Origin of the sequence: Streptomyces sp. NPDC079167, from assembly GCF_040686735.1 — a bacterium.
GTDB lineage: Bacteria > Actinomycetota > Actinomycetes > Streptomycetales > Streptomycetaceae > Streptomyces.
This window is the reverse complement of the sequence record NZ_JBFBLO010000009.1, coordinates 167,063-224,733: the sequence shown is the minus strand read 5'-3', so window position 1 is coordinate 224,733 and position 57,671 is coordinate 167,063. Positions and strand designations below refer to the sequence as shown.

Annotated in this window: 39 protein-coding genes and 4 pseudogenes (1 of these 43 cut by a window edge); 23 read left to right on the top strand and 20 right to left on the bottom strand. The window is 71.3% G+C overall.

Annotated features, from left to right (window positions below; all coding sequences use genetic code 11):
• Positions 1-435: the final stretch of a PP2C family protein-serine/threonine phosphatase gene (locus tag AB0P41_RS20760; RefSeq protein WP_356714095.1), read on the top strand. The gene continues 765 nt to the left of window position 1, outside the view; 435 of the gene's 1,200 nt are visible here — the last part of the coding sequence; the start codon falls outside the window, past its left edge; the stop codon is at positions 433-435.
• 22 nt (positions 436-457) lie between these two features.
• On the opposite strand, the gene AB0P41_RS20755 is transcribed toward AB0P41_RS20760, so the two are convergent.
• The 4 genes from AB0P41_RS20755 to AB0P41_RS20740 all read right to left on the bottom strand — a co-directional run bounded on the left by AB0P41_RS20755 (position 458) and on the right by AB0P41_RS20740 (position 4,961).
• Positions 458-2,701 carry a serine/threonine-protein kinase gene (locus AB0P41_RS20755; protein WP_365933384.1) on the bottom strand — a complete coding sequence of 748 codons (2,244 nt, stop codon included), beginning with the start codon at positions 2,699-2,701 and terminating at the stop codon, positions 458-460.
• Between the two features lie 195 nt (positions 2,702-2,896).
• Complete coding sequence (locus tag AB0P41_RS20750; protein ID WP_365933382.1) at positions 2,897-3,418, bottom strand: hypothetical protein; 522 nt, start codon at positions 3,416-3,418, stop codon at positions 2,897-2,899.
• Positions 3,419-3,489: 71 nt separating this feature from the next.
• The gene (locus AB0P41_RS20745; protein WP_365933380.1) at positions 3,490-4,350 is read right to left on the bottom strand and encodes an ABC transporter permease; all 861 of its coding nucleotides are present in this window, start codon (positions 4,348-4,350) and stop codon (positions 3,490-3,492) included.
• The gene (locus AB0P41_RS20740) at positions 4,347-4,961 is read right to left on the bottom strand and encodes an ABC transporter ATP-binding protein (protein WP_356714091.1); all 615 of its coding nucleotides are present in this window, start codon (positions 4,959-4,961) and stop codon (positions 4,347-4,349) included. The genes AB0P41_RS20745 and AB0P41_RS20740 overlap by 4 nt, the downstream gene beginning before the upstream one ends.
• A gap of 358 nt (positions 4,962-5,319) precedes the next feature.
• Between AB0P41_RS20740 and AB0P41_RS20735 the strand changes: the two genes are divergently transcribed.
• Entirely contained in the window at positions 5,320-6,702 is a 1,383-nt protein-coding gene (locus AB0P41_RS20735; protein ID WP_365933378.1) for an NAD(P)-binding domain-containing protein, read from the top strand.
• A 22-nt stretch (positions 6,703-6,724) separates the two neighbouring features.
• Here the strand turns inward: AB0P41_RS20735 and AB0P41_RS20730 are convergent, their stop codons facing one another.
• The gene (locus AB0P41_RS20730) at positions 6,725-8,074 is read right to left on the bottom strand and encodes a hypothetical protein (protein WP_365933376.1); all 1,350 of its coding nucleotides are present in this window, start codon (positions 8,072-8,074) and stop codon (positions 6,725-6,727) included.
• A 772-nt stretch (positions 8,075-8,846) separates the two neighbouring features.
• On the opposite strand from AB0P41_RS20730, the gene AB0P41_RS20725 reads away from it, so the two are divergent.
• Genes AB0P41_RS20725 through AB0P41_RS20710 form a run of 4 tightly spaced genes read left to right on the top strand, consistent with a single transcriptional unit; the run spans position 8,847 to position 24,418 of the window.
• Positions 8,847-9,992, top strand: a complete 1,146-nt coding sequence (locus tag AB0P41_RS20725) for an NAD-dependent epimerase/dehydratase family protein (RefSeq protein WP_356714088.1) — start codon at positions 8,847-8,849, stop codon at positions 9,990-9,992.
• A 33-nt stretch (positions 9,993-10,025) separates the two neighbouring features.
• Positions 10,026-11,609: a PfaD family polyunsaturated fatty acid/polyketide biosynthesis protein gene (locus AB0P41_RS20720; RefSeq protein WP_365933375.1), complete on the top strand. Its 1,584-nt coding sequence runs from the start codon at positions 10,026-10,028 to the stop codon at positions 11,607-11,609.
• Between the two features lie 56 nt (positions 11,610-11,665).
• Complete coding sequence (locus tag AB0P41_RS20715; protein WP_365933373.1) at positions 11,666-17,725, top strand: SDR family NAD(P)-dependent oxidoreductase; 6,060 nt, start codon at positions 11,666-11,668, stop codon at positions 17,723-17,725.
• A gap of 42 nt (positions 17,726-17,767) precedes the next feature.
• Positions 17,768-24,418 (top strand): beta-ketoacyl synthase N-terminal-like domain-containing protein, encoded by a 6,651-nt coding sequence (locus AB0P41_RS20710; protein WP_365933372.1) that lies wholly within the window; start codon positions 17,768-17,770, stop codon positions 24,416-24,418.
• On the opposite strand, the gene AB0P41_RS20705 is transcribed toward AB0P41_RS20710, so the two are convergent.
• Positions 24,377-25,993, bottom strand: a complete 1,617-nt coding sequence (locus AB0P41_RS20705; RefSeq protein ID WP_365933370.1) for an NAD(P)/FAD-dependent oxidoreductase — start codon at positions 25,991-25,993, stop codon at positions 24,377-24,379. The genes AB0P41_RS20710 and AB0P41_RS20705 overlap by 42 nt on opposite strands.
• A 171-nt stretch (positions 25,994-26,164) precedes the next feature.
• On the opposite strand from AB0P41_RS20705, the gene AB0P41_RS20700 reads away from it, so the two are divergent.
• A complete protein-coding gene (locus AB0P41_RS20700; protein ID WP_365933502.1) occupies positions 26,165-27,418 on the top strand; it encodes an APC family permease in 1,254 nt (417 codons plus the stop codon).
• On the opposite strand, the gene AB0P41_RS20695 is transcribed toward AB0P41_RS20700, so the two are convergent.
• From AB0P41_RS20695 to AB0P41_RS20670, 6 genes are all read right to left on the bottom strand, one after another.
• Positions 27,407-28,144 (bottom strand): FCD domain-containing protein, encoded by a 738-nt coding sequence (locus tag AB0P41_RS20695; RefSeq protein WP_356714083.1) that lies wholly within the window; start codon positions 28,142-28,144, stop codon positions 27,407-27,409. The genes AB0P41_RS20700 and AB0P41_RS20695 overlap by 12 nt on opposite strands.
• Positions 28,145-28,235: 91 nt before the next feature.
• Positions 28,236-29,210 (bottom strand): sugar kinase, encoded by a 975-nt coding sequence (locus AB0P41_RS20690; RefSeq protein ID WP_365933368.1) that lies wholly within the window; start codon positions 29,208-29,210, stop codon positions 28,236-28,238.
• Positions 29,207-29,848 carry a bifunctional 4-hydroxy-2-oxoglutarate aldolase/2-dehydro-3-deoxy-phosphogluconate aldolase gene (locus AB0P41_RS20685; RefSeq protein ID WP_356714081.1) on the bottom strand — a complete coding sequence of 214 codons (642 nt, stop codon included), beginning with the start codon at positions 29,846-29,848 and terminating at the stop codon, positions 29,207-29,209. Before AB0P41_RS20685 ends, AB0P41_RS20690 begins: the two co-directional genes overlap by 4 nt.
• 77 nt (positions 29,849-29,925) lie before the next feature.
• Positions 29,926-31,071: a galactonate dehydratase gene (gene dgoD, locus AB0P41_RS20680; RefSeq protein WP_356714080.1), complete on the bottom strand. Its 1,146-nt coding sequence runs from the start codon at positions 31,069-31,071 to the stop codon at positions 29,926-29,928.
• Positions 31,072-31,221: 150 nt separating this feature from the next.
• Positions 31,222-31,662 carry an ATP-binding protein gene (locus AB0P41_RS20675; RefSeq protein ID WP_356714079.1) on the bottom strand — a complete coding sequence of 147 codons (441 nt, stop codon included), beginning with the start codon at positions 31,660-31,662 and terminating at the stop codon, positions 31,222-31,224.
• A 464-nt stretch (positions 31,663-32,126) separates the two neighbouring features.
• On the bottom strand, positions 32,127-33,056 hold the full coding sequence (locus AB0P41_RS20670; RefSeq protein ID WP_365933366.1) for a LysR family transcriptional regulator: 930 nt from the start codon (positions 33,054-33,056) through the stop codon (positions 32,127-32,129).
• A gap of 127 nt (positions 33,057-33,183) precedes the next feature.
• On the opposite strand from AB0P41_RS20670, the gene AB0P41_RS20665 reads away from it, so the two are divergent.
• From AB0P41_RS20665 to AB0P41_RS20635, 7 genes are all read left to right on the top strand, one after another.
• Entirely contained in the window at positions 33,184-34,182 is a 999-nt protein-coding gene (locus AB0P41_RS20665) for a fumarylacetoacetate hydrolase family protein (protein WP_356714077.1), read from the top strand.
• The gene (locus AB0P41_RS20660; protein ID WP_356714076.1) at positions 34,179-35,141 is read left to right on the top strand and encodes a cyclase family protein; all 963 of its coding nucleotides are present in this window, start codon (positions 34,179-34,181) and stop codon (positions 35,139-35,141) included. Before AB0P41_RS20665 ends, AB0P41_RS20660 begins: the two co-directional genes overlap by 4 nt.
• A gap of 24 nt (positions 35,142-35,165) precedes the next feature.
• Positions 35,166-36,296: an FAD-dependent oxidoreductase gene (locus tag AB0P41_RS20655; RefSeq protein WP_365933365.1), complete on the top strand. Its 1,131-nt coding sequence runs from the start codon at positions 35,166-35,168 to the stop codon at positions 36,294-36,296.
• Positions 36,293-37,330, top strand: coding sequence for an amidohydrolase family protein (locus tag AB0P41_RS20650; protein ID WP_365933364.1), 1,038 nt, complete (start codon positions 36,293-36,295; stop codon positions 37,328-37,330). Before AB0P41_RS20655 ends, AB0P41_RS20650 begins: the two co-directional genes overlap by 4 nt.
• Positions 37,331-37,343: 13 nt before the next feature.
• Positions 37,344-38,282: a VOC family protein gene (locus tag AB0P41_RS20645; protein ID WP_365933363.1), complete on the top strand. Its 939-nt coding sequence runs from the start codon at positions 37,344-37,346 to the stop codon at positions 38,280-38,282.
• A gap of 99 nt (positions 38,283-38,381) precedes the next feature.
• On the top strand, positions 38,382-39,353 hold the full coding sequence (locus tag AB0P41_RS20640; protein ID WP_356714072.1) for a fumarylacetoacetate hydrolase family protein: 972 nt from the start codon (positions 38,382-38,384) through the stop codon (positions 39,351-39,353).
• Positions 39,350-40,087, top strand: a complete 738-nt coding sequence (locus AB0P41_RS20635) for an SDR family oxidoreductase (protein WP_365933362.1) — start codon at positions 39,350-39,352, stop codon at positions 40,085-40,087. Before AB0P41_RS20640 ends, AB0P41_RS20635 begins: the two co-directional genes overlap by 4 nt.
• A 39-nt stretch (positions 40,088-40,126) precedes the next feature.
• Here the strand turns inward: AB0P41_RS20635 and AB0P41_RS20630 are convergent, their stop codons facing one another.
• Positions 40,127-40,780: a ThuA domain-containing protein gene (locus AB0P41_RS20630; RefSeq protein ID WP_365933361.1), complete on the bottom strand. Its 654-nt coding sequence runs from the start codon at positions 40,778-40,780 to the stop codon at positions 40,127-40,129.
• A 55-nt stretch (positions 40,781-40,835) separates the two neighbouring features.
• Positions 40,836-41,738 (bottom strand): LysR family transcriptional regulator, encoded by a 903-nt coding sequence (locus tag AB0P41_RS20625; RefSeq protein WP_365933359.1) that lies wholly within the window; start codon positions 41,736-41,738, stop codon positions 40,836-40,838.
• Positions 41,739-41,806: 68 nt separating this feature from the next.
• Here AB0P41_RS20625 and AB0P41_RS20620 point away from each other — a divergent pair, with 68 nt between their 5' ends.
• Positions 41,807-42,727 carry an EamA family transporter gene (locus tag AB0P41_RS20620; RefSeq protein ID WP_365933357.1) on the top strand — a complete coding sequence of 307 codons (921 nt, stop codon included), beginning with the start codon at positions 41,807-41,809 and terminating at the stop codon, positions 42,725-42,727.
• Positions 42,728-43,127: 400 nt separating this feature from the next.
• Here AB0P41_RS20620 and AB0P41_RS20615 read toward each other — a convergent pair whose 3' ends face one another.
• Together AB0P41_RS20615 and AB0P41_RS20610 are read right to left on the bottom strand one after the other, a co-directional pair.
• Complete coding sequence (locus AB0P41_RS20615) at positions 43,128-43,715, bottom strand: restriction endonuclease (protein WP_365933355.1); 588 nt, start codon at positions 43,713-43,715, stop codon at positions 43,128-43,130.
• Between the two features lie 418 nt (positions 43,716-44,133).
• Positions 44,134-44,895 carry an SDR family oxidoreductase gene (locus AB0P41_RS20610; RefSeq protein WP_356714066.1) on the bottom strand — a complete coding sequence of 254 codons (762 nt, stop codon included), beginning with the start codon at positions 44,893-44,895 and terminating at the stop codon, positions 44,134-44,136.
• A gap of 51 nt (positions 44,896-44,946) precedes the next feature.
• On the opposite strand from AB0P41_RS20610, the gene AB0P41_RS20605 reads away from it, so the two are divergent.
• The gene (locus tag AB0P41_RS20605) at positions 44,947-45,579 is read left to right on the top strand and encodes a TetR family transcriptional regulator (protein WP_365933353.1); all 633 of its coding nucleotides are present in this window, start codon (positions 44,947-44,949) and stop codon (positions 45,577-45,579) included.
• 91 nt (positions 45,580-45,670) lie between these two features.
• A pseudogene (locus AB0P41_RS20600) lies at positions 45,671-45,769 on the top strand (IS5/IS1182 family transposase); the annotation flags it as partial.
• Between the two features lie 335 nt (positions 45,770-46,104).
• Here AB0P41_RS20600 and AB0P41_RS20595 read toward each other — a convergent pair.
• From AB0P41_RS20595 to AB0P41_RS20585, 3 genes and pseudogenes are all read right to left on the bottom strand, one after another.
• Positions 46,105-46,284 (bottom strand): annotated as a pseudogene (locus AB0P41_RS20595) (hypothetical protein); the annotation flags it as partial.
• A 143-nt stretch (positions 46,285-46,427) separates the two neighbouring features.
• Entirely contained in the window at positions 46,428-47,318 is an 891-nt protein-coding gene (locus tag AB0P41_RS20590; RefSeq protein WP_365933351.1) for an NmrA/HSCARG family protein, read from the bottom strand.
• A 119-nt stretch (positions 47,319-47,437) separates the two neighbouring features.
• Positions 47,438-47,863 carry a MarR family transcriptional regulator gene (locus tag AB0P41_RS20585; protein WP_365933349.1) on the bottom strand — a complete coding sequence of 142 codons (426 nt, stop codon included), beginning with the start codon at positions 47,861-47,863 and terminating at the stop codon, positions 47,438-47,440.
• Between the two features lie 450 nt (positions 47,864-48,313).
• Here AB0P41_RS20585 and AB0P41_RS20580 point away from each other — a divergent pair.
• The 6 genes and pseudogenes from AB0P41_RS20580 to AB0P41_RS20555 all read left to right on the top strand — a co-directional run.
• A pseudogene (locus tag AB0P41_RS20580) lies at positions 48,314-48,673 on the top strand (IS5/IS1182 family transposase); the annotation flags it as partial.
• 248 nt (positions 48,674-48,921) lie between these two features.
• Entirely contained in the window at positions 48,922-49,467 is a 546-nt protein-coding gene (locus tag AB0P41_RS20575; RefSeq protein ID WP_356714062.1) for a hypothetical protein, read from the top strand.
• Positions 49,468-50,459: 992 nt separating this feature from the next.
• The gene (locus AB0P41_RS20570; protein WP_365933347.1) at positions 50,460-52,805 is read left to right on the top strand and encodes a DUF6531 domain-containing protein; all 2,346 of its coding nucleotides are present in this window, start codon (positions 50,460-50,462) and stop codon (positions 52,803-52,805) included.
• Entirely contained in the window at positions 52,688-54,856 is a 2,169-nt protein-coding gene (locus tag AB0P41_RS20565; RefSeq protein WP_365933500.1) for an RHS repeat-associated core domain-containing protein, read from the top strand. Before AB0P41_RS20570 ends, AB0P41_RS20565 begins: the two co-directional genes overlap by 118 nt.
• 18 nt (positions 54,857-54,874) lie before the next feature.
• Positions 54,875-55,558 (top strand): histone-like nucleoid-structuring protein Lsr2, encoded by a 684-nt coding sequence (locus AB0P41_RS20560; protein WP_356714059.1) that lies wholly within the window; start codon positions 54,875-54,877, stop codon positions 55,556-55,558.
• A gap of 360 nt (positions 55,559-55,918) precedes the next feature.
• Entirely contained in the window at positions 55,919-56,734 is an 816-nt protein-coding gene (locus tag AB0P41_RS20555) for a hypothetical protein (RefSeq protein WP_365933344.1), read from the top strand.
• A 73-nt stretch (positions 56,735-56,807) separates the two neighbouring features.
• Here AB0P41_RS20555 and AB0P41_RS20550 read toward each other — a convergent pair.
• Positions 56,808-57,588: pseudogene (locus tag AB0P41_RS20550) on the bottom strand (IS5 family transposase); the annotation flags it as partial.
• Positions 57,589-57,671: the final 83 nt, after the last annotated feature.

The following is a 57,671-nucleotide window of genomic DNA, read 5'->3' as shown; positions in this document are numbered from 1 at the left end:
CGTGGGCTGGTGACCGGACAGCTGCTGTGCGTGCAGCTCGATTCGGGCACCTGCGAACTGGTCAACGCGGGGCATCCCTGGCCCTTTCGCCTGCGTGACGGTGCCACCGAGGCCGAGGAGATCCAGCTCGCCGTCAATCTGCCGTTCGGCGTCGCGGCGCCGACGTCCTACCAGCTCCAGACGCTGCAACTGCGTCCCGGCGACCGCCTGGTCCTGCTCACCGACGGCATGCAGGAACGCGGTGCGGCGGATGTCGACCTGGCCTCTCTCGTGGCCGACACCCGCACGTCGCACCCCAGGGAGGCCGTCCGCGCCCTGACCACAGCGGTGCTCGACGCCTGCCGGGGCAAACTCAAGGACGACGCGACGGTCCTCATACTGGACTGGCACGGAGCCGGGGAGTCCGCCCGGCGAGGCGCGCTAGCAGCGCGGTGATCCCGGGCGACGCGCCGTGGGCTCAGGCCGACTCCGGCGGCTTCCGCGCGTCGAAGGCGAAGAGGGTGTTGTCCGCCGCGGCCACGATCACCGCGCCCCCGGCGACGGTCACGCGCGGGCTCGCGCCCTCCTCGCCCGAAGCGCCTTCGGCCTGCGGATCCGTCGACCACAGAGGGGTGCCGTCGCGCGGCGACAGCGCGACCACCCGGCCCGTGGCCGAGCTGAAATACAACGCGCCGGCGCCCGCGACGGGACCCGACGCGCCCTCGACGGGCGTCTGCCGCGACCACTTCTTCCGTCCGGTCGCGGGGTCGAGCGCCGTGACGAGGCCCGTCTGTCCGCTCACGTAGACGGTGCCGTCCGCCATGCCGGGCGTTCCCGCGTACGTCTTGGCCAGCCGGGAGTACGTGACCTTCCGCGTGGCCGGGTCGACCCGTGCCACCCCGTCGTACCCGGTGAGCGCGGTGCCCTCGACGTGCTCCTGGAGGAGTACGAGACCTCCCCTGTCGGCGCCCACCGGCCTGGCGGGCCCGTCGACCGGGATGGCCCCGCCCAGTGTTCCCGAGGCGCGGTCGAGCGTGTACAGGGTGGGGTGGCGCACCTCCAGGGCGTCCACCTCCGCGTCCGTCGCGCACATCGCGAAGAGCCGCGGTCCCGCCGGGACGGGAGCGCACTGCGTGCCGGCGGGGAACGGTGTCTTCCAGGTCACCTCCCCGCTGTGCGCGTCGCGGGCCTCGAAGCGGGAGTTGGAGGCGTCGACCGTCACGACGGCGGAGCCGGCCACGACGGCGTCCTGGGTCCGGCCCGTGACGGCCGTCGACTGGGCGCCGGACGGCACGGACCACAGCTCCCGGCCGCTGTCCGCGTCGATGGCCACCACCTCGCGGGGAGGGTCCTGCGGGGCGTCCTGGGAGGCGAAGCGGTAGCCGAGCACCGTGTCGTCGGTGGCGCCCACCAGATACATGCCCTGGACGGGGACGCCCGGGCTCTTCGCCGTCCACGCCTTCGAGCCGTCCACGGCGCTGATACGGGTTGCGAGGACGCCGCCGCCCCCGCAGAACAGCGCGTCGCCGCGCGCGACGCAGCGCAGCTCGTCCGGTATGCCCTCGTCACCGCCCCGCACGGTCGTGCGCCACGGCGCGAAGCCGTCCGGAAGCGCGGCGGCCGGCGCCGCGACGCTGTCGCCCTTGTCGCCGCCGCTCCCCCCGAAGCTGCCCGTCTTCAGCGCGGTGACTCCGCCGCCGATCGCCGCGACCGCGACCGCCGCCGCGAGCACGGGCCGCCATCCGCGACGCAGGCGGCGGCCGGCGAGGGTGCCGCTGCTCCCCGCACCGGGACCGGCCGGGGCATCGGCTGCCGGGGCGGCCGGCGGCGGGGTGTCACCCGCCCCGGAGTGATGCTGGGTGATCATGTCGCGGGTCCGCCCCGCGCCGGTCGGCCGCACCTCGGTCCCACCGAGGTCGGCCGGCAGATCGCGCAGCAGCACGAGGAGTTCGTCCGCCGAGGGGCGCCCCTCGGGCTCCTTGTCCAGGCAGGACTCGACGACCGCACGCAGAGCGGCCGGTACGGCGCCCAGGGACGGCTCCTCGTGCACCACCTGATACGCCGTCATGTAGGGGCTGTCCGCGTCGAACGGCCCGTGGCCCGTCGCCGAGTACACCAGCAGGGTCCCCAGCGAGAAGACGTCGGACCGCGGACCCACACCGCGCGGCGCCTGCAACTGCTCCGGCGACATGAAGGGCGGCGTACCGATGACACGCCCTGTCATCGTCAGCGTCTGCTGGTCCGCGGCGCGCGAGATACCGAAGTCGATGACGCGCGGGCCCTCGGGCGAGAGCACGACGTTCGAAGGCTTCAGGTCCCGGTGGACGACCCCCACCCGGTGGATGTCGCGCAACGCCTCCGCCAGCCCGATGGCGAGCCTCCTCAGCTCCGCCCCGTTCAGCGGGCCCTCCGCGGCGATGTGCTGGGCGAGCGTGTTCCCCTCGATGTAGGTCGTCGCCATCCACGGCTGCTCGGCCTCGGGGGCCGCGTCGACCACGGCGGCGGTGAACGCGCCGCTCACCCGCCTCGCGGCCGCCACCTCCTGCCGGAAACGGATGCGGAACTCGTCGTCCCCCGCGAACTGCTGGTGGATCAGTTTGATCGCGACCGGCCGGCCCGAACTCGTACGGGCCAGGAAGACCGTGCCCATACCGCCGGAGCCGAGCCGTGCCTCGAGCGGATAGCCGCCGATCTCCGCCGGGTCACCTCCGCGCAGCGACACTCTTCCCGTCCTCCTGTCCCCCGTGCACCTCGCCGCCACGGGCCCCGCCTGTCTGTCCTGCACCCAAACTAGCCGCAGGGCGGTACGGCAGGCCAAGGCGGGTGACGAACAGGGCTCTCCGGGGCACCCCCGCCCCGCACACGGCGCGGCCCGCCCAGGAGTCCGGCCGGCCGCGCCGTGTGCCGCCCGGTTCCGCTACCAGCCGGCCTGCACCGCGGTGTACGCCGCACGGCAGTCGGCGTTCGTGGCCTCCGCGGCCAGCTTCTCCATCGAGTTCTTCCAGACCTGCTTGGCCAGCTTCTCCAGCTCCCGCGTCGCGGCGGGCACGTTCGGGGCGTACTTCTTGATCGTCGCGATGGAGGACTTGGCGAACTTGTTGCACACGGGCCCGGCCGCGTTCCGGTAACGGGTGTCCAGGTCCGCGGCGACCGCCTGGCCGTTCTGGGTCGCCCAGGTGTTCCAGGCCGCGCATGCCGTCTCGGTGAGAGCCGCCTGGTCGGCCTCGCTCAGGCCCAGCACCTCGGCCAGCATCGCGTTCTGGGCCTTGTCGGGGACGGTGAAGTCGACCACGGGGAACTTGTCGAGGGTCTCGAGCAGCGCCTCCTGACACGCGGGCGGCAGCGGGGCGGCCTGTGCGGGAGCGGGGACGGCCAGGGCGGAGCCCGACAGGAGAGCGGCGGTGAGGACAGTGCGCTGGACGGTACGCGAAAGAGTCATGACGGTGGTGCTCCTTGCACGAAGTACGTGTCGGTCCGGGCACCGCGTCAGCGCCCGCGGCTACAGAACGATCAACGGCTTCCCTTGGTCACGGCCGCTGCGGGCGTGGCTCCCCGGGTCCCCTCGGCCGAAGCGGGCCCCGAGGGGGTCGGGACGCGGGGCTTCCGGTCCGGAGGGAGCGCGTTGCGGGTGCGCCGGCGGAAGACCAGGAAACCGGCGAAAGCGGCGCAGGTGAGCCAGAGGACCTGGATCGCGAGGCCCTCGCGGACCGACGCGTCGGAGAAGGCCGCGGACATGCTGGCCTGCACGGCCCCGTACGTCGGCAGGAAGCGCACGACGGCGCTGTCCGATCCGGAGCTGGAGAGGGGGTTCTGCAGGGCGACGTCGAGGATGCTGATCATCAGGATGGCGAACATGCCCTCCACCTCGCGCCGGAGCACCGACCCGAAGACCACGCCGAACGCGCCGTAGGTCAGGGCGGCGCAGAACAGTGCGGCGGCGAGCATGAGGGGCTGCCGAGGGGCCCAGGCGAAACCGGCGGCGGCCGTGGCGTACGCGGCGACGGCGGCACAGACCAGCGTGAGCGCGGAGAGCTTGGCGAGGACGAGGTGATACCTCGGGTATCCCGCCATCGCCAGGCGGCGGTCGAAGGCACCGCCCGTGAAGGTGGCGGCGAACATCATGAACCCGGCGATCAGCGTCACCGCGTTCAGCGCCCCGGTGATCTGGGTGAGGTGGTTCCCCGGCGGGGAGAGCACCTCACCCGTGGCCCGCAGCCGGAACGGCGCGGGCGCGTCGGGGATGGTCACATAGGCGAGCCCGATCCACACGGGGATGTACGCGACCACCAGCAGCATCGCGAACCGGTTGCGGGCATGACCGATCAGCGCGTAACGGGACGCCGTGGTGAAGAGTGACCAGTGCCGCCTCATGCCGTCGCCTCCGCACGCGGTTCCTGACGGCTGAGGCGTCCGCCGTCCAGGCGCCACAGCACGTCGAGCCGGTCGATGTCGTACGCCAGGTGCGAGACGACGAGCACCGAGCGTCCGGCGTCTCGCAGACTCGTCGCCAGCTCCCAGAAACGCAGATACGTCTCCCAGTCGAAGCCCTGGTAGGGCTCGTCCAGCAGCAGCACGTCCGGATCGTGCATGAGGGCCAGGGTCAGGTTGAGCTTCTGCCGTGAGCCGCCGCTGAGCTGGCCGGCGCGCCGGTCGAGGTATTCGGTGAAGGCCAGGGTCTCCATGACTTCTCCGGCCCGCCGCAGGTCCGGGAGCCCGAACGCGCTCCGGAAGAAGTCGAGGTGCTGGCGGACCGTGAAGGAGTCGTCCAGGACCACGGACTGCGGGCAGTAGCCGAATCTGCCGGTGTGGTGCACCGATCCCCGGTCCGGCCTGAGTTCACCGGCGAGGGCCTTCAGCAGAGTCGTCTTGCCGGCGCCGTTCTCCCCGACGATCCCGGCGAGGGTGCCGGGCCGCAGCGAGAGGTCGACGCCCCGGAGGACGGCGTGCTGCCGGTAGGAGTGGTGCACATCTCTGACGTCCATCGCACTGCTCCGTCGTGTCCAGGTCTTCCCGATGGCCGCGGAACCGGTCCGCGTCTTCCAGTCGGCGAGTTCGTCCGGCCGGCCACTCGGCGGCAGAACCGGTCCGCTCCTGGTCAACGAGCGGGCCACGGAGCGGAAACGGCGCCGGAAGCAGGTGGGCGTCAACGCGGCGCACGACAGGTCACGCGTGCGGCGGGTTCACCGCCGCGAACCGGGTCCGAGAGAGCTGGGGTGACTAACGTGGCCGGGACCGGAGTACCTGCGGCCGGGCCCCGGCGTCCGGTCCGGTTCCCTCGTGCGGGCCCGTACACGCGCGTGCCGGCGCAGTCACGTCCACACGAGGGAAGGTCGGTCAGTCATGCGGAGAACGTGCGTGATCGGTGCGGGGCCGTCCGGCCTGGCAGCGAGCAAGGTCCTCGCTTCCCGGAACGTTCCGTTCGACTGCTTCGAGGCCGGTTCGAAGATCGGCGGGCTCTGGCGGTACGGCAACGACAACGGCATGTCGGGGGTGTACGCGTCGCTGCACGCGAACATCTCGAAGGAGAGCATGTCGCTCTCCTCGCTGGCCATGCCGGAGACGTATCCGGTCTTTCCCCACCACAGCAAGGTCCTCGCCTACCTGGAGGAGTACGCCGCCTCCTTCGGCCTGCACCGCCACATCACGCCGGGCACCGAGGTCACCTCGGTGCGGCCCCTCGACGACGGCGGCTGGGAGGTCGCCCACCGGCGCCGCGGAGAGACGGACGCGGAGGTGGAGACGCGGCGCTACACCGAGGTGGTGGTGGCCAACGGTCACCACTGGGACCCCCGCCTCCCCGACCCGGCCGTTCCCGGGGCCGAGGAGTTCGAGGGGCCCGCCGTCCACTCGCACGACTACCGCTCCCCCGAGCCGTACGCCGGACTGCGCGTGCTGGTGGTCGGCATGGGCAACTCCGCGTGCGAGATCGCGGCGGAGATCTCCCGTACGGCCGCGCGGACCTACCTCTCGGCGCGCGACGCGGCGCATGTGTTCCCCAAGATGCTGCTCGGCCGGCCGGCGGACCACCTGGTGTGGAGCCCGCTGTCCCGTCTTCCGCTGTCGCTCAAGGGGCCGGCGATGACGCTCCTCCTGCGGCTCACCCGTGGCGCACCGGCCCACTACGGGCTCCCCGAGCCGGTCCGGGGCCCGTTGGCCGCCCATCCCTCCTCGTCGGACGAACTCCTCGTCCAGCTGGCCCGCGGAGCGGTCACTCCCAAGCCCGGCGTCAGCTCCTTGGGCCGGGACACGGCGGCCTTCACGGACGGCAGCCGCGAACCCGTGGACGCCGTGGTGTACGCCACCGGTTACTCCCTCTCCTTCCCCTTCCTGGACCCCTCCGTCTTCGCCGCCCCGGGCGGCCGCACGGAGCTCTATCTGCGCACGGCCCCGCCGCGGCTCCCCGGGCTCTACTTCATGGGGCTCGCCCAACCGGCCGGTGCGGCCTTCCCGTTGCTCGAACCGCAGGCGGAATGGATCACCGACCTGATGGAGGGCACGGTCGTCCTGCCGTCGCCGGCGGACATGGAGCGGGCGATCGTCCGTGAACGCCGCCGTCATGAGAAGACGTACGTGTCCACCTACCGTCACGGCATCGAGATCGACGTCCGCTCCTACCGCAGGGCCCTCCGCCGGGAACTCCGGGCGGGCAGGCGACGGGCACGCGGTGCTCTCCTGCCGCTGCCGGGCGTGGCCGGCCCCGCCCCGGCGGCCGACGCCGTCTGAGCCCGTGGGCGGGGCGCCCGGCTCACACGGACGCCGAGCTCTCCTCCAGTTGTCCCACGGCCTGCTCCCACAGCTCCGGCAGCAGTTCCCCCATCGGGAGGGCACGGTCGGCGACGAAGGACACCTCGGCCCAGTCGCCGAAGAAGGACAGCCCCACTCCGAAGAGGTGCCCGGGCACGAGCAGGGGCAGCAGGGCGGTGCCCGTCACCTGGGTCTCCCCGAGGCTTCCCTTGTCCGCGAGCGGCATGGACGTGGCCATGACGTTGGTGACGCGCGGGGAGAGCACCCGGCGCATGTACCAGTCGGTGGGGCGTCCCGGCATGAAGCGGACCAGGTCCTGAATGGCCTGCCGCCACGCCTCGCCCCGCAACTTCCGGGTCGTGGTCATGACGTGGTCCAGTCGCCGCAGGGACGCCTCGCCGTCCTCGGAGCCGTCCGGGCGCCGTGAGCCGGTCCGCACGGGCAGTTCGAGCGGCAGGGCGAAGCAGCGGTTCCCCCACGTCTGGTCCTCCTCGGTGCGGCGCGCGTCGACGGGCAGCACGGCCGTCACCCGTGGAAGAGGTACGCCGGAGCGGTCCGACCAGGCCGAGAACGCCCCGGCGAGCGCGGCGAGATGGACGTCATGGGCCGAGCCGCCGCGCGGCGTGCCGATCCGGCGGAGGGTGTCCACCGGTACGCGGCCCCGCCACAGCCGCTGCTCCCCCGAGGGGACGAACGCGGTGCCGGAACGGTGGCGGCGGCCGACCAGGGTGCCGGCCAGGAATTTCGTGGCCAGCCCGACGGCCGCGCCCACGCGCCGCGGCACCCCGGCAACACGGCTCCCGCCCGGCACCGGCCGGGCGGAGGGCTCCCCCGCGCCCAGCATCGTCCGGAAGGTCATGGCGGCGGCCGAACCGTCCTGGCAGGCGTGACGGAAGCGGTAGCACACGGCGTACGCGTCGGGTGTGTGGCCGTGGACCAGCCAGACCCCCCAGTACGCACCGGGCGCGAAGGGGGCGTTGAGCGCAGTCTGCAGGGCTGCGTCCCACCCGTCGGGTCCGTCGGCGACGACCTCCTGCACGTGCCGGTCGACGGCGAAGTCCGCGTCCGGCTGCCACCGGAGCCGCCGGCCGCCCTCGACCCGGCTGGTGAGAAGAGGCAGTTGGCCCAGGCGGAAGCCCACATAGGCGCGCAGGTCCGCCAGGGCCGGGGCCGGACCACTGAGGTACGCGACGCCGCCGGCGTCCCAACGCACGTCCGGCCGGCGGCGTTCCAGGTTGAGGAACGCGCGGTCGACGGAGTGGGTGGGGTGGCGAGGGGAAGGGACGGACCGACCGGGCAGGTCCGCCCGGGCTGACGGGACGGACCCGGTGGACTGATCGGGAACGGGCATGGGGCAGGGCTCCTGTTCGTGCCGGCGGCGAGCGGCCGACGGGAAGAGGGACGGGCGGCGCGCGGCGGGCGACCGGCTGGCCGAGCACCCGGCCGGGCCCGCCGTCCGCCCATCAGGATGACCACCGACCGTGGCGCAGCCGTCCCAGGCCGGGATGCCGCTCCCGTGCCGGGCAACCCCGTTCCCGTCCGCCGCGGTAAGCGGCCGCATCCGCCTCCCGGCCCACGAAGCACCCGTTCGCCGTGCGGTGACTGGCCTGCCACCGCACGGAGCCCGCCGCCCGCGACACCGGCGTGCTCGGTAAGGCCGCTCCGGAACAGCGGCCGCGAGTTCCCTCGAACGGGGGACAAGGCTCCGCGCGTCTCCGGCCCGTGGCGTCACCCCCCGCACCTCCCGGCGCCCTGGCCTGCGGCGGATTCCCTCCGGTCGGTGCAGGTCGCACCTGTCACGGCGCGGAGTACTTCGTTCGGGTGAGCAGATCGAATCGGGGGCACCCGCTCCGCGCACCGTCTGACATCGTGTGCCGTGCGCCGGAGGTCATCGGGCCCTCGGGGCCCGAGAAGCCCCCGGCGAAGCTGGGGCGCCGGGGAGCGGCCGAGCACTCGCCGCACCGGCACGCCGGAAGGGGCAGAGCCGCTCGCACCCCCACCACCGGGTGACACTTCGCGCCGCGGACCGGTGGCCTCCCGCCCCGCCGTTCCCGGTCGCCGCAGCAGCGGCGCCCCGTCCCCGCACCCGTGTCGCGGGCCGCCCCCTTCGAAGCCTTGGAGCCATGGCCGTGCATGTCGCCCTCACCGGCGCCACCGGATTTCTCGGACTGCGCCTGTTGCGTCGCCTGCTCGACACGAACCGGTCGCTCACGGTCCTGGCCCACGCGGGGTCGGGAAACGCTCTGCACCGCATCTCCCGGTTCTTCGAACTCACGGGTGCCACCGAGGCGTTCGTCGCCGGGCTCCCCGACCGGCTGCGGGTGGTGGAGACCGACCTGGCACAGCCCCGGCTGGGACTGTCCGCACGGGCGTTCCAGGAGCTGGCCGACAGCATCGGCCAGCTCTGGCACAGTGCGGGCAGCATCAATCTGGAGGGGGACCTCCCCGAGCTGCGCCGGACCAATGTCGAAGGGACCCGGCACCTGCTGGAGCTGGCCGCCGCGGGCGGCCGACGGCCCCTGGTCCACCACGTGAGCACCGCCTTCGTGGCCGGGGCTCGGCGTGAGGGGGTGGCGTACGAGGACGAGCTGGACGATGCCGGTGGTTTCGAGAACGCCTACGAACGCTCCAAGTACGAGGCGGAGCTGCTCGTCCACGCGTGGTCCAGGGAGCACGGCCGGCCGGCCCTCGTCCTGCGGCCCAGCATCCTGGTCTCCGACGTGCCGCCGCACCCCGAACTGCCCGCACACCCGCTGCTGGTCATCGAGCGGATCCTGCGTGACGCGCGAGGTGCCGCCGGCCACGAGGACCCCGGCCGGCCCCGCGTCCGCACGGTGGGGCACCCGCGCGGCCACCTGAATCTGTTGCAGGTGGAGCACGCGGCTGAGGTCATGGTGCGGCTGGCTGACCGGCCGCCCTCGCAGGGGGTCGGCACGTACCACGTCGTCCATGACCGCGACGTGCCCGTGCCCACGGTCGTGGCCCTGCTGGAACAGCTGGTCCCGCTCACGATCGAACTGGTAGGCACCAAGCCGGACGCCCCGTCGGCGCTGGAGGCGCTGCTGGACTTCTATCCGGGCATGACGGCCTACCTCGCCCACCGGCGGCGGTTCGACGACACCCGGGTCAGGTCGGCGCTGGGTCCCTCGGCCGTGTCCGCCCCGGTGGGCCTCGACTACCTCTGGTCCGGTCTGGCCCCACCCGGCCGGGCACGCACCGGCTCGCCGGACGCGCCCACCGCCGCCTTCTCGCCCTCCCGTCACGCCTGACCGGCAGACGTCCTCTCCCGTTGGAGCCTCTCCGTGTCCGTCCTCGCAGCTCCCGGCTCCCCCGCCGCGGCCCCGCCGGTCTTCTCCGCCGAGGGGATCGCGGCCTGTGCCCGTCGGATCCGGGAACCCGTCCACGTGGTCAGCGGGCCGGACGGCCGTGAGCTGGGGCTCGCGACCGGTCCCGTACCGGACGGCCCGGTGCTCGGTACGCTGCCGCCGCTGTATCCGGAGTGGCTCGGCGGCCGCACCTTCTGCGAGGCGCACGGCGTCCGGTTCCCCTACGTCGCGGGGGAGATGGCGAACGGCATCGCGACCACGGGGATGGTCTCGGCGATGGCCCGGGCGGACATGCTCGGATTCTTCGGCGCGGGGGGCCTGGCGTATCCCGATGTGGAGCGGGCCGTGCACACGCTGGTCCAGGAGCTGGGATCCCGCCCGAACTGGGGCGTGAACCTCATCCACTCACCGGCCGAACCCGGCCTGGAGCGGCGGGTCGCCGAGCTGCTGCTGCACCGCGGCGTCCCCCGGATCTCCGCGTCGGCGTTCATGGAGCTGACCCCGGCTGTCGTGCTGTGCGCTGCCAGAGGGCTGCGCCGGGGCGCGGACGGCGGCGTCGTCCGGCGTACGAGGGTGCTCGCGAAGGTGTCCCGGCCCGAGGTGGCCGAGAGGTTCCTCTCTCCCGCCCCGGCCGCGCTGCTGAGCTCGCTCGTTGCTCAGGGCGCACTGACCCAGGAGGAGTCGGAGCTGGCGGCCCGGGTGCCGGTGGCCGAGGACATCACCGTGGAGGCTGACAGCGGCGGACACACCGACAACCGGCCGCTGTCGGCCCTGCTGCCGAGGATCGCCCTCCTGCGCGACGTCCTGTGCCGCCGGTTCGGCTACCGCCGGCTGGTCCGCATCGGGGCTGCCGGCGGCCTCGGCACACCGGACGCGGTGGCCGCCGCCTTCGCGCTCGGCGCGTCCTACGTGGTCGTCGGGTCGGTGAACCAGACCGCCGTGGAGGCAGGCCTGTCCGACGAGGCCAAGGCGATGCTCTGCGACGCGGACATCGCTGATGTGGCGATGGCGCCGGCAGCCGACATGTTCGAGCTCGGTGTGAAGCTGCAGGTCCTCTCCCGGGGGACGATGTTCGCCCAGCGGGCCGGGCGGCTCCATGCGGCGTACCGGGCGCACGGTTCGCTGGACGAGATCCCGGCCGGGCTGCGCGTACCGATCGAACGTGACGTGCTGCGGGCCTCGTTCGACGAGATCTGGCAGCGCACCCGCACGTTCTGGGAGCAGCGCGACCCGGCGGAGATCACCCGTGCGGAGGCCGATCCGAAACACCGCATGGCGCTGGTCTTCCGTTGGTACCTGGGCAGTTCGAGCCGGTGGGCGATCACCGGGGACAGGTCACGGCGGGCCGACTACCAGATCTGGTGCGGGCCGGCGACGGGCGCGTTCAACCGGTGGGCCGAGGGCACCGTGCTGGCCGAACCGGCGAACAGGTCGGTGGTGCAGATCGCGCTCAACCTGCTCGAAGGGGCCGCGGTGCTCACCCGCGCCCACCAACTGCGCACCTACGGGGTTCCGTTGCCGCCCGACGCGTTCACCTACACGCCGTGCGAGCTGGCGTGAACGGGCCCGGCGCCCCGGAGGCGCCCACCCCGACAGTCCCACTCCGAGGAGAGACCGTGCACGATTCCCCGTCCCACCGGATTCCCGTCGCCGTGGTCGGCGTGGGCGCTGTGGTGCCCGGCGCGACGGACGCGGCCGGCTACTGGCGGATCGTGACCGGCGGCCGGGACCTGATGACCGAGGTGCCCCCGTCACGCTGGCGGGTGGAGGACCACTACGACCCGGACCCGGCCGCCCCCGACAAGACGTATGCCCGCCGGGGCGCCTTCCTGCCGGAGGTGGACTTCGACCCGATGGCTTACGGGGTGCCGCCCGCCAACCTGGCGGCGACGGACACCTCCCAGCTGCTCGCCCTGATGGTCGCCGACCAGGTGCTGGCGGACGCCGGCGGTCCGGACGGGGTGGACCGGGAGCGGACGGGCGTCGTCCTCGGCGCGGCCGCCCTGGAACTCCTGCCGCACATGTACGGGCGCACCCAGCGCCCGCTGTGGCTCGCGGGGCTGCGGGAGAGCGGACTCGGGGAGGCCGAGGCGCAGGCCGTGTGCGACCGCATCTCGGCCCGTTTCGAGCCGTGGCGGGAGTCGACCTTCCCCGGCCTGCTCGGAAACGTCGTCGCGGGCCGCATCGCCAACCGGTTCGATCTGCACGGCGTCAACCACACCACCGACGCCGCCTGTGCCAGCTCCCTGGCCGCCCTCTCCACGGCCGTCGGTGAACTGGCGCTCGGCCGGGCCGACCTGGTGATCAGCGGAGGCGTGGACACCGGCAACGACATCGGCATGTTCCTGTGTTTCTCCAAGACCCCCGCGCTGTCCCCCAGCGGTGACTGCCGGCCGTTCTCGGCATCGGCCGACGGCACCATGCTCGGCGAAGCGGTCGTCATGTACGCGCTGAAACGGTTGTCCGACGCGGAGCGTGACGGCGACCGGATCCACGCCGTGATCCGGGGCATCGGCACCTCGTCCGACGGCAGGAGCACGGCGATCTACGCCCCGTTGCCCGACGGCCAGGCGCGGGCCCTGCGACGCGCCTACGAGGAGGCGGGTTACGGACCAAAGACCGTGGAGCTGGTCGAGGCACACGGTACCGGCACGAAGGCCGGGGACACCGCCGAACTGGCGGCCCTGGGCGAGGTGTTCGGCGCGTCCGGGCGCCCGGACGGCCAGTGGTGCGCCATCGGTTCGGTCAAGTCGCAGATCGGCCACACCAAGTGCGCGGCAGGTGCGGCGGGGCTGCTCAAGGCGGTCATGGCCCTGCACCACAAGGTGCTGCCGCCGACCGTCAAGGTCGACCGGCCTAATCCGGCGGCCGCCACCCCCGACGGCCCGTTCTACGTCAACACGGAGACACGCCCCTGGGTACGGCCCGCCGGGCATCCGCGCCGGGCTTCGGTGTCGAGCTTCGGCTTCGGCGGCAGCAACTTCCACGTCACTCTGGAAGAGTACGTACCCTCGGCGCGGGGCCGCGTGGCCCTGCGCCATCGCTCGGTGCCGAGCGAACTCGTCCTCTTCAGCGGCGCCTCCGTGGCGGACCTCGTGCCGCCGCGGACGGACGACGGCCGCCCGTTGGCCGCCCTGGCGCGGGAGAGCCACACCTCCTTCTCACCCGCCGACCGGGTGCGGCTGGCCGTCGTCGCCACCGACGCCGAGGACCTGCGGGAGAAGTACGCGCAGGCGGTCGAGTCGGCCCGGCAGCGGCCCGGCACGGCCTTCTCCACACCCTCCGGCGTGCGGTACGCGAGCGGGGAGCCCGCTCCGGGACGTATCGGCTTCCTGTTCCCGGGACAGGGGTCCCAGTACGTCGGGATGGGAGCCGGCCTCGCCATGCTGGCGCCGGCCGCGCAGGCCGTGTGGGACCGGCTCGGCTCCACCCGCTTCGACGGCCGCCCGCTGCACCGGGTGGTGTTCCCGCCGCCCGCCTTCACCGACGAGGAGCGCGCGGACCGGCAAACCCTCCTGGACGCCACCGAGTGGGCGCAGCCGGCCCTCGCCGTGCACGCTCTCGCACTGCTGGAGGTGGTGCGGGAGCTGGGCCTGCGACCGGACTGCGTGGCGGGCCACAGCTTCGGCGAGCTGGTGGCGCTGCACTGCGCGGGTGTGCTGGGAGCGGAGGCGCTGGTGGGTCTGGCCCGTCGCCGCGGTGAGCTGATGCGGGACGCGGCGGTCACGCCGGGCGCGATGCTGGCCGTGGCGGCCGGCCGGGCGCACGTGGCGGAGGTGCTGGCCGGTGGCGGGTTCGGGGAGATCTGGACGGCCAACCACAACTCCCCGCGTCAGGTGGTGCTTTCGGGCTCCCAGGAGGCTGTCCTGCGCGCCGAGGAGGCGTTCGCCGCCGAGGGGGCGAGCACCCGCAGGCTGGCCGCCTCGACCGCCTTCCACAGCCCGCTGGTCGCCCCGGCCGCCGAGCCGTTCGCCGCGTACCTGCGCACGGTGGCGCTCACGGAGCCCGGAGTCGAGGTCTACGGCAACGCCGACGCGGAACCGTACCCGGCAGACCCCGACGAGGTGCGCCGCCGGATCGCCGGTCATCTCGCCTCACCGGTGCTCTTCCAGGACCAGATCGAGGCGATGTACGCGGCGGGGGTCCGGACCTTCGTCGAGGTCGGCGCGGGGGCCGCGCTGACCGGGCTGGTCGGACAGATCCTCGGCGACCGCGAACACGCGGCCGTTCCCCTGGACCGGCCCGGCCGGTCCGGGGCCGGCACCCTGCACGCCGCGCTCGGAGAACTCGCCGTGCGCGGCGTCCCACTCCATCTCGACAGCCTCTGGGCGCCGTACGGCTCGCCCGGAGCCTCAGCGAAGGAACGCGAGCCCCGAATGACCGTGAAGATCAGCGGAGCCAACTACGGTCAGCTCCACGCACCCGGCGCCGCAGCCGCAGCCGCCGAGCCGTCGCCCGCACAGGAACGCGGACCGGAACGCGGACCGGGAACACGACCGCCGACCGCCCCTGTGCAGGGCACCCCGGCGGTCCCCCTCCCCGCGCCGGAGCCCGCCCACGCTCCGGCGAGCACCCATGACGTCGTACCGTCACCGGCGTCGGGGCCCGCACACGAGGCCGTCCAGCCCTACGGCGCCGAGGCCGTCGACGCCGGCTGGTACGCGGCGGTCGAGAATGTCCAGCGGCACACCGCCGAGGCTCACGCGGCCTGCCAACGCATGCTGACGGACAGCCATGTTGCGTTTCTGCGGATGACCGAGACGACTCTGGCCGCGATGCTCGGAGCGCCCCACACGGGTGAGGTGGTCGACACGGCGGCGCCTCCCGCGCCGCTGCCGCTGCCCCGGCCTTCGACACCGGTGCCCGCACCGGCGGCCGTGGCACCGGCCCCGCTCACGGCCGGTGTCACAGCGGCCGTTCCCGCCCCGGCCACCGCTCCCCCTGCCCCTGCCCCTGCCCCTGCTCCCGCCTACGCCGGGGCGGGGACGGCGCCGCTGTCCTCGCCCTCGCCCTCGAAGGCTCCCGCTCCCGCCGACGAGCCCGGGCCCCTGTCGCCGTCAGAGCTGGAGGAGCTGCTCATCTCGGTGGTGGCCCGGCTCACCGGCTACCCCAGCGACATGCTCGACATGGACATGGAGCTGGAGGCGGACCTCGGGGTCGATTCCATCAAGCGCGTCGAGATCCTTTCGGCCGTACGCCGGCAGGTGGGTGACCTGGGGGCGGGAGATGTCGGCCACCTCGGCAAGCTTCGCACGCTGCGCGAGATCGTCGAGGCGCTCACTGCGGGTGCCCGGCCCCCTGAGGGCCCGGCGCAGGGCTCCCAGGACGCGGCCGGCACCCCCGCGGACGTGACCTCCCCCACCGTGCCGGAGCCCCGCCGGGTTGCCGCGTCCGCCGAGGCCGGTGAGCCTGCGGTGCTGACGAGGCTGGTACCGCGTGCGGTGGAGTCACCGGCCTCCGGCCTGGCGACGGCGGGGCTGCTGGACGGGCCGGTCGTGGTGACCGGCGAGTCCACGGACGGGCGCGGGCTGACCCGTCTCGTCGCCCGGAAGCTGACGGAGCGAGGCGTGGACGCGACCGCGACGGCGGAGGTGCCCGAAGGCACACGCGGTGTCGTCCATCTCGGCGGGCTGACCGCGGGCGACGGGCCGCAGGAGGCCCGGGAGGTCCACCGGTCGGCGTTCCGCGCGGCGCGTACGGTGGCGGCACGAGCGGCCGCAGGGGGCGCGTTGTTCGTGGCCGTGCAGGACACGGGGGGCGACTTCGGGCTCGGTGGCCGCGCGCCCGGCCGCGCGTGGCTGGGCGGTGCCGCCGGACTGGCCAGGACGGCGGCGAAGGAGTGGCCGGACGCCTCGGTCAAGATCGTCGACTGCGAGCGGGGCGGCCGGGACGACGAGGAGACCGCCGAGGCGATCGTGCGGGAACTGCTCGAAGGCGGAACCGACATGGAGGTCGGCCTCCGCGCGGACGGCACCCGCACCCTCCTGCGGACGGTGCCCGAGCCGGCGACGCCGGGTGACACGCGGCGGATCACCTCGACGTCCGTGATCGTGGCCACCGGCGGAGCGCGTGGCGTGACCGCCGCCGCCCTGCTGGACCTGGCCAGGACCCACGGTCCGCGGATCGTCCTGGTGGGCAGGACCGACCCGGCCCCCGAACCCGCCGGACTGGCTTCGGCGTACGACGAGCCCTCGCTCACCCGGCTGCTCGCGGAGCGCACCGGCCGCGACACGGCGGACTCCTCGCCCGCCCGGATCGCGGCACGGGCCAGGGAGATCCTGGCCGCCCGCGAGGTACGCGCGACACTGGCGGCGCTGGAGTCGGCCGGGTCTCCCGTCCGGTACGTCCAGGTCGACGCCCGGGACGCCGACGCCCTGGCCACCGCCCTCCGCGACGTACGCGACACGTGGGGGCCGGTCACCGGCATCGTGCACGGCTCGGGGGTCCTGGCCGACAAGCTGATCGCCGACAAGAGCGACGAGCAGGCGGAGCTGGTGATGTCCACCAAGGTGGACGGCCTGCGGGCGCTGCTGGCCGCGACGGCGGACGACCCGCTGGACACGATCTGTCTGTTCTCCTCGGTGGCCGCCGTGTTCGGCAACACGGGGCAGAGCGACTACGCCATGGCCAATGAAGTCCTCCACCAGGTCGCGTCGGCCGAACAGGCCCGCCGCCCCGGCTGCCTGGTGCGGTGCATCGCCTGGGGCCCCTGGCAGGGCGGCATGGTCACGCCCGCCCTGGCCGCGCGTTTCGGCCGGTCCGGGGTCCCGCTCATCCCCCTGGAACAAGGTGCGGCCGCCTTCACGGCGGAGCTGGGCGGCACCGCCGGTGAGGCTCGCGTCATCCTCGCGGCCGGTGACGACCCGGCGGCCCTCTCCCCGGCCGGCGGCCCGCCCCGGGCCCAGCTGCTGGTCCGCTCGGACACCCTGCCGCAGCTGGCCGACCACGCTCCCGCCGACACCCCGGTGCTGCCCGTCGCACTGGTCCTCAACTGGTTCGCGAGCGCGGCCACGGCCTGGCTGCCGGCCTCCGGACCGCTCGCCCTGCGCGATCTGCGCGTGTACCGGAAGTGCGCCCTGCCGGAGCTGGCGGGCGCGGGCCACCGGCTCACCCTGTCGGGCAGCCGGGGCGCACCCGGTTCGCCGTCGGCTCTGGAGGCGGAACTGCGGGGCGAGGACGGTCTGACGCACTTCCGGGCCGTGCTGGACGCCGGGAGCGGGGAGCCGGACCCGGCGGCGTGGGACACCCCGGCCGGGCTGGAACCGCTCGGCCGGGCCGATGTGTACGACGGGAAGGTCCTCTTCCACGGTCCGCGGTTCCACGCCCTGCGCGCGGTGCACGGCCTCTGCGAGGACGGCGCCGAGGCGACCGTCGCGGGCGTGCGCACCCTGGACTGGCCGGGCGCCCACTGGCCGCTCGATCCGGCAGCCGTGGACGGCGCACTCCAACTCGCCCTGCTCTGGGGGGAGTCCGTGCTCGGGGCGGCGACGCTGCCCATGGCCGTCGCCGAGTGCAGGGTGCACAGGCGTGGCCCGTCGGACGGCACCGTGCGGTGCGTGGTACGGGGGCGCAAGGCGCACGAGACGGGAGCGCGCTGCGACGCGGCACTGATCGACGCCGACGGGTCCGTACGGCTGGAACTCATCGGTGTCGAGCTCGTCCGCCGCCCCTCCTGATCCCGTCCCCGGACTCCGCCCCGCCGTGAAGTGAGTACCCGCATGGATTTTGAACCGATCGCCGTCGTCGGCCGGGGCTGTGTGCTGCCCGGCGCGCTCGACCCGGACACGTTCTGGGAGAACATCGCCGCCGGCCGTGCCACGGTGTCGGCTGCCCCGGCGGATCGTTGGCGGTTGCCGCGCCGCTGGGCCATGGGCTCGGTGGACGACCACCTCGACCGCACCTGGACCGACGTGGGCGGCTATGTCGAGGGGTTCGAGTCCGTCTTCGATCCGGGGGGCTTCCGGATCCCGGCGGAGCGGATCTCCTCGCTGGACCCCCTCTTCCGCTGGGTCCTGTACGGGGTGCGGCAGGCGCTGACGGAGGCGGGCCGTGTGGGACCGCTGCCACGCGGAGGTCTGGTGATGGGGAACCTGTCGTACCCCACACAGACCGGGGCGGCCTTCTCCGAACACGTCTGGCTGTCCGCGCAGCGCCCCCCGCTCCGTGACGCCCTGCTGACGGGGGAGCACCGGGCACGCCCCGACGCCCGCAACCGCTTCTCCTCGGGGCTGCCCGCCCTGCTCGCGGCGCGTGCGCTCGGGCTCGGCGCGGGGGCGTGGGCCCTCGACGCGGCCTGCGCCTCCTCGTTGTACGCGGTCAAGCTGGCGTGCGACCGGCTGCACGACGGCACGGCCGACCTGATGGTGGCCGGCGGGGTCAGCCGGCCCGACCCCCTCTATCTGCACGTGGGGTTCTGCGGCCTGTCCGCGACGAGCCGCACGGGGCGCAGCCGCCCCTTCCACCGGGACGCGGACGGGCTGGTGCACGGCGAGGGCGCCGGGTTCGTCGCCCTGATGCGGCTGTCCGAGGCCCGCGCCGCCGGCCTGCCCGTGTTCGGTGTGATCCGCGGGGTGGGGCTGTCCAACGACGGGCGCGGTTCCGGGCTGATCAGCCCGTCGGAGGAGGGCCAGGTACGGGCCATGCGCCTGGCCTACGCCATGGCGGGCGTCGCTCCCGATTCGGTGTCGCTCGTCGAGTGCCATGCGACGGGGACGCCGGTCGGTGACGCGGTGGAGGTGCGGGGCATGGCCCGGGTCTTCGGAGCGCGTGACGACGTGCCCATCGGTTCGGCGAAGTCGAACGTCGGGCACCTCCTGGCCTCGGCGGGCGTGGCCGGGCTGCTCAAGGTGCTCGGGGCGATGCGGGCGGGGGTCCGTCCGGCGACCCTCGGCGCGGACCGGCCGCTGGACGCGCTGGCGGGCACACCGTTGCGGGTGCTCACCGCTCCGGAGGAGTGGACGGGGCCGCGGAGGGCGGCGGTGAGCGCCTTCGGGTTCGGCGGGACCAACGCGCATCTGGTCGTGGACCACGCGGAGGACGCTCCCCCGGTCTCCGTGCCACGGTCGCCGCGCCGCGCGACGACTGCCGTACGGCGGCCCGACGAACCTTCCGGCGGCCGGGCGGTCGCGATCGTCGCTCTCGGTGCCCGTGTCGGCGACGGGACCTGCGTCGAGGACTTCCGCCGGGCGGTGCTGGGCGGTGAACGGCGCGGCCCCGCCACGGAGATCGCGGTGGAGCTCACGGGCCTGTGCTTCCCGCCCTCGGGGCTGGAGCGGACCGTACGCCACCAGCTCCTGGTGCTGGAGGCCGCCCGGGAGGCCGCGCGGGGGGTGGCCCTGCCCCGCGAGCGGACCATGGTGGTCGTCGGCATGGGGGTGGACCCCGAGGTGGCCCGGGCGGGCGCCCGCTGGCGGGTTCCGTACTGGCTGGAACGGGCCGCCGGCCAGGGTGTGAAGGTGCCGCCGGCCGGGCCGGCCCGGGACGCGTTCGTGCCGCCCATGACCGCGGAGGGGGTGGTGGGCAGTATGCCGAATCTCGTGGCGAGCCGGATCAGCACCCAACTTGACCTGGCCGGGCCGTCGTTCGCGGTGTCCGCGGAGGAGGCCTCCGGGCTGGTGGCGCTGGAGGTCGCGGCTCGGGCCGTCCGGTCGGGGGAGGCGGACGCGGCCCTCGTCGGTGCCGCCGACCTGTCGTGCGAGGCGGTTCACCGGGCGGCCCTGCGGGAGCTCGGGGGTGAGGTCGATCCGGGGGGCGCGGCGGTCGTCCTGGTCCTCAAGCCCCTGGACGTCGCGCGCAGGGACGGTGACACCGTCGTCGCCCTGCTGGACGAGGGGGCGACCGACGAGCCCGACATGGTCATCGGCGACGGCCCCGGCGCGGCGTTCGACCCCGCGTCGGCCTTCGGGCGTGCTCATGCCGCGTCCGGGCTGCTCTCCGTCGCGGTCGCGGCGCTCGCGCTCCAGCACCGCGCCGTGCCGCGTCCGGCCGGGCCCGCGGACACCGGGGCCGTCGCCCACACCGCGCGGGCCGTGGTGACGCCGATGGAGGGGCCCTCCGCGAGTGTGCGCCTGCGCGCGGGTGACCCCCGGCCGTGGCTGCGGGGGCCGGCTCCGCGTCTGCACGTCTTCTCCGGGGCCGACCGCGGGGAGGTGCTGGCCGCGCTGGACTCGGGCGCGGAATCCGGCGCGGGCCCGGCCCGGCTGGCGCTCGTGGTCGGCGGCAGCACCGTGCTGTCGGAGCGCAAGGCGGCTGCCCGCCGCTGGCTGACGGAGGGCGGGCCCCGTCCCGCCGATGTGCTGTACCGGGACGGGCCGGTCGGCGGGCGGACCGCGTTCGTGTACACCAACGGCTCGGCCGCGTACCCGGGGATGGGCCATGAGCTGGCGCTCGCCCTGCCGTCGCTCGGCGAGGCCGTCCGGGACGCCCACCGGGCGATCGGCACACGGCTGCGGTCCGGGCCGGAGCCGGAGCGCGGGGTGCTCGGCCAGATCTGGGCCGCCGCCGAACTGTCCGTCCTGCACACCGTGTTCTCCCGGGAGGTGCTCGGCCTGCGGCCGGACGCCGCGCTCGGGTACTCCTCGGGCGAGTCGGCCGCCCTGGTCGCGCTCGGAGCCTGGCCGGACGCCTCGGAACTGTACGAAGCCACCCGGGACAGCGGTCTGTTCACGACCGAACTCACCGGTGAGCTCCGGGCGGTCCGGCGCCACTGGAAACGGCGGGGCATCCAGGGCTCCCGGTGGTCGAGCTATCTGGTCAGCGCCTCCCTGGACGTGGTCCGTGCGGAGCTCGCCACGGAGGCCGCGGTCCATCTGATGGCGGTGAACGCGCCGGGGGTCTGCGTCATCGGTGGCGAGTCCCGGGCGTGTGCCGCCGTCGTGGCCAGGCTCGGCGCCGACCGTGCGATCGAGCTGGACTACGACATGGCGGCCCACGCGCCGGAGTTGGCCGAGGTCCGGGAGGTATGGCGCGAAGCCCACCGCCGTCCCACGGTCGATGTGCCCGGGGTGCGGTTCTACAGCGGGGCCACCGGGCAGTCGTACCGGGCGACGGCCGAGCGGGCCGCCGAAGCGCTCACCGCTCAGGGGCTGGGCACGATCGACTTCGCGGCCACGGTCGAGCAGGCGTGGGCCGACGGTGTCCGGGTCTTCGTGGAGCACGGGCCGAGGAGGCTGTGCACCGGCTGGATCAAACGGGTGCTCGGCGACCGTGAGCATGTGGCCGTCGCACTGGACTCCCCGGAGGACACCGGGCTGCGCCAGCTGTGCCTGGCGGTGGCCGAACTCGTCGTCGCCGGAGTGCCGGTACGGGCCGACGAGGTGCTCGCCCGGCTCGCCGGGGCCTCCACGGATGTCCCGGAACCCGGTCCCGCCGTCACCGTTCCCGTGCTCGCGTCTCCGTGCCTGCCGCCCCTGGAGTCTGTTGTGACGATCCTGCCCCCGGCCCCCGAACTGGCCCCGGTACCGGACGGGGGCCCGGGCCGTCCTCCCGCTGCCGCCGCCCCGCCGGACCGGAGACCTGGACGTTCCGCGGCACCGGTCGTCCCGCCGGCGCGGGAGTCCGGCGGCCTCACCGCCCCGGCCGATGGGGTACAGCGGTTCCGGCCGGCTGCCGACAGCTCGGGTGGACCGGGGGTGACGGGTGTCCGGGCCGCGGTCGCCCGGCAGAGTCTGCGGGTCGCCGCGCTGCACCAGGAGGTCATGGCCGGGCACACCGAGGCACATCAGCGGTTCCTGCGGGTGTCGGCGCTCGCCGTCACCGCGCTCACGTCCGCCGCCCCGCCGGACCCGGGCCCCGTTCCCGTACGACGGCAACGCCCCGCCGCGTCCCCTCCGGACGTCCAGCCTCCGCCGGCGGGTGCGCCGAGGCCGGGCCCGGCGTTCGACCGCGCCCAACTGGAGTACCTCGCCTCCGGCGAGATCTCCGCCCTGTTCGGTCCGCGCTTCGCCGAGCAGGACGGATACGCGGTGCAGACCCGGATGCCCGGGCCGCCCATGCTGTTCGCGGACCGGGTCACCGGCATCGACGCGGTGCCCGCGGCGCTCGTCCTGCCGGATCCGGTCCGCACGGACGGACGAATCTGGACGGAGACCGACGTCCTGCCCGACAGCTGGTACCTGGACTCCACGGGCCGTATGCCGGCCGGTCTGCTGATCGAGGCGGGCCAGGCGGATCTGCTCCTGCTCAGCTGGCTGGGTGTCGACCTCCTCAACCGTGGCGAGCGCGCCTACCGGCTGCTGGGCTGCGAGGTGACCTTCCACGGCGAGCCACCGCGAGCCGGTGACACGCTGTGCTTCGAGATCCATGTCGACGGCCACGCGGAGGAGGGGGGCGTCAGGCTGGCCTTCTTCCACTACGACTGCTACGTGGACGGCGAGCTCCGGCTGAGTGTCCGTGAGGGACAGGCCGGATTCTTCACCCCCGCGGAGCTCGCTGGCAGCGGCGGCGTCCGGTGGGACCCCGCCGAACACGCGCCCGGCGACGGCCTGCCGCTCGACCCGCCTGCCGTGCGCTGCGGACGGACCCGTTTCGGCACGGACCGGCTGCGGGCCCTCGGGGAGGGGCGGCCGGCGGACTGCTTCGGGCCCGGCTGGGAGGCGACGGCGGCTCATGTCCGCTCGCCGAGGCTCGACGAGGGCAGGCTGCGGCTGCTGGACGAGGTGACCGCGTTCGACCCGGCCGGCGGCCCGTGGGGCCGGGGCTATCTGCGTGCCGAGACCGCATTGTCGCCGGACGACTGGTTCTTCGCCGGGCACTTCGAGAACGACCCCTGCATGCCGGGCACTCTGATGCTCCAGGGCGGCCTCCAGGCGATGGCGTTCTACCTGACGGCCATGGGCTTCACCGTCGACCGGGACGGCTGGCGCTTCGAACCGGTCAGCGGGATCCCGTACCGGGCGATGTGCCGGGGCCAGGCGACCCCGGAAAACCGGCGGGTCGTCTACGAGGTGTTCGTACGCGGTGTCGCGGCCGGGCCGGAACCGACGCTCCACGCCGACGTGCTGGGTTCGGTGGACGGGACGAAGGCGTTCCTGGGCCGCGGCATGGCGCTGCGGCTGGTGCCCGACTGGCCGCTGGACCGGTGGCGGCACTCGGGCCCGCCCCTCGTCCAGGCCGCCGGTGCCCCGGTGCCGCTGCCGCGGCTCGGCGGACTGGCCGGGCACCGCGAGGAGCAGCCGGTGGCCGTGGCGGCCGACGGGTTCCCCTTCGACTACGCCTCGCTGCTGGCGTGTGCCTGGGGCAGGCCGAGCGAGGCGTTCGGCTCCATGTACGAGCCCTTCGACTCCACCCGCAGGGTGGCCCGGCTCCCCGGGCCGCCTTACCACTTCATGAGCCGGATCTCCTCGGTGGACGGCCCCCAGGCCGGGATGCGGGAGGGCAGCACCGTCGTCGCGGAGTACGACGTACCGGCGGAGGCCTGGTACTTCGAGCAGAGCGGCGGTGACACCGCGCCGTTCGCCGTGCTCATGGAGATCGCGCTGCAGCCGTGCGGGTGGCTCGCCTCGTACGTGGGAAGCGCGTTGACCACCGGCATGGACCTGCTCTTCCGCAACCTCGACGGGTCGGGGACGGTCACCGGCGAGGTGACCCCGGCGACGCGTACGGTCCGTACCCGTGCCGAGCTGACGCGGGTCTCACGCAGCGGGGACATGATCATCGAGTCGTTCCGGGTCTCGTGCACGGCCGACGGCGTACCCGTGCTCGAACTCTCCACGGTCTTCGGCTACTTCCCTCCGTCGGCCTTCGAGGACCAACAGGGTCTCGCGGCGTCGGCGGACGACCGGGCGCGCCTCGACGAGCCCTGCGGCCGTACGGTCGATCTGACCGCCCGGCCCGCCCGGTACTGCGCCGGGCAGCCGTCTCTTCCGGGGCCCATGCTGCTGATGCTGGACCGGATCACGGGCTACTGGCCGGACGGGGGAAGCGCGGGGCTCGGCCGGCTGCGGTCGGAGAAGGACGTCCGTCCGGACGCCTGGTTCTTCCGCGCCCACTTCTTCCAGGACCCGGTGCAGCCCGGTTCCCTGGGCCTGGAGGCGATGTGCCAGCTGCTCCAGTACCACCTCATCGAAAGCGGCGCGGCCGACGGCGTCCCGCACGCCAGGTTCGAGCCGGTGCTGCCCTGCCGCGAGACGGCCTGGACGTACCGCGGCCAGATCACGCCGGCCAACCGGCTGATCCGCGTGGACATGGACGTCGTGGAGAGCGGCACGGACGAGCGGGGCCCCTACGCGGTGGCGGACGCGTCGCTCTGGGGCGACGGCACGTGCATCTACCGGGTGCGTGGGCTGGGTATGCGTGTGGTGTCCGGGACGGGCCGCCCACCACACACCTCACCCGGTCTTCCGCCCCGTGCGGACGGCCCACGGCATTGACGGCGCGTGCAGCCCGAACACGCTCCCGCCGCGCAGTGCGGCACGCGCGGCGTTGGCGCCGGGGGCTCCGTGCACACCGCCGCCCGGATGGGCCGAGGCCGAGGCGAGGAAGAGGCCCTTCACCGGTGTTTCGGGCCGTCCCGTACCGGCCGTCGGGCGGAACACCAGCTGCTGGTGTGCGGATGCGGTCCCTCCGTTGATCGCGCCGCCGTGCAGGTTGGCGTCCATGGCCTCGAGGGTGGGCGGCGCGAGAAGGCGCCGGGAGGTGATGCGGGAGCGGAACCCGGGTGCCCAGCGTTCGACCTCGTTCTCCATGCGGTCGGCCATGGCTTCCTGCTCGCGCCGGTCCCATCGCCCCGTCAGGCCGTCCTCGCCCGCGTCCCCCTTGATCCGGTGCGGGACGTGGGTGTACGCCCAGGCCGACTCCGTGCCGGCGGGTGAGCGCGTGGCGTCGGCGGTGGTCATCTGCCCGAAGAGGAGGAAGGGACGGTCGGGCACCTGGCCTGTCGCGATCTGGGCGGCGAAGCGGGTGAGACCGTCGACCCCCTCGGCCAGGTGGACGGTGCCCGCCGTGGACGCGTCACCGGCGGTCCAGGGCACGGGACCGTCCAGCGCCCAGTCGACCTTGAACGTCGCGAAGTCCCACTGGAAGCGGCGCAGGTCACTCAGCATCCCGGCGGGAAGGTGCCGTGCGTCGAGCAGTTCGCCGTACAGCGCGGGCGCCGACACGTCGGCGAGGACGGCACGGGAGGCCGCTACGGCTTCGCCCCCCGCGGTGCGTACGCCGACGGCGCGTCCGCCGCGCACGACGATCCCGGTCACGCGCTCTCCGCAGCGGACGGTGCCGCCGTGCCGTTCCAGCCGGCGCACCAGGGCCGCGGTGAGCGCCCCGGCTCCCCCTACCGGCACCGGGAAGCCGTAGGTCTGCCCGAGCATGGACATGAGCCATCCGTAGCCGCCGCTTCCCGCTGCTTCGGGGCCGAGGTCCGCGTGCAGCGCGTTGCCCGCGAGGATGAGCCTGGCCGCCTCGCCGCGGAACTCCTCCTCCCCGAGGCGACGCACGGGCAGCACCATCGTCCGTGCCAGCCGGAGCCCGCCGGACGCCCGGAGCCTGGCAGCGAGACGGAGCGCGGTGCGTACCGGCGGGAAGGGGGTGAACAGGGCCCTCAGGATGTCGGGACCCACACGGTTCCATGTGCCGTGCAGGTCGAGCCAGGCGGCCCCGTCGCCCGCCGCGAAGGTGTCGAAACCGGCCGCCGTGTCCTTCGCCCCGTGTTCGAGGACCGCGCACCGGCCGTCCGGCAGCGGATGTGCCAGTACACGCGGGGCACGGCTCCACCGGAGCCCTTCCTTCTGGAGCTCCAGGCCGCCGAGGACCGGGGAGGCCGCGGCCAGCGGGTAGAAGGCGCTGCAGAGGTCGCTCACGTAGTCGGGGTGGACGCCACGGTCGCTGCGGACCGCGCCGCCCGGCTCCTGCTGCGCCTCCAGCACCTCCACGCTCCACCCTGCGGCGGCGAGGAGATTCGCGGCGACGAGGCCGTTCGGCCCCGCCCCGATGACCACCGCGTCCGGCATCGTTCCTCCACGTGTTCTCGGCCCTCCGGGCTCCCCACTCTCGCAAGCATCCGGGGGTTCCGCCGCCTGTCGGGCACCCGGCCGGGTATACGGGTCCTCGTGAAATCCTCCTCTGTGACGCCCCCGGCGCCGGACTCGCCGGCCACGCTCAAGAAGTCCCTGACCACCCCGCTGCTCTACTTCTTCATCCTCGGCGACGTCCTCGGGGCGGGGGTGTATGTCCTGGTGGGGCAGGTCGCCGCCGAATCGGGGGGCGCCGTGTGGGCTCCGCTGCTCGCGGCGTTGTGCCTGGCCCTGCTGACGGCGGCCTCGTACGCGGAGCTGGTCACCAAATATCCGCGTGCGGGCGGTGCCTCGCATTACGCCACTCTGGCCTACGGCCCGTTCGTCGGGTTCTTCGCCGGTTTCTGCATGCTCGCCGCCGGAGTCGTGTCGGTGGCCGCCCTGGCCCGGGGGTTCGGCGGCGACTACCTGTCCGAGTTCGTCTCCCTTCCCGTGGTGCTGGTGACGATCGTCTTCCTGGTCGCGCTGGCGCTGCTGAACGCACGAGGGATCAGCGAGTCGACCCGGGCGAACGTCGTCGCCACGGTGGTCGAGGTGAGCGGGCTGCTGCTGGTGATCGGGCTCGGAGCCTGGGTCGTGCTGCGCGGCGACGGGAACGTGGGGAGGCTGACGGAGCTGGGCACCGCGAGCGAGGGGTCCGTGGCGGCGCTGCTGAGCGGGGCGGTGCTCGCCTACTACTCGTTCGTCGGGTTCGAGACCTCCGTCAATGTGGCTGAGGAGACCCGTGACCCCCGTCGCTCGTATCCGAGGGCGCTGTTCGGCGCGCTGGTCACCGCGGGCGCGGTGTACGCCCTGGTCGGAGCGGCCGCGGCGGCGGCCGTGCCGACCGGGAGGCTCGCCGGGTCGAGCGGGCCGCTCCTCGAGGTCGTCCGGGCCGCCGGCGGGGTCCCCACGGAACTCTTCAGCGCCATCGCCCTGGTGGCCGTCGCGAACGGTGCCCTGCTGACGGGCATCATGTCCTCGCGGCTGGCCTACGGCATGGCGCGGGACGGCCTCCTGCCCCGTTTCCTGACGAAGGTGCTGCCCGGCCGGCGCACGCCCTGGGCGGCCATCGCCGTGACCACCGGCCTCGCGCTCCTCCTGGCGCTGACCGGCGATGTCTCCACCCTCGCCTCCACCCTGGTCCTGCTTCTCCTCGTGGTCTTCTTCGTCGTCAACACCGCGCTCCTGGTGCTGCGTCGCGATGCCGTCCCCCGCGAACACTTCCGGGCCCCGACGGCGGTACCCGTTCTCGGGGCTCTCTCCTGCGTCCTGCTCGCGACCCGGATCGAGCAGGAGGTCTGGCTGAGGGGGCTCCTTGTACTGGCTGTCGGCGCGGCGCTCGGCGTCGTCGCCGCGGCACGGTCCCGCTCAGGTGCCTGAGGCCGGCCGTCTCTTCGGCGGGTCCTCGAAATCCGCGGTGATCTGCTGGATGTCGTCCGCCGCCTTGGCGAGCAGGTCGAGCATCGCGAGTTCCGCCCGGGCCGGGTCACGGTCCCGGACGGCGTCCAGCACGGCCTGATGGCTGGGCACGGGGTCGTCGGCTTCGGCGTGTGCGTGGACGAGCCGGTCGCGCTCACGGAGACCCGGTTCGAGCAGCATGTCCATGCGGCTCAGCATCTCGTTGCCGGTGGCGGCCAGCAGGGCCCGGTGGAAGGCCGCGTCGCTCTCCGCCGCGGCGGCCGAATCGGTGCGGGCGCGCCCCATGGCGTCCAGTGCCTCCTGGAGCGTGGCCAGGTCCGCGTCCGTCCGGTGCAGGGCGGCACGGCGGGCCGCCGCCGGTTCGACGATCGACCGGACGTCCGCGAGGTCCCGCATCAGCCGGCCGGCGTCGCCTCCGTCGACCCTCCACCGAATGACGTCCGCGTCGAGCAGGTTCCAGCGGCTTCGCTCGGTGACGAACGTTCCACGCTTCTGACGTGCGTCGATCAGCCCTTTGCTCGCGAGGACCTTGAGGGATTCCCGCATGACGGTGAGGCTCACGTCGAGTTCCCCGCCCAGTGCGCGGACGTCCAGGGTCGCTCCCACGGGGATGCCTCCGCCCACGATGCGCGCCCCGAGGATGTGCACGACCTGTCCGTGGACGCCTCGTCCGCTGTAGGACGCCATGTCGCGCTCTCCTCTCGGTACACGCACCGATGTGCGCGCTGTGCGGGTGGGCCCCGCGGGTGCGGAACCCCGGCTCCGGGGCCGGGCGGGATCAGCGGACGGCGCTGCCGGGTGTGGCGTCCAGCAGGGACAGTTCGTCGCGGTGGGGCAGCCCTTCCCAGTCACCGTTCGAGGCGACGCCGAAGGCCGCGGTGGTGGTGGCACGGTGGAGCCTGGCAAGCGGGTCGAGGCCGTCGAGCAGGCCGGACAGGTACCCGGCGCAGAACGCGTCGCCCGCACCGACGGTGTCGGTGACCGGCACCGCACGCGCGGCGACGGCCACCGGGGGCCCACCGGGGAGGTGGAGGACGGCGCCGTCCGCGCCGCGTTTGACGGCCACTTCGCCGATCCCCGCCTCGAACAGTTCCTGGGCCAGGTCGGCTTCCGCCCTGTCGGCGGCCGCCCCGGCGCCCGCGCACAGGAGGGGAAGTTCGTCGTCGGACGCGATCACGACGTCCACGTACGGGAGGAGGGGGACCAGCGCGGCCACCGCTGCGTCCCGGCTCCACAGCCGGGTGCGGTGGTTGACGTCCAGGGTGACCGTCCAGCCGTGCTCGGCGGCGTACGCGGCGGCGGACCGCACGGCGGCCCGCGGGCCGTCGCCGAGCGCGCAGGTGATGCCGGTCAGGTGCAGGATGCGGGCCCCCGCTTCCAGGGCCGGGGCGAGGTCCTCGGGCCGCTGTCGGGAGGCGGCCGATCCCGCGCGCCAGTAGTGCACGCGTGCCAGGTCGGCGACGCGTCGCTCCCGGAGCATGGCGCCGGTCGGCGCCTGGGGGTCCGTCGTGGCGTGGCTGGTCCCGACACCCTCGCCGCGCAAGGTGCGAAGGATCACCCGGCCCGGTTCGTCCCTGCCGGTGCGCCCGGCCCACGAGACGCGGTGGCCGAGCCGCGCCACGCCCACGGCGACGTTGAACTCGGCCCCCGCCACCGTCGTCCGCGCCGTACCGCCCGCGCTCAGCGGCCCCTCGCTCTGCAACGAGAGCATGGCCTCACCGAAGGTGAGGACGTCCACTGCCGGGATACTCACGGGCGCACCTCCGTGCGGCAGACGTTCAGGAAGTTCTTCGCCCGTGCCCGCAGGGCGGCCAGGTCACCGCCGTGCGGTGCGTCACCGGCGAGCGGGCTGCCCACTCCCACAGCGACCGCCCCTGCCGCGAAGTACTCCTCGGCCGCCTGAGCGTCCACGCCGCCGACCGGTACGAACGGCAGGCCGGGGAAGGGGTCGCGCAGGGCGCGAAGATAGGCGGGGCCGCCCAGCGAGGCGGGAAAGAGCTTGACCGCGCTCGCGCCTCCGGTGCTCACCGCGACCGCTTCGGACGGGGTGAGCGCGCCCGCCAGCACCGGCAGGTGCCGGGCCACCGCCTCCTCGAACCCGCCGCCGAGCGCGGGAGTGACGATCCAGGTCGCGCCCGCTTCCTGGGCACGCCGGGCGTCGTCCGTGGTGACGACGGTCCCCGCCCCGATCGCGACGGACGGGTCCACGGCGCTCGCCGCTCGGGAGATGACCGTGAGGGCGTCGGCCGTGTTCAGGGAGACCTCGATGAGCCCGATGCCCTCCTCCGCCAGGGTCAGCACTGTGCGCAGCGAGGCTTCGGCATCGCTGCCCCGCACGATCGCGACGAGGCGGTCGCGGCGCAGCCGGGTGGTGAAATCGTCTGTTTCCATGTGGGCTTACTGCTCCGTGAGGTGTGGCGTGAGGTGTACGTCGGGTCGGCGCGGCGGGCGGGACGGCGTGCGGCCGCTCACCACTCGGCGAAGGAACCGTCCGGGTGGCGCCAGATCGGACCGCGCCAGTCCGGTGTTCTTCCGTCGGCCGCCCGTACGACTCTCTCATCGACCTCGATCCCCAGTCCCGGCCGGGTGGGCCGGTGCAGATGCCCTTCGTCGAAGCGGAACACCTCCCGGTCGACGACGTAGTCGAGCACTTCGGCGCCCGTGTTGTAGTGGATGCCGATGCTCTGTTCCTGGATGAGGAAGTTGGGTACGGAGAACGCGATCTGGAGGCTCGCGGCGAGGGAGAGGGGCCCCAGGGGGCAGTGCGGGGCCACGAGTACGTCGAAGGTCTCCGCCAGGGCCGCGATACGACGCACCTCGGAGATGCCGCCTGCGTGCGAGAGGTCAGGTTGGAGTACGGCGACACCGGCCTGGAGCGCGGGCAGCGCGTCGGTCCGCGAGAAGAGCCGTTCGCCCGTGGCCACGGGGATCGGCGTCGCCTCGACGACGTCCCGCAGCAGGTGGGTGTGCTCGGGCAGCACGGGTTCCTCGACGAACAGCGGATTCAGCGGCGCGAGGTGCGGCAGGACCCGGCGGGAGTTCGCCAGGTTGAACCGTCCGTGGAAGTCCATCGCGAAGTCGCGGTCCGGGCCGAGGACCTCGCGGGCCGTCGCGGCGCGCTGGACGACGGCATCGATGTCACGGGTGGTCGCGATCCGGTTCATCCTGCCGGAGGCGTTCATCTTCACCGCGGTGAACCCGGCCTCCACCTGTGCCTGGACGGCGTCGGCGATCTCCCCCGGTTCGTCTCCGCCCACCCAGCTGTAGGCCCGTACCCGCTCGCGGACCGGCCCGCCCAGAAGGACGTGGACGGGTACTCCGAGCGTCTTGCCGGTTATGTCCCACAGCGCCTGGTCGAGTCCGGCGACGGCGCTCGAGAGAACGGGCCCTCCTCGGTAGAAGGAGCCCTTGGTCATGACCTGCCAGTGGTCCTCGATGCGCATCGGGTCCTTGCCGATGAGGAGTTCGGCGAGTTCGTGGACGGCGGTGCGCACGGTCGCCGCCCGCCCCTCGACGACCGGCTCCCCCCAGCCGACGACGCCGTCGTCGGTCTCCACGCGGCAGAAGAGCCAGCGGGGTGGTACGGCGAAGGTCTCGACGCGTGCGATCTTCAAGAAGGTGCTCCAGGAGACGGCCGCGGGCGGCGCGGCGCCGGGCGAGGCGGATGACCCAGCGATATTAAATATTAATTATCGCGTCACGCCAAGAGCCCACGACCCCGGCAGCCCGTGCGCCTTCCGCTCCCGTTCGCCTCCGTCCTGAGCTCAGCTGACGTCCCCGCCGTGCCGGGGCTTCGGAGCGCCCGGCGGCACGAAGCAGGCGGTGACGGTCTTGCCGGACGCCTGCGGATGTGTGGCCCAGCCGTCGGCGAGCGCGTCGATGATGGCCAGTCCGCGGCCCCCGGTCGTCGTGACATCTTCGGGCTGCTGGGCGGGGGGCAGGGAAGCGGAGTCGTGGACACTCACGTGCAGGCAGTGGCTGTCCCAGGTGAGGACCAACTGGGCGTCGCTGTGCGCGTGCACATGCGCGTTGGTGATCAGCTCGGAGACGCTGAGCAGTATCGCGTCCACCGTCTCGGGGGCGTCCTTCGTCCACTCCAGGGACGTCAGGTGCTCCCGCGTCCACCGACGGCCGGCCCGCACACCTTGCGCCACCGGAAACGACTGCGCCCACCCCATCGCACGCAGCGACGTGTCCTTCGCCATCGCCTCTCCCTCGCTCGGCTCCTATTCACCACCTACCCCCGCCCTCGCCGCACACCCCCACGACCGGTGACGGAGAGGCCGGCGGTCACCCCGACGCCCTTCCGGAAGTGTCACGCACGAAGCGCCCGGCAGCGACGGGACAGTGACACTGCTCCCGACGCGGACCACGCCCACACACACGTCAAGGGCACAGCTCAGCTCATGCCTGACATCCGCCGAGTAACGATCCTGGGCGGCCCGGAGGAGGTGATCGCCGCACTGGAGCCGTACGACGTGGTCGGCGCCGGCGTAGCGGCGGCAGCCGGCCCGGGCCCTCGCTGTGGGAGAGCGAGGGCCCGTCGCCCGGTGGCGTTCCTGCGCGGCGCTGCCCCGCCCCTTCCGCGATCCAGGTCTCGGATGCCGCTGATCCATGCCGTCGACGGAGGTCCCGCGCCCCGGCCGCGGTCACCGCGGGGAGGGGCCGGTCAGTGGGTCTCCGGTGCTCCGGGCTCGTCGTCCATGCGCCTGCCCACGCGCGCAGTCGTGTCACGCAGCCAGATGTGGGCCGCGTCGTGGGTGTGGACCGGGTGCCACCACATCGCCTCCCGCAGCGGCACCGCTTCGTACGGGGGCTCCACGGTCCGCACGGCGGCGAGCGGTGCGAGGAGCCGGGCGAGCCGCTCCTGGATCAGGGCGATGCGCCGCGTGCCCGCCACCAGCAGCGGGAGCAGCTGGAAGCTGTCGACGGAGACCTCCACGCGCGGCTCGATACCGAGCATGCCGAGCTGTCGCACGGCGGGGGCGTCATAGGTCCGTTGGTAGGTGACCCACGGCAGCCGCCCCAGGTCGCTCAGGGTGAGGCGGTCTTCGACGCTCGGATGGTCGTCCGCGACGAGGAAGACCCAGGTGTCGTCGTAGAGGTCGGTGGCGGGGAAGTCGCTGATCACGCCGTGCGGCATGAGCAGACCGTCGGTGGTGCTCAACAGTGTGGCCGTGTCGTCGACCACCGTGGGCGGGGTCTGGACGAAGCGCAGCCGGATGCCGGGGGCCTCCTCGTGGACGACCCGGGCGAGTTCGGCTCCGAACACGGCGACCGCGTAGTCGGAAGCCACCAGTTTGAACTCGCGTTCCTCGCTGGCCGGGTCGAAGTCGGCCTGGCTGGCGAAAAGGCGCTCCACCACTTCGTAGGCGGTGGACGTGCGGAGCAGGAGGACCTGGCCGAGGGCGGTGAGTTCGTAGTGGCCGCCGACACGGGCGAGCAGGTCGTCGCCGAAGTGGCGGCGCAGCCGGGCCAGGGAAGCGCTCATCGCGGGCTGGCTGAGCCCGACGCGCTGCCCGGCCCTGGTGACGTTGCGTTCCTCGAGCAGGGCGCGCAGGGCGACGACGAGGTTGAGGTCGAGGCGGGCCAGATTCACGGGATTTCCCTTGCTGTGGGGCTCCGAGCAGGAACAAATAAACGCGATGGATGGCAATCATCCACAGAATCGATTTCCCTGATCGCTGGTGCTGGGTCCAGATTAGTCACACCGCAATCAGGAGGACATGTTCGTGAATTCCGCATCCGCGTCCGCGCTGTTCGCCGGACCGTTCGCTCTGGCCACGCTCTCGGCACCGGACGGACCGGCCTTCCCCGCGCTCGTCACGCCGGACGCCCAGGTGCTCGACCTGCGCACCGCCTTCGGTGACGACTCCCTGTCGGTTCGTACGCTCCTGGAGTCGTGGGACACGGCTGCGGCGCGGCTCACGGCGCTGGCCGATGACAGCGGTCCGGAGCGCATGCCGCTGGCGGGCTTCCGGGTGCACGCTCCGGTCGAACCGCGGCAGGTGTTCCAGTCGGGCGCCAACTACCGGCAGCACGTGATCGACCTGCATGTCGCGCACCGGGCGCCGGGCGACGACCGCTCCGATGAGGAGCGGCGTGCCGAGGCGGCGGAGATCATGGACCGCCGGGCAGCCGAGGACCTTCCGTACGTCTTCATCGGCCTGCCGAGCGCGATCACCGGCCCGTACGACGACGTCGTACTCCCCGCATGGGCCGAGAAGCCGGACTGGGAGCTGGAGTTGGTGGCGGTCATCGGACGGCCGGCACACCAGGTGTCCGTGGAGGAGGCCCTCGGGTACGTCGTCGGCTACACGATCGCCAACGACCTGACCGACCGTGCCACCGTCTTCCGCCGGGACATGCCCCAGATCGGCACCGACTGGCTGCGCAGCAAGAACGCGCCCGGTTTCACCCCGCTCGGCCCCTGGATCGTGCCGGCCGAGTCGGTCACTGACACCGACGACCTGCGCCTCGTGCTGAAGCTGAACGGCGAGATCATGCAGGACGAGTCCACCGAGGACATGATCTTCGACGTCGCGCGCATGGTGTCCTACGCCTCGCAGAGCGCCCGGCTGCTGCCAGGTGACCTGGTGCTGACCGGCTCACCGGCCGGCAACGGCATGCACTGGGGACGGCTGCTGCGCGACGGCGACGTCATGGACGGCTCCATCACCGGCCTCGGCGCTCAGCGCACCCGGTGTGTCACGGAGACGTCATGACCCTCGACCGCACCGACCCCGAGGGCTCGATAGCCGAGGCCGCCAAGGCGTGCTCCAACTGGGGCCGTTGGGGTGAGGACGACGTGCTGGGCACCCTCAACTTCCTGGACGGGGCGAAGCGGCGCGAGGCCGCCGCTCTCATCCGCCGGGGTGCCAGCTTCTCGCTCGCCCAGAGCTTCGACATGAACGGCCCCCAGAAGGGCTGGCGCCGCCGCACCAACCCGGTGCACACCATGCTCGACACCGGCACCGACGCGGCGCTCGGCCTCCAGGGATTCCCGCACGGTCTCGGCGGTGCCGACGACGTCATCGCCATGCCGTTGCAGTGCTCGACGCAGTGGGACGGGCTCGGGCACATCTTCGACCACGGCAAGGCGTGGAACGGCCGGGACGCGGCGAAGACCGTCACCTCCGAAGGCGACCTGGTCACGGGCATCGAGCACATGGCCCCGCATGTCGCCGGACGCGGTGTGCTCCTGGACGTCGGCCGCACGATCGGCGAGAAGGGCGAACTGCCCGACGCCTTCGCGATCACCGAGGAACACCTGACGGCGACCGCCGGGGCCCAGGGCGTGGCTGTCGGCCGCGGCGACATCGTCCTGGTCCGTACGGGACAGCTCGCCCGCGCCCGCCGCGACGGCTGGGGCGACTACGCGGGCGGACCCGCCCCCGGCCTCTCCTTCACCACCGCCGGCTGGCTGTACGGCACCGAGATCGCCGCGATCGCGACCGACACCTGGGGCTTCGAGGTGCGGCCCAACGAGTTCGACGTCGCCTTCCAGCCTCTGCATCAGGTCGCCATCCCCCACATCGGGCTGCTCATCGGAGAGATGTGGGACCTGGAGGCCCTGGCCGAGGACTGCGCGGCCGACGGCGCGTACGCGTTCTGGCTCACCGCCGCGCCCCTTCCGATCACCGGTGCGGTCGGCTCCCCCATCAACCCGATCGCCGTCAAGTAGTTTCAGGAACAAGGGAGTTCCACCATGAATGAAGCCCGCACGGTCCTGGTGATCGGTGGTGGCGCGGCCGGTAACGCCGTGACGGTCCTGCTGCGCCGCGCCGGAGTCGACGTACAGCTGATCGAGGCCGAGGACGACTGGAACGCCACCGCCGGCTCCGGCATCACCCTCCAGGGCAACGCCCTGCGCGTGCTGCGCGAGCTGGGCGTGTGGGAGCAGGTCGAGGCCTCCGGCTACGGCTTCGGGTCGGTCGGCATAACCGCCCCCGACGGGACCGTCCTGCACGCGCAGGACGACATCCGCAGCGGTGGCGACGACCTCCCCGCCACCGTCGGCATGCAGCGGCCCCAGCTCCAGCGCATTCTGATCGAGGCCGTACGGGCAAGCGGCGCCTCCGCCCGCCTGGGGGTCACCGCCGACGATCTGGACCAGGACGCCGACGGCGTCTCCGTCCGCTTCAGCGACGGCACGCAAGGCCGCTACGACCTGGTGATCGCCGCCGACGGCCTCGGCTCCACCACCCGGGCCGCCATCGGCATCTCGACGAAGCCCGAGCCGACCGGCATGGCCATCTGGCGCGCGGCGGCCCCACGCCCGGCCGGAGTGGAGCGCACGGACCTCGCCTACGGCGGCCCGGCCTTCATCGCCGGCTACTGCCCCACCGGCGACAGCACGCTCTACGCGTACGTCGTCGAGGCCAACCGCGACCGTGCCACCATCCCTCCCGAGTCGTACGCCGACGAGATGCGCCGCCTGGCCTCCGCCTACGGCGGCAACTGGCCGGAGATCACCGAGCACATCACCGACCCCGCACAGGTCAACTACACCTGGTTCGACCGCATGCTGGTCGAGGGCTCGTGGCACCGCGGCCGGGTCGTCCTCGTCGGCGACGCCGCCCACTGCTGCCCGCCCACCCTCGCGCAGGGCGCCGCCCTTTCCCTGGAGGACGCCTGGGTTCTGACGCAGATGCTGACCGGCTCGGACACCTGGGACGACGCACTGTTCCAGGCGTACTACGAGCGTCGGATCGTCCGCGTACGCCCCGTCGTGGAAGCCTCCGTACAGATCGGGCGGTGGCAGCTCGACGGGGTGCCTGACGCCGATGTTCCTGGCCTGATGGGCCGCACCATGACGATGCTCCGGGAGCTGCCGTGACCGCCCGCCCGTCGTCGAGCGCTCCCGCGCGCCCCTCCCCCACCGTGGATGTGCACGCGCACGTCCTGCTCCCGGAGATCGAGGCGCTCGTGGCCGGCCGGCCAGGACTTGCCGGCGCCAAGGAACTGGACGCCCGGCGTAACGGCCCCGCGGCTCTCGCGGTCAGCGGCCCCATGGTGCGTGAGCGGATCCCGAGGCTCACCGACCCCGCCTCACGTCTGGCCGCGATGGACGCCCAGGGCGTGGACGTCCAGCTGGTCAGCCCCTCCCCGTCGCACTACCACTACTGGGCGGACGAGGAGACGGCCGAGAAAGTGTACCGGGCCGCCAACGAGGGGACGGCCACGCACTGTTCGGCCGCCCCCGACCGGCTGCGCGGTCTCGGACTCGCACCTCTCCAGCATCCGCACCAGGCGGTACGCGCTCTCGATCACGCCCTGGAGCAAGGGCTGACCGGGGTGGAGATCTCCAGCCACGCCCCGGGGCGGGAGCTGTCCGATCCCGCGTACGAACCGTTCTGGTCGCGGGCCGACGAGACGGGCGCGATCGTCTTCCTGCACCCCTTCGGGTGCACGCTCGACGAGCGCCTGGACCGGTGGTACCTGTCCAACACGGTCGGCCAGCCCACCGAGAACGCCGTCGCGCTCTCCCATCTCATCTTCTCGGGGGTGCTCGACAGGCACCCGGGCCTGAAGCTGATCGCCGCACACGGCGGCGGCTACCTGCCCACCCACATCGGCCGCTCCGACCACGCCTGGTCCGCCCGCTCCGACTCCGGTGCCGGCTGCGCCCACCTGCCGAGCAGCTACCTGAAGCGGCTGTACTTCGACTCGCTCGTCCACGACCCGAACGTCCTGCGGGAGCTGATCCGGGTGGCCGGGGCCGACCGTGTGCTGCTCGGCTCCGACTTCCCCTTCGACATGGGCACCGAGGACCCGGTGGGCGCCCTCCGCGCCGCGGGGCTGCCCCGGGCCGACTTCGACGCCGTACGCGGTGCCAACGCCGCCGCCCTGCTCGACGCCACTCTCATCTGAGGAGGAACCCACCATGAGCGCACGTCTGCTCACCCACCTGCGTCACGTCGACCTGGCAGTGCCGGACTACGACAAGCAACTCGACTTCTACGCCGGCGTCTGGGGCCTCACCAAGGTCACCGAGGACTCCGGGATCTCCTTCCTCGCCGCCGAGGGCTCCCCCGAGCAGTACGTCGTACGGCTGCGCAAGGCCGAGGCGAAGCGGCTCGACCTCGTCTCCTACGGCGCCGCGAACCCGGCCGATGTGGACACCCTGGCCGAGCGGCTCCTGGCCGGCGGTGTCCAGCTGATCTCGCAGCCGGGCACGGTGGGCACCCCGGGCGGCGGGTACGGCTTCCGCTTCTTCGACGTCGACGGCCGCACCATCGAGGTGTCCGCCGACGTCGAGGTCCGGCAGCACCGGAAGATCGAGGAGAAGGAGGCCATCCCGGTCAAGCTCTCCCACGTCGTCCTCAACTCCCCCGACCTGAACCGCACGCGCGCGTGGTACGAGCGCCACCTCGGCTTCGCCCTCTCCGACACGCTCAGCTCCCCGCACATGGGCGAGGTCATGCACTTCATGCGGATCAGCAACCAGCACCACTCCATGGCCATCGCCCAGGGCCCGCACACCGCCCTGCACCACGTCTCCTTCGAGATGCGCGGCATCGACGAGTACATGCGCGGCTCCGGCCGGGTCATGCGCGCCGGCTTCAGGAAGATCTGGGGCCCCGGCCGTCACATGGCGGGTGACAACACCTTCACGTACTTCCTCGACCCGCACGGCAACACCGTCGAGTACACCACCGAGCTGGAGAACCTCGACGAGGACACCTGGCACCCCCACGTCTACGACTTCTCCCAGCCCGAGGTCACCGACCAGTGGGGCACCGCCAACGCGATGAACGAACTCGTCGCCAAGGAGTCCTTCAACGACCCCGACCGCGGCGTGTTCGTGGCTCCGCCCGTCTGACGCCCGACGACTCCGCTCCCGGCCACCGCGGCCGTGCCCCCAGGGCGCGGCTCGCGGCGCGCCCCGTGATTCTTCCTCCCTCCCGTCTGGAGCCGCACGATGCGCTTCGCCGCCTATCAGCACCGACACCGCCACCGGGTGGCTGTCGTGGAAGAGGACGGCACGCTCTTCCCCCTGCCCGGCGTCACCTCACTGACCGCGCTGCTCGCGGAGACCGGCGGGCTGCCCGGCCTGCTCGCCGCCGGTGCGGCGGCACTCGACGTACCGGCCGGACCCCATGTCTCCCAGGTCCGGCTGCTGGCTCCGCTGCAGCCGTCGTCGGTGCGCGACTTCGTCACCTTCGAGGAACACGTCGAAGGTGTGCGCCGCTCCGTCGACGGCGTCGCCGGCGTGCCCGAGCAGTGGTACGAGGCGCCGGCCTTCTACTTCACCAACCCGCACGCGATCTACGGCCCCCAGGACGACGTTCCCGTGCCACCGGGCTCCACCGTGCTCGACTTCGAACTCGAGGTCGCCGCCGTCATCGGCCGGGAGGGCCGCGACCTCAGCCCGGAACGCGCCCGTGACCACATCGTCGGCTACACCGTCTTCAACGACTGGTCCGCCCGTGACCTGCAGTCCGCCGAGATGAAGGTCGGCCTCGGCCCCTGCAAGGGCAAGGACACCGCGACCACACTCGGCCCGTACCTCGTGACCGCGGACGAGCTGGAGCCCTACCGGGACACCGACGGTTTCCTGCGTCTCGCCCTGACCGCCGAGATCAACGGCGAGACCGTGGGCGAGGACCTCCTGTCCCACATGAGCTGGACCTTCGAGGAGATGACCGCCTACGCCTCACGCGGCACGCGCGTCGTGCCGGGGGACGTCCTGGGGTCGGGGACCTGTGGCAACGGCGGATGCCTGGCCGAGCTGTGGGGCCTGCGCGGCGAGCGGACCCCGCCACCGCTGAAGCCCGGTGACACCGTCACCCTGACCGTGGAGGGCGTCGGCACGCTCACCAGCACGGTGATCCCCGGTGTCGCGCCCCTCCCCCTGCCGGCCGGGCGGCGCCGTGACCGGGAGCGGCCGTGAGACTGCTCGGCAAGGTGGTCGTGGTCACCGGTGCGGCCCGCGGTCAGGGTGCCGCCGAGGCCGCCGCGCTCGCCCGCGAAGGTGCCCGCGTCATCGCGACGGACGTCGAACCCGTGGACGGGTGCCGGCGTCTGGACGTCACAGGCGATGAGGGCTGGGCCGAACTCGCCACCGAGCTCCGGGAGACGTACGGGCAGGTCCACGGCCTGGTCAACAACGCGGGCATCACCTGGCGGGCCCGCGTCGGCGACGTACGCCCCGAAGACATGGCCCGCGTCCACGCGGTCAACGTCACCGGCCCCCTCCTCGGCATCCAGCACCTCATGCCCCTGATGCCTCCGGGCTCCTCCATCGTGAACGTCGGCTCCTCCGCAGCCCTCACCGCCCATTACCCGGTCGCGTACACGACCAGTAAGTGGGCGCTGCGGGGCCTCTCGAAGGCAGCGGCGCTGGAGTTGGGCCCCCGCGGCATCCGGGTCAACACGATCCATCCCGGCTACATCGAGACCGAGATGACCGCTTCCGCCGCCCCGGCCTTCCGGGAGGCCAACGTCCGCGAGACACCGCTGGGCCGCACCGGGAGCGTCGACGAGGTGGCTCCGCTGGTGGTGTTCCTGCTGTCCGGCGAGTCGTCGTTCATCACCGGTGCGGAGATCCCCGTGGACGGCGGACTCACCGCGCACGGCGGCGTCAAGTCCGTCTCCGACGCGCTGCGCCCCGAGGCCGCGGAGTGAAACGGGGCGGAGGGAGAGTGGTGTGGGGCCGCGGCCGCCTCACTCCATGACCGACTCCAGTCCGCCCCAGAGGTGCGAGCGGAAAAGAGGATCGCGGAAGGCATCGCCGGTGTGGCCCAGAGCGGTGTAGAAGACGGGCCCTCCACCGTTGGCGTGGCACCACATGACGGGGTGGTCATCGGGCATCCCACCGCCCTCGTAGGAATGTTCGTCGACAGTCGCCAGCACACGGACCCCGGAGCGGGGGTTGGTCCGGAAGTCGTACCACTCGTCGATGAGGTCCCAGCGGCGGGGAAGGTGCCCGGTCGCCGGATGGCCGGTGTCTTCGACGACGAGGGTGCCGGGCTGCAACGGAGGGTGCCGGGCGAACCGGGCTCCCAGCAGCGTGCCGTAGTACGGCCAGTCGTATTCGGTGCACGCTGCGGCGTGAACTCCCATGAAGCCACCACCGTTCCGATGGTAGGAGGCCAGATTGGCCCGTCCCTCATCGGTCAGGACGTCGCCGCTGGTGGAGAGGAACACCACCGCTGAGTACCGGCCGAGTTCCTGACCCTCGAACGCTGCGGGGAGTTCGGTCGCCTCCACCGTGAACCCGTGCTGCTCGCCGAGTTCCGTGAATGCCTTGATCCCGTCCGGGATGGACTCGTGCCGGTAGGCAGTGGTCCGTGAGTAGAGCAGAACGTGCGGTGCCATGGTTCTCCTGTGCGATCGGGCAGTTGCCGGGCGCCGGCCTCGGACGGTGATCTCCTCACGCATCCGTGGGAGCGGCAGCATGCCTCTCGCGGTAGAGGTCGACGGCGAGGGCGATGGCCGTGTGGGTGGCGGGGTGGGGATCTCGACGCCGCCAGATGAGATGGACGGCTACGGGCTCGGCGTCACGCAAGGGGCGGTAGGTGATGCCGTCGCGGCGGTACTGGGCGGCGGTGGCCTGAGGTGTGAGGCCGATGCACCGGCCTGTGGCGATCGCGGCGAGCCAGTCGTCGATGTCGTGGGTGTACTCCACGGCGGGCTGGGCGGTGCCGGACCACAGGTTCATGGTCGTGGTGCCGGTACGGCGGTCGATGGCGAGGGTGCGGCCGGCGATTTCATCCATGCGGATGCTGCGGCGCCGGGCCCAGGGGTCGTCCGAGGCCAGGGCGACGACACGGTCTTCGTGGCCGACGAGCGCGTGTGACCAGGGTTTGAGGTCGAGGGGAGCGCGGATGACGGCGAGGTCGCACAGCCCTTCGGCGAGCCCGCCGGTGGGGGCATTGTGCCGGATGAGCCGAAGTTCGGTCTCCGGGTGGCTGTGCTGCCAGCGGCGCTGGAACTCGGTGGTGTGCCGGCCGAAGGCGGACCAGGCGTGGCCGATGTGAAGACGGGCGTGACCAGTGGTTGCTTCGGTGACGAGCTCGTCGGCTCCGGAGAGCAGGAGGCGTGCGCGGGCGAGAATCTGCACGCCGGCGGGGGTGGGGGTGACCGTCCGGCTGGTGCGGTGCAGCAGCCGGACCCCGAGGATCTTCTCCAGCGCGAGAAGGTTCCGGGAGACAGCGGCCTGCGAAATGCCCAGGTCGAGTGCGGCGTCGGTGAAACTGCCGGCGTCCACGATGGCGGTCAGACAGCGCAGGTGCTTCAGTTCGAGACCGGCCGAGATCGGTCGTTGCGGATCCATACGCTCAGCGTATCAATGGGGCGTCGAATGCATTTTGCGTATTGCTGCTGCAGCCGCACCGTGAGGGCATGCCACCGAAGAGCACGCAGGACGTCGGTCCGGGCCTGGCCACCGCTGACAGCAGTGCACCCGCCCTGAGTGGGAACCGCCTGGGCGGGATGGCGCTGATGCTGGGGAGCGGACTGTCCAACCAGGTCGGGGCCTCGGTCGCGGCGTTGGCGTTTCCGGTGATCGGTCCGGTGGGGGTGGTCGCGGTGCGCCAGTGGGTGGCTGCCGGAGTGCTGTGGGGAGCCGGCCGGCCGCGGCTTCGGTCATTCACCGGGGCCCAGTGGCGGCCGGTGCTGGGGCTGGCCCTGGTGTTCGCAGTGATGAACCTGTCCCTCTACACGGCCATCGACCGCATCGGGCTCGGGCTGGCTGTCACCCTGGAATTCCTCGGCCCGCTAGCGGTGGCGCTGGCCGGTTCGCGCCGCCGGACCGACGCACTGTGCGCCGTGGCCGCAGCGGTCGCCGTCGTCGTACTGGCTCGCCCTTCCCCCTCCACCGACTACCTCGGCATCGGCCTGGCACTGCTCGCCGCTGTGTGCTGGGGCTGCTACATCCTGCTCAACCGCACCGTCGGACGCCGCCTGCCCGGCCTGGAGGGCTCGGCAGCCGCTGCGGCCGTGTCCGGCGCGCTCTACGTGCCTGTCGGCGCCGTGGTGCTCTGGCAGCATCCGCCGACCACGACTGCCCTCATCTGCGCGCTGGCGGCCGGCGTACTGTCCTCGGCAGTGCCGTTCCTCGCTGATCTGCTCGCACTGCGACGCGTCCCGGCGCACTTCTTCGGCGTCTTCATGAGTGTCAACCCGGTCTTCGCCGCATTCGTCGGGCTGATCGTGCTGGACCAACACCTGGACGCGGCCGCATGGACGGCCATCCTGGTGATCGTCGGCGCGAACACCGCTGCTCTTGTTGAGGTGCCCGGGCGCGGCGCGACGAGGGGCTGATGCGGCCACTCTGAGCCCCTTCCTCACCGAGGTCACCGGGCACGACACACCACCGGGCGTCCTCCCCGGCGCCGGTCCCACCGCATGAACCAGCCATCATGATCCGGGCTCCCACTCGGACGCGGACGCGGGTTCGTCGGACTGGGCGAGGGTCGTCGAGGAGGAGGGCCCGTATCGGCTTCGGGGAGGAACCGCTCGCGGAGTTGTCTCGGGGATGAGACGTACAGCGTGGCGACCACCGAGGGAATCGATGTCTTCCGGTACCGGCGCGACGGCGAGCGCCGAGTCGGTTCACCGGGACCCCGTTTCCTGCTCGCCCATCAACGTGCAGACCCGGTCTTCGGCGACCTGCCCGGTAAACGACTGGCGATCCGGCTGCTACGCCCGGCGGAAGACGGTCCTACCCGTACGTCTCCTTCCAGCGCTCCCGGTGCCGACGGTCACCCTGCCCCATGCCGTTGACCGCACCGAGCGACGGCAGCGAGGCACCGTTGTTCCACAAACCGAAGTGATCACGATGAACGGCCAGGATGTCATTCTCCGCGGCGAACTTCTCCGCCGGGCCGCTGAAGTAGGTGGTGGCCACGAAGATCGCCACGTCGGCCTTGAAGTGAACCTTCGCACCGAGCAGATCCCGCACCTCCCGACTGGGGATCTTGCGCTTGGGCGCGTATCGCTTGCACTGGATCACCATGCTCCGCCCGTCGGGAAGGCGCCCCAGCACGTCTGCCCCGTTGTCGTGCGAGCCACCGACCCTCCGCACATCCGTGCACCCGTCACGTCGACACAGCCTCACGACGAAGTCCTCGAACTCTGTCCCCGTCATCACGTCCACCTCGGCAAGCGTCCGCTGCCCTGCTCGCACGGCCTCGTCATGCCGCCATTGCCGATCACCGCCCCTGAGGAACCGATCGGTGCGCCACAACCACCACCCGCCACCGCCGACGCCACTGAGAACAAGTGCACCGACGACATAGGGCCAGATCACGCCCCAAAAGGTCACCACCACGACAAGACCCAGGCCCCCGGCAGTGGCCCCGATCTTGAGACGCCGCTGCCGGCGCCTGCTCGCAGCTGAGATCCTCCCTTTCCGTACCACTGCCATGCTCCTCCTATGTGCTCCGGCACAGCAGGATCGAGGAAGCAGAGCCGAAGTATCAGGGCGCCGATCAGCCAATGGCTGATGGACGACCTTTCGCCCACCTGCTCCATGGGGCTTCCTCGCCGGATGGCAGTGACTCCGCACGTCCTTGAGCCTGTGCGGAGACAACACCAGGCATTCGCCGGATCGCCGCGCAGTCGATGTCCGCCGAACGAGTCCCGCGTCGGCTCCGTGGCCGGATGCCGGAGAGTCGGAACGCCAGGTGGAACTACACGATGCGTCGCCCCCGCTCAGCCCTCGTCGGTCAGACCCGTGGGCCGAGGAACAGGCCACCGCTCGCGTCGATGATCTGACCGGTGACCCAGCGGGCGGCGTCGGAGGCGAGGAAGGCAACCACGTCGGCTACGTCGTCGGGAGCGCCCAGCCGATCGAGTGCCGTCATGCCGGCAATTTGTTCGGTGAGGCCCGGCACGTCGAAGACAGCTGCGTTGCTCGCCGTCTTGGTGGCCCCTGGAGCCACCGCGTTCACCGTGGTCCCCCGCGGACCGAGTTCGCCGGCGAGGGTCTTGGTCATCGTCTCGATCGCGCCCTTCGTCATGGCGAAGGACGTCTGGGCCGAGTTGGCCATCCGGGTTGCCACCGACGAGATCGAGATGATCCGGGCGCCCTCGCGCAACAGAGACAGCGCACGCTCGATGATGAAATAGGGCGCCCGGACGTTCACCGCGAACAGGCGGTCGAACTCCGCCCGGGTCGTCACTCCGAGCGGGCCGGCCGGTGCAGCAGCCGCGTTGTTGACGAGGATGTCGAGTGGCCGACCGGCCAAGCCGGTCTCCACACCGGTGAAAAGTGTCTCGACATCACCGTCCACGCCCAGCTCGGCCCGGACGACAAAGCCCGTGCCACCGGCGCGTTCTATCGCATCGAGCGACGCTGCCGCCCCACTTTCGTCCGTGCCGAAGTGCACGATGACCGTGGCTCCTTCAGCTGCAAGCCGAACCGCGATTGCCTGCCCGATGCCGCGCGATGCACCCGTCACCAGAGCCGTTCTGCCCATCAGATCCATGACTTCCCCCCTCTAAGTGTTAGTCACTAACATGATGGTAGTGTCTAGCACATGAGTGAGCGGCAACCAACCCTGAGGGAACGACGGCACTCCGAGACACAGCGCCTGATCCAGGCGCACGCCGTGCGCCTGTTCACCGACCACGGCTACGACGCGGTGACGGTGGCCGACGTGGCCGAGGCTGCTGGCGTCTCGGCAATGACCGTGTACAGGCGCTTCCCGACCAAGGAGGACCTCGTCCTCATCGACCAGCCCGCCCAGCTCATCGCCGAGCACGTTGCCGCGTCGTCCGCAACGCAACCCTTGGTGCGCCGCGTCGGCAGCGCGCTCATCGCCGCAGCCACAGCTTCGACCGGCAGCAACGGGGGTGAACCGGCGGCGAATGAACGGTTCCTGCGGGACTGCCTGCGGCTCATGGTCTCGACACCTGCGCTGCGGGCGCGGCACCTGGACAGTCAGTACGTGCTGCAACAGGCCATCGTCGAAGCTCTCGGAGAGGATGCGAGCGATCCCGACGCCGCGTTCCGCGCCCAGGCAGCGACCAGCGCCTGCATCGCCGCGATGCACACGGCACTGACGCACTGGGTCGAAGACGACGGACACACCGAACTGCCCGAGCTGATCGCGCAGGCACTCACCGCGTCTTTCGGTGATGACATCATCGCCGCTCACCAAAAGGACTGAGACGCCACGGACCGGCGCTCTCATCTGCCGACCGTCGAACAGCACGATGCCGGTGCCTCCCGAAGTGCTGAACAATCGCCGTCGATACTCCTTCGACCTGGCCGGCACGATCATGATCATCATCCGCGGCCTCATGCGCCGGTCCTGGACGACTCACCGCGGGGACACACGCCCCAGCCGCCGCCCATGACCGCCGCGCGGCGACGAAGCCTGCGACATCGGGGGGTGACACCACAACCGACGCTGCGCGAGCACCGGAGCTGAGCCGTGACTACCGTGACCCCCGCGCCCACTGATGCAGGGCTTCCCCGCATGACCCCGCGCAAGACCCGGGTCGGCCTCCTCGCCGGGGGACTTGGCGCGTACTGGCCCCAGTTCCCGAGCCTGTTGGAGCAACTGCAGCACTCAGCCCGCGAAGTCAGCGACCGGTTTTCCGCGAGGGGGTGCGAGGTGGTCGACGTCGGCTTCGTGTCCGACCCGCAGGAGTCGGCCGCGGCCGCCGACAAGCTGCGCACTGCGGACTGCGAGGAGGTACTGCATGCCATGCGGGTCGGTGTCACCGGCGTGTTCGGCGATGCTCCAGCAGTTCTTGCGGGGCAGCTCAGCGAGCAGCCCGAGCAGGAACCGGCCGGCCTGGCTGCGGGACTCGATCCGGGGGACCTGGAAGCCATCCGGACGAGCAGCCTGTCGGTCTCTGCCTGCCAGCGGTCGGACTCCACGGTGTGACCCACGGCCACCGCTTGCTCATCTGATGTCGACACAACGGACGAGGATCAGGCGGTGACCGTGCCATGTCCGGGACCGCCACGCCGGCAACATCACGACCTACGGCTGCGGTATCTGGACCATTAGGAACGGACCCGGTCCGCGGGCGCGGTCCAGCCGGTGGAGCGGATCCACTCGGCCAGGTCCCAGGTGGTCGGCTCGATCGCCCGCACCGCTGCCAGGTCCGACGGGTTTTCGGACGCCTCGGCGAACTGGCGGAACATCGCCTTGTCGAGGTCGTTGCCGAGGACGCTCAGCGGCAGGGCCTCGTAGCGTGACGGCAGCCCGGCGCGCGCGCCGAACGCGGCGGCGATCTGGGGGCCCGTCGGCTCGTCGCCGATGAGCTCGATGGCTCCGCCGGGCACGTCCGCGGTGTCGAGCAGGATCGCGGCGGCGACCTGACCGATGTCCTTGATCGAGATCATCTTCAGAGCGATGTCGTCCGGCAGCGGCATCCTCAGCACGATCGTTCCGTCCTCCAGGCTCGGCGCCAGCACGGTCGCGAAGTTCTCCATGAAGGCGGTCGGGCGAACCATCGTGGCCCTCAGGCCGGAAAGCTTCAGGTATTCCTCGATCCGGTGCTTCGAGTCGTGGTGCGGCACGCCCGTTTCGCGATCCGCTCCGAAGACCGAGTTGAACACGACGTGTGGCACGCGCGCCACGGCCGCCGCATCGACGAGGGCGGTGCCCACTCGGACCTCCTCCTCGATCTCCTCCAGGCTGTTCGCCTCCGGGGTCATGAAGTAGAACGCAGCGACCGCCTCCAGCGCGGCGACCGTTGACGCCGCGTCGTCGATCCGGACAGTCGACAGCTCGACGTCTCGGGCGGCCAGCGCCCGCGCCCGGCCGGACTCGGGGGTGCGGACGAGGGCCCGCACCCGCGCTCCTCGGGCCAGGAGCGCGTCGACGACCGCCCCGCCCTGCTGCCCCGTCGCTCCGAAGACCGCGATCGCGCCGTTTTCCCGCGTGACCATGTCGCCACCTCTCGTCAGGTCATGCCATGAACCTGGACTAGTTCATGTCGTGAACCACACTAGTTCACGCCGTGAACTTATGCCAGGCATGGGAGTGCCGAGGAGGACTGCGCGGTAGGTCAGGACGAGGTGGACGCAGAGACGCCTGACGCGTCCACGATGGCGGTGGCGAGGCGTTCGAGGTCGCGCCGGCCGTCGGCGTCGAGGTTCTCCGCGACATCGGGCAGGCGCTTGACGGTCTCGGCGAACACCGCCTCGGCGAGCACCTTCCCCGCGGGGGTCACGCCGAGCATGACGACCCGCCGGTCCTGCTCTGAACTCGCCCGGCTGACCAGGCCGCGCCGCTCGGTGCGGTCGACGAGTTGGCTCAGCGCGTTCTTGGTCATGCCGAGCGCGGCTGCGAGGTACGCCATCTGCCGCGGCTCGTCCTTGGCCGCGCACAGCAGCGTGGCCTGTGCGGGCGTCAGGTCGTACTCGGCGCAGATCTGGGCGTACCTGCGCTGGATCAGGACCGAGAGCCAGAAGAGCTTGTCGCCGTAGCCCACGCCCGCCGCCCCTCGTCCGGTACCTAACACCCAGTCTACCGACGCCACAGACTTGCCCGACCGCCCGACCGCCCGACCGACAGTGGAATCCGCCCTGCCTTGCCTGGCCTGGAGCGCCGCGCCCCTCCGCAAAGCCCTCGGCGCCCGGCGATCCTGGTCGGACTCGACGAGCACCAGGTCCGCCGCTGGACCTCCTGGAGACGTTGGCCGGTGTTCGCGATGCTCGCCCACGCTCCGCTCACCGTGATCGCCGCCCACGACGATGCCACGACCGGCACCGGCCGGATTGTTCGCGTTGACCTGCAACGAAGGTCAACGGCCGCTCACCAGCCCGAGTCCTGACACCCGCCCGCATCCTGGCCTGGGCCACCTGGCGCCGGCACCACCAAGACTTAGCCCGCAAGGGCCTGTCCAGGCGAATCATGCGACATCCGACTGGTCGCTCGTTGGTTGGGGCATGATGGGTCGGGAGTTCTGAAGAACCCCGAGTGGCCGTTACTGAAGCCGCATCTGCCACCTTCGGGTACTCCAGACGGCCGGTGGAACCATCACCGCACCGTGATCAATGGGATCAAGTTCCGCTACGTCTCATGGAAGACCGCCTACGAGCGGCATCGCCGCTGGTCGGCGGACGGCCCCTGGGACCGGCTGCTGCAGGCGGTCCAGGCCGACGCCGACCTCGCCGGCCGGATCGACTGGTCCGTGGAGGCATCGACTCGACATCCTGCCGGGACCCCGCCAGCACCCGGCCGGCGCCCGCAAGGCCAAGCCACAGGTCCCGAAAAGAGGACGACGCTCCGGCACCGACAGCGCTCTCGAGATACAGGCCGGTGACTGCCAGGGGGTGCCGGGCCACTTCGGCCGGGGCGCCCTTGTCCGTGCAGGTGATCTCCGCCCCAAGGGCGTCCGAGAGCATTGCTACCACCTGGCGGGCCATCAGGAGTGCCACGCTGAGCGAGTAGTTGGCGTGGCCTTGTCGAGCGCAATGAAGGCGCTTGCCGATGAGTTGGGGCGCCCCGGGCTACCGTTGGGTGGTGTCGATGAGTTCTGGAGGACACATGACCGACGAACGGCTGCCCGAGACCGACTATTCACCGCTCCTGCGCACCGGTTTCACTGACGACGATGCCTGGCAGGCGTTATTGGACGAGATCGTCGACGAGTGGATGACAGTCTTGCCCGACTCCGGTCACCGGGGTCTGTCCGTGCAGGAACTGGTGGCGCTGGTCCCGGACGGCAGCTGCTATCCGGTGCTCATAGTCGCCGACGATGCGACGTTTTCCTCCACCGAGCGCTCGCTGCTGCTGATCGACGTCGATGAGGAGCCCGGCCGGACGTTCCGGGCCGTGCCCGACGCGGTCCAGTCCGTCAACAGCAACCTGTCGATCCAGAACCAGAGCTTCGGCGACTATCTCGATTCCCTCGGCGACTCGGGCATCTACCGGGTTTCCGACAAGCAGCGCCAGGCATTGGCCGCGCTGCAAGGTTTCATCCAGCCGGGCACGAACAACCGGTATGCATCCATTCCCGGATACACCCCGGATGCGTCCGCTCCCCGGCTTGGAGTGTCGCGGGCGAACCTCGAGCGGCCGGCCCAGCCTTGACCTCGCGACCGATTGTGTCGGTGGCGCCCTGGCTGCGCCGACGTGCTCGGGCAGGGGCGCGGGTTCGTCTGTTCGGAGGTGTAGCGAGGGAGTCGCCCTGGGGCGAGCAGGCAGGCCCCGGAGCTGCTGTTCCCTACGGTGGGAGCGGGGGCTTTCCGGAGATCGGGCACGAGTCGTGGATGAGGTAATGCCGTCTGCAGTCGGCTACGTTGCGGCCCGAGCAGTCCACGGCGGCCACCCGCGACCGGCGTAGAGGCCCTTCGTCGCGGAGCCAGGGAGCCAGCTTCGGGCGGTACACGGGGTCGGTGGCGCCCGAGCTTGGTCAGCCAAGGAAGCTCAACCGCACGTGCCGTTCCGCACTGTTGACGTTCGCGTCCACCAAACAGCGTTAAGGCAACCCAATGATACCGAGCCACCGCGAGGGATCGCTCATGGCTTGACTAGGCGGAACAGGCCCGGCACGCGACGGTCGACACTACTGGCCGCCCGCTCCTCGCCTCAGGCAGGTGACGCCGTTCCGGGCAACACCCCGGACGCGGGCGACGCATCCTCAGGGTCGACGTCGTCCTTCTGGCGCTTCACAACCTGCCCTCAACGATGTGCACTCCAGTTCGGGCATGCCCGATAGTCATCTCATAGCATGCTGATTGATCTTGCATAGGTCGGGCTACTGCGAACCGGGGGCTGTTGCATCGTGGGTTACACAATTCCTGAGGGCGTCGACACGATGCTCGATGTGGTCGGTGTGGGCTGGCCCAACGTCGATGAGGACGCCTACCGCGACATGGCGGATGCGCTGCGGGAGTTCGGGGACGATGCGGACGACGACGCGTACGCGGCCTATCAGCACATCCAGAGACTGCTCGCCAGCGGGCGCAGCGAGTCTCTGACCGCGCTGGACAGGCACTGGTCAAAGGTGCAGGGCAAGCACAAGGACCTTGCGAAGGCTGCGCGACTCGTCGCGGGCGCTGGACCGGGTCGCGGACATCATCGTGGCCCGAAAGATCGCCGCGGTGGCCGAGCTGGCGGATCTGTGCGCGACGGTGGGTATCACTCTGGCGTTCGCGCCCGTAACGGCGGGTCTGTCGGCCCTTCTGGCGGGGGCGAAGATCGCGGCTACGCGTATCGCGTTCAAGCGCATCTTGAAGGAGATGGCTGAGGCTGCCGTCTCTGAGATCGTCGCGACACTCACGGAACCGGCGGTCGCTGCGATCGAGAATATTGTGGCGGACCTGGCTGTCCAGGCCGCGCTGAACGTCGCCGGCGTCCAGGACGGCTACAACGGAGATCAGATAGTTCAGGCAGGCAAAGCAGGGCTTCAGCTCAACTCGGTGAGCGGGGCAGGAGGCCCGGGACCCTTCGGAAACCTGGACATCGATCATGACGCGCACAGCAAAGCCGGGATGCGCCTGACCGGTGTGCAGATCAACATGCGTGAGAAGACGGGCGGCAAGCTCGGCAAGGCCAAGGGGCACCACGGCCGCGCCAAAGGCAAGGACTCCCTGACCGCCGCGCTCGACACGACTATCGACGGGGTGGTGGAGAAGCTCGGGAAGGCCCTCGGCGACCTCGGCGACCATGTGGGTAAGACGGTGCCCGATGGCATCACCAAGAGTGCCAAGATCCACAAGGATACGGACCACGACATCCGTGACGGCCTCAACAGCGTCCACACCAAGGGTGCCGAGGACCACGATGCCCGTCGTGACGCGCCGCAGGATCGGCCGAACCGCAAGCACGGGGACACGCGCATCAAGCCCGCCTCACTCGACGAAGTCAAGGACACCCCGCGCCGGCATGCCATCGCGCTGGAGAAAAAGACGTGCAAGAACGACCCTGTCGACGTCGCCACAGGCGAGATGACGCTGCCCCATACCGACCTGGCACTCCCCGGGACCCTACCGCTCCTGTTCCGGCGCACCCACTTCTCTCAATACCGGTACGGCCGCTGGTTCGGGCGGAGTTGGGCATCCACCGTCGATGAGCGCATAGAGCTGGATGCCAAAGCCCAGGGGGCCCTATGGGCGCGCGAGGACGGATCCGTCCTCGTCTACCCGCGTCTGCCGGCCCCGGACGACGCAGAAGGCGTCCTGCCCGTTGCAGGGGCTCGTCTGCCGCTCACCTACGTGGGTCAGGACAACGCCTCCACGACGTACCGCATAACAGACCCGTTCTCGGGGACCACCCGGTACTTCGTCGGCAGTCCGTACAACGAGTCCCCTGCGTACTGGCTGAACGAGGTCGAAGACCGCAACCACAACGGCATCACCTTCGTCCGACGCGGTGACGGCGCTCCGGTCCGGGTTGTACATGACGGCGGCTACGAGGTCAGGCTGCGCATCGAGGACGAACGGGTGACCGACCTCTCGCTGCACACGCCGGAGGGGCCAGTCACCGTGTGCCGCTACGGATACGACCGTGAGGGGAACCTCGATGCGGTCATCAACTCCTCGCGTCGCGCCTTGCGGTTCACCTACGACCCCGAGGCCCGCATCACGTCCTGGACCGACCGCAACGGCTCCACCTTCAGGTACGTCTATGACGCCCAGGGCCGAGTCGTGCGCACCATCGGACCCGACGGCATCCTGTCTTCGACCTTCGTGTACGAGGAACTCACGGGAACGGGCCACGGCGGCCGAATCACTCGGTACACGGACTCAACTGGCGCCACCTCTGTGTTCCGCACGAACGAGGCCCTGCAAGTTCTTGCCGAGACCGACCCGTTGGGCTTCACCACCTCCTACGCGCACGATGAAGCCGATCACCTGCTGCAGCGGACCGATGCCCTGGGCCGCAGCACCATCTTCGAGCGCGATGAAGTGGGAAACCTGATCGGTCTGGTGGCCCCGGACGGGGGACGGAGCACCGCGACCTACAACGACCTGAACCTCCCCGAGGTAATCACCGAACGCGGTGGGATCCAGCGCCGCTATCGCTATGACGATCGGGGGAATCTGGCCCTGGCTGTGGGGGCCACCGGAGAACGGACCGAGTATGGGTATACGCGGCAGGGTCACCTGAATTCTGTGCGCGATCCTCACGGCGCGTCCACCCGGGTTGTCACAAATTCTGCCGGTCTCACCGAGCAGATCAGCAGGCCCGATGGCGCCACCGTAACTGCACACGGGATGCATTTGGGCGTGTCACAGAGGTCATTGATGCCATGGGCGGCCACGTTCGTCAGGGCTGGAGCGTGGAGGGGAAACTCACGTGGCGCGAACTGCCCGACGGAAGTAGGGAGGAGTGGGAGTGGGACGGCGAGGGCAACCTGCTGGCGCACACCGACCGCATGGGCCGGACCACGGCCCACACGTCGGGCCACTTCGACCAGTGGCTGAGCACCCGGACCGGAGAGGACAGCAACTACCGCTTCACGCGTGACACCGAACTGCGGCTGAGGGAGGTAACAAATGCCCAGGGCCTGGCGTGGCAGTACGCCTACGACGCGGCCGGTCGGCTCGTCTCCGAGACCGACTTCGACGGCCGTACTCTGACGTACGAGCGAGATGCGCTTGGATATGTCGTGCGCCGCACGAACGCAGCAGGCCAGAGCCTGACGTTCGACCGGGACATACTCGGCCGGGTCACCCGGATCAGCCGGAGTGACGGATCTGCATCAGTGTTCACGCACGACGCCGATGGCCGCGTCGCACGCATTGAGAACGCCCACTGCTCCATCGTGCTTGAGCGGGATCGCTCGGGGCGCATCGTGACCGAGACCGTCAATGGTGAGACCATGACGTTCTCCTACGATGCGCTCGGCCGACGCATCGGTCGGCGCACGCCGTCGGGCGCTGAAAGCAGCCTTGAGTACAGCGAGTCCGGGGTCGCTTCCTACACGGTCGGCGACCATGCCTTCCGGTTTGAGCGTGACAAACTCGGCCGCGAAACCACCCGGCACATCGGCGGAGATCTGGAGTGCAACCAGGACTGGGATCCCGTGGGCCGTCTCGGTCACCTCTCTCTCGCAACCCAGCACACCTTCGTTCTCGACCGTAGCTTCACTTACCAGGCCGACGGCGTCCCCATCGGCATCAACGACAGCCTGACCGGGCAACGTACCTTCTCGTTGGACTCCGCCAGTCGAGTCGAAGAAGTCCAGGCGGACGGGTGGAGCGAGCAATACGCCCACAACACCGCCGGCGACCAATCCCGGACCGCCCTGGCCGCCCGGGCTCCAGGCCAGGCGGCCGCAGGAGATCGGCTCTATGAGGGGACCCGTATCACGCGAGCCGGCCGTACCCGTTACACGTACGACGAGCAGGGCCGAGTCACGCAGCGCAGGACAAAAACGTTGAGCGGCAGAGTCCTCGTCTGGCACTTCCAGTGGGACGCAGAAGATCGCCTCACGGATGTGCGTACCCCTCAAGGATTGGACTGGCGCTACCTCTACGATCCGCTGGGCCGACGGCTGGCCAAACAGCGCCTGGCCCCGGACCACCACATAGTCGAAACCACGACCTACCGGTGGGACGGCGCGCTGCTGGCCGAGGAACGTACCAACGGGACCGCCATGGTCTGGGACTACGCCGGGCTCCAGCCGCTGTGCCAGCGTGAGTTCAAGTTCGACCGCGAACAGAACGAGCTCGATCGGCGATTCTTCGCGATCGTCACCGACCTGGTGGGCGCTCCTACCGAACTCGTGTCCACCGACGGCTCTCTGGCCTGGCGGGCCCGAAGCACGGTGTGGGGAGCCACGCAGTGGAACAAGGACAGCGTTGCCTACACACCATTGCGGTACCCCGGCCAGTACTTCGATCCGGAGACCGGACTGCACTACAACTTCAACCGCTATTACGACCCGGATCTGGGCCGGTATCTGTCGCCTGATCCCCTGGGCCTCGCACCGGCGATCAATCACTACGCATACGTCCCCAACCCCCTGGTGCTTTCCGATCCGCTGGGATTGGCCGGCTGCACGGCGGATCCCACATGGGGCGGACAGGTCCGGTGGACCCTTGATGAACACGGCCGGCCGTACGAGATGAACGCCATCGTGACTCGAAACATGCTCGATGAGGGCACCGACGCACGGAACACCATCATCCCGCCGGGCTACCAGTCGGGTGTGGGACAGGCCCGCGGGCACATGCTGGCCAATCAACTCGGCGGTTCCGGGGATGAATGGAAGAATCTGTTCACCATCTCGCAGAACCCGACGAACACGCCGTGGATGAGGATGTTCGAACAAAGAGTCTATGACGCTGTCGTGGATGGTGACGTTGTCACATACAACGTCTACCTGGAATACGTGAACGACGACCCCGACTCACCGCCGAAGAGCATTCACCTCGAGGCCTTCGGCCACCGGAAGGGACCAGATGGAAAGCTCCGGTTCGACCAGGAAGACATCCGCTCCAACCCAGCTCACGACGAACCTCGCCCCTGATACTCCCCCGGAGTCACCATGACCACCCTGACCGCGCTGACCACTATCTGCCCGCCCCCCGCGTCACCTCCCTCAGCCCCCGATTGGAGCCAGGCCGAGACAGAACTCGGCATGCGGCTTCCCGAGGACTACAAGCAGCTCATGGCCACATATGGCCCTGGGGAGTTCTGCAATTTCCTCTCTCTGTACTATCCGCACGCCCCCCGCGAAGCGGCAGATCTTACCGGGCCTATGCCCGCCCGACTTCGGCAGCAGATCGAAGAAGTCAGGCACAACGCCCGGCAGCCGTGGCCACTGCCCCACCCCCCGGAGCAACTCTTCGCCACAGGAGTCACCGGGAACGGTGACTACCTCTTCTGGGTCACGCAGCCCTCGGACAAGCCAGACGCGTGGGATGTCGCGGTCAACCAGGCTCTGCGCGCCCCCTGGTACACCTTCACCGGAACCCTCACCCAGTTCCTCCTCGCGGTCATCAGCGGCACGACGCGGGTCCCCTTTTTTCCGGAAGACCTCCTCGACAACGGGACCACGTTCACCCCCGCCCGCCCGATCGTGGAGCCGACGCCCCCAACCGACCAGCAGGACTCCATGAACCCGACCGAAATCCGCGCATGGGCCCGCGCCAACGGCCATCCCCTCCCCGACCGCGGCCGCATCCCCATCGAGATTATCGAGGCATGGAAGCGGGGCAACACTGTCTGAGCCACAACTGGTCGCCTACAGCTGTCGCATGGAGCATTCCCGCTGATACAGCTCAGCTCGGACGCGGCTACTCGACTGAATCGACCTACCCAAGAGCTCGTAACACGATCTTGTTCAAGTGTCCGGGTCGGGTGGGGCAGAGGCGGAGAGCACGCGTGGGCTGAGGGCGGAAATCAAAGCTGGCCAGGACGGCTCCGGTGCCGGGCGCACGACTTCGCCTCTGGATCATCGCCTTGGCTGGGTGGTGCCAGGAACCAAGATCGCCTGGCGTTGAGTGGTGCCGCCTTCTGCCCTGAGGCTTTGGTGTGCGCCTGCCACGGCGGTGGGCAACCGTTTGTTGATCTCAGCCGTCATATGCACATGACGACGACGCCTGCCCTCCCATCCCTCGTGCTGCGCGGCAGCAGTGCCACCGCCCGCTTCGGGGACGGATTCGACTACGTTCAGTGGGAAGAGGACGGGCGCGTGACACGAATTCCGCTGGAGGCCATCGAAGCGGTCCGCAGCCTTGACCGCTCGTTCGAGGTAGTACTGACGACTGCAGAGGCCGACCGCCGTCCTGCCGTGTGGGCGGTTCACGATGCCAGCACCGCAGCCGTTACCACGTTCCGCGCCGCTCTGCAGGCCCGACTGCCCGAGAGGGCGGCCGAAGGATCGCGCGTCGACGGCGAAGATCTGATCACCGAAATCCCTGCTGGGCACCCTCGGAGGCCCTCGAAGCGCGTTCTCGTTGTCGCCGTGATCGCGGTCTTCGCTGTGATCGATGGGGCGGTGGCGGTGCTCCGTGAGCCGGCGTGGGCCATCGCGCTGCCGTTCTTTCAGCTCTTCGCGGGTGCGGGGGTATCCATGGCTCTGACGCTGGGAAGAGGCTTGTACGACGCGCTGCACCTCCCCAGGCGCGGCATCACGGTGATGGCGCAACTCGACCACTACACCCACAGAACCAAGGTGTACCGGTACGTGGACCAGGACGGCGGGCTGCACTTCTACCGTAATCGGACCGGCGGGCAGCAGCTGGAACTCAGCTACGACCCGTGCAACCCCGGCCGCGCCTCCGCCCGCCAGCCCCTCTACGGCCAGGTGATGATGGCGCTGATGTCAATTGTGGGCCTCGGGATGGCCTGCGGCGGATTTGGGATCACCGGGTACCAGCTCTTCATCGCGTTGCGTGGCTGACTCCGTATGCGTCCGTGTCGAGCACTTCTTGCACTCGTACCACCGCTTGCGATCGGCACTGGTTGAGGCGTCGGTAGCAGATGAGGCTGCAGGCGAGGGAGACGAAGGCGTCGTGGAGTTCGGTGCGCCGTTCCCAGCGAACTGCGAGGCCTTTGAAGTGGTGGAGCAGGGCGAAGGTCTGCTCGACGACGTAGCGGAGCTTGCCGATGCCCTTGATGTTCGGTGATCCCTTGCGGGAGATGACGGGCAGGATCCGTCGGTGACGCAGCTCGTCGCGGTGGGCGTTGGAGTCGTATCCCTTGTCACCGAGCAGCGCTTCGGGCCTGCGGCGGGGTCGGCCGGGGCGGCCCGCGACAGGCGGGATGCCGTCGACCAGGGCGAGGGTCTGGGTGACGTCGTTGACGTTGGCCGCGGTCGTGATGACCTTCAGCGGGGTGCCACGTGCGTCGCAGATCAAGTGGTGTTTGCTGCCTGTTTTCCGCCGGTCGACCGGCGACGGGCCGGTGTCGGATCCCCCTTTTTCGCGCGGATGTGATAACCGTCCACGCACGCCCGTGACCAGTCGAGCTCGTCGGCCGCGTTCAGCTCCGCGAGCAGGACCCGGTGGAGCCGGTCGAAGACCTCTGCCTTCTGCCAGCGGTCCAGACGCCGCCAGCACGTCTGTCCCGAGCCGAACCCCAGTCCAGGGGCAGGAGTTGCCAGGCCATGTCGTTGTAGAGGACGAACAGGATGCCCTGGAGGCAGAGCCGGTCCGACACCGGCCGAGGCCCCGGAGACCGCTCCGGCCACGGCGGCAGCAACGGCTCGATCAACGCCCACAACTCATCGCCTACGATCCACGGTCGAGTACCCACACCATCACGAACGGTCGAAGCCTCACACCGGTCACGGCCCACCAGCACACTTGAACAAGATCGTGTTACGAGCTCCAAGGAAC

Coding starts and splice junctions, on each gene's coding strand:
- AB0P41_RS20645 (WP_365933363.1), top strand. CDS start 37,344: ATGAGCGCACGTCTGCTCACCCACCTGCGTCACGTCGACCTGGCAGTG.
- AB0P41_RS20675 (WP_356714079.1), bottom strand. CDS start 31,662: ATGGCGAAGGACACGTCGCTGCGTGCGATGGGGTGGGCGCAGTCGTTT.
- AB0P41_RS20640 (WP_356714072.1), top strand. CDS start 38,382: ATGCGCTTCGCCGCCTATCAGCACCGACACCGCCACCGGGTGGCTGTC.
- AB0P41_RS20725 (WP_356714088.1), top strand. CDS start 8,847: ATGGCCGTGCATGTCGCCCTCACCGGCGCCACCGGATTTCTCGGACTG.
- AB0P41_RS20730 (WP_365933376.1), bottom strand. CDS start 8,074: ATGCCCGTTCCCGATCAGTCCACCGGGTCCGTCCCGTCAGCCCGGGCG.
- AB0P41_RS20655 (WP_365933365.1), top strand. CDS start 35,166: ATGAATGAAGCCCGCACGGTCCTGGTGATCGGTGGTGGCGCGGCCGGT.
- AB0P41_RS20695 (WP_356714083.1), bottom strand. CDS start 28,144: ATGGCGTCCTACAGCGGACGAGGCGTCCACGGACAGGTCGTGCACATC.
- AB0P41_RS20735 (WP_365933378.1), top strand. CDS start 5,320: ATGCGGAGAACGTGCGTGATCGGTGCGGGGCCGTCCGGCCTGGCAGCG.
- AB0P41_RS20590 (WP_365933351.1), bottom strand. CDS start 47,318: ATGGTCACGCGGGAAAACGGCGCGATCGCGGTCTTCGGAGCGACGGGG.
- AB0P41_RS20660 (WP_356714076.1), top strand. CDS start 34,179: ATGACCCTCGACCGCACCGACCCCGAGGGCTCGATAGCCGAGGCCGCC.
- AB0P41_RS20750 (WP_365933382.1), bottom strand. CDS start 3,418: ATGACTCTTTCGCGTACCGTCCAGCGCACTGTCCTCACCGCCGCTCTC.
- AB0P41_RS20665 (WP_356714077.1), top strand. CDS start 33,184: ATGTTCGTGAATTCCGCATCCGCGTCCGCGCTGTTCGCCGGACCGTTC.
- AB0P41_RS20605 (WP_365933353.1), top strand. CDS start 44,947: ATGAGTGAGCGGCAACCAACCCTGAGGGAACGACGGCACTCCGAGACA.
- AB0P41_RS20630 (WP_365933361.1), bottom strand. CDS start 40,780: ATGGCACCGCACGTTCTGCTCTACTCACGGACCACTGCCTACCGGCAC.
- AB0P41_RS20745 (WP_365933380.1), bottom strand. CDS start 4,350: ATGAGGCGGCACTGGTCACTCTTCACCACGGCGTCCCGTTACGCGCTG.
- AB0P41_RS20705 (WP_365933370.1), bottom strand. CDS start 25,993: ATGCCGGACGCGGTGGTCATCGGGGCGGGGCCGAACGGCCTCGTCGCC.
- AB0P41_RS20710 (WP_365933372.1), top strand. CDS start 17,768: ATGGATTTTGAACCGATCGCCGTCGTCGGCCGGGGCTGTGTGCTGCCC.
- AB0P41_RS20625 (WP_365933359.1), bottom strand. CDS start 41,738: ATGGATCCGCAACGACCGATCTCGGCCGGTCTCGAACTGAAGCACCTG.
- AB0P41_RS20555 (WP_365933344.1), top strand. CDS start 55,919: ATGACGACGACGCCTGCCCTCCCATCCCTCGTGCTGCGCGGCAGCAGT.
- AB0P41_RS20685 (WP_356714081.1), bottom strand. CDS start 29,848: ATGGAAACAGACGATTTCACCACCCGGCTGCGCCGCGACCGCCTCGTC.
- AB0P41_RS20575 (WP_356714062.1), top strand. CDS start 48,922: ATGACCGACGAACGGCTGCCCGAGACCGACTATTCACCGCTCCTGCGC.
- AB0P41_RS20560 (WP_356714059.1), top strand. CDS start 54,875: ATGACCACCCTGACCGCGCTGACCACTATCTGCCCGCCCCCCGCGTCA.
- AB0P41_RS20610 (WP_356714066.1), bottom strand. CDS start 44,895: ATGGATCTGATGGGCAGAACGGCTCTGGTGACGGGTGCATCGCGCGGC.
- AB0P41_RS20740 (WP_356714091.1), bottom strand. CDS start 4,961: ATGGACGTCAGAGATGTGCACCACTCCTACCGGCAGCACGCCGTCCTC.
- AB0P41_RS20620 (WP_365933357.1), top strand. CDS start 41,807: ATGCCACCGAAGAGCACGCAGGACGTCGGTCCGGGCCTGGCCACCGCT.